At 72.3% G+C, this 52,383-nt stretch carries 53 protein-coding genes, 1 tRNA gene, 1 pseudogene and 1 riboswitch; of the genes and pseudogenes, 26 read left to right on the top strand and 29 right to left on the bottom strand.

Translation table 11 applies throughout. The annotated features are described in order from the left end of the window. Positions 1 to 61: 61 nt before the first annotated feature. Positions 62 to 135, top strand: a tRNA-Thr gene (locus tag ACWD0A_RS08980). A gap of 38 nt (positions 136 to 173) precedes the next feature. Here ACWD0A_RS08980 and ACWD0A_RS08985 read toward each other — a convergent pair. Together ACWD0A_RS08985 and ACWD0A_RS08990 are read right to left on the bottom strand one after the other, a co-directional pair. Beyond that, positions 174 to 782, bottom strand: coding sequence for a hypothetical protein (locus ACWD0A_RS08985; RefSeq protein ID WP_451296057.1), 609 nt, complete (start codon positions 780 to 782; stop codon positions 174 to 176). Then, positions 782 to 2,173 (bottom strand): NAD(P)/FAD-dependent oxidoreductase, encoded by a 1,392-nt coding sequence (locus ACWD0A_RS08990; protein WP_451296059.1) that lies wholly within the window; start codon positions 2,171 to 2,173, stop codon positions 782 to 784. Before ACWD0A_RS08990 ends, ACWD0A_RS08985 begins: the two co-directional genes overlap by 1 nt. Positions 2,174 to 2,419: 246 nt before the next feature. On the opposite strand from ACWD0A_RS08990, the gene ACWD0A_RS08995 reads away from it, so the two are divergent. Then, positions 2,420 to 2,890, top strand: coding sequence for an N-acetyltransferase family protein (locus ACWD0A_RS08995; RefSeq protein WP_451296061.1), 471 nt, complete (start codon positions 2,420 to 2,422; stop codon positions 2,888 to 2,890). Between the two features lie 16 nt (positions 2,891 to 2,906). On the opposite strand, the gene ACWD0A_RS09000 is transcribed toward ACWD0A_RS08995, so the two are convergent. Both ACWD0A_RS09000 and ACWD0A_RS09005 read right to left on the bottom strand, forming a co-directional pair. Beyond that, on the bottom strand, positions 2,907 to 3,902 hold the full coding sequence (locus ACWD0A_RS09000; protein ID WP_451296063.1) for a zinc-binding dehydrogenase: 996 nt from the start codon (positions 3,900 to 3,902) through the stop codon (positions 2,907 to 2,909). A 37-nt stretch (positions 3,903 to 3,939) separates the two neighbouring features. Beyond that, complete coding sequence (locus ACWD0A_RS09005) at positions 3,940 to 5,130, bottom strand: FAD-dependent oxidoreductase (protein WP_451296065.1); 1,191 nt, start codon at positions 5,128 to 5,130, stop codon at positions 3,940 to 3,942. A 143-nt stretch (positions 5,131 to 5,273) separates the two neighbouring features. Here ACWD0A_RS09005 and ACWD0A_RS09010 point away from each other — a divergent pair, with 143 nt between their 5' ends. Continuing rightward, entirely contained in the window at positions 5,274 to 5,918 is a 645-nt protein-coding gene (locus ACWD0A_RS09010; protein WP_451296383.1) for a pentapeptide repeat-containing protein, read from the top strand. 125 nt (positions 5,919 to 6,043) lie between these two features. Here the strand turns inward: ACWD0A_RS09010 and ACWD0A_RS09015 are convergent, their stop codons facing one another. The 3 genes from ACWD0A_RS09015 to ACWD0A_RS09025 all read right to left on the bottom strand — a co-directional run bounded on the left by ACWD0A_RS09015 (position 6,044) and on the right by ACWD0A_RS09025 (position 8,428). Then, a complete protein-coding gene (locus ACWD0A_RS09015; RefSeq protein ID WP_451296067.1) occupies positions 6,044 to 6,544 on the bottom strand; it encodes a hypothetical protein in 501 nt (166 codons plus the stop codon). 130 nt (positions 6,545 to 6,674) lie between these two features. After that, positions 6,675 to 7,295: a response regulator gene (locus ACWD0A_RS09020; RefSeq protein WP_177150276.1), complete on the bottom strand. Its 621-nt coding sequence runs from the start codon at positions 7,293 to 7,295 to the stop codon at positions 6,675 to 6,677. After that, entirely contained in the window at positions 7,292 to 8,428 is a 1,137-nt protein-coding gene (locus ACWD0A_RS09025) for a sensor histidine kinase (RefSeq protein WP_451296385.1), read from the bottom strand. The genes ACWD0A_RS09020 and ACWD0A_RS09025 overlap by 4 nt, the downstream gene beginning before the upstream one ends. A gap of 262 nt (positions 8,429 to 8,690) precedes the next feature. Between ACWD0A_RS09025 and ACWD0A_RS09030 the strand changes: the two genes are divergently transcribed. Next, positions 8,691 to 9,230, top strand: a complete 540-nt coding sequence (locus tag ACWD0A_RS09030) for a GlcG/HbpS family heme-binding protein (protein ID WP_451296069.1) — start codon at positions 8,691 to 8,693, stop codon at positions 9,228 to 9,230. A gap of 274 nt (positions 9,231 to 9,504) precedes the next feature. Then, positions 9,505 to 10,890: a M1 family metallopeptidase gene (locus ACWD0A_RS09035; RefSeq protein WP_451296071.1), complete on the top strand. Its 1,386-nt coding sequence runs from the start codon at positions 9,505 to 9,507 to the stop codon at positions 10,888 to 10,890. A gap of 54 nt (positions 10,891 to 10,944) precedes the next feature. Here the strand turns inward: ACWD0A_RS09035 and ACWD0A_RS09040 are convergent, their stop codons facing one another. Further along, entirely contained in the window at positions 10,945 to 11,520 is a 576-nt protein-coding gene (locus ACWD0A_RS09040; protein WP_451296073.1) for a TerD family protein, read from the bottom strand. Positions 11,521 to 11,719: 199 nt separating this feature from the next. Between ACWD0A_RS09040 and arfB the strand changes: the two genes are divergently transcribed. Beyond that, entirely contained in the window at positions 11,720 to 12,157 is a 438-nt protein-coding gene (gene arfB / locus ACWD0A_RS09045) for an alternative ribosome rescue aminoacyl-tRNA hydrolase ArfB (protein WP_451296387.1), read from the top strand. An 18-nt stretch (positions 12,158 to 12,175) separates the two neighbouring features. On the opposite strand, the gene ACWD0A_RS09050 is transcribed toward arfB, so the two are convergent. Then, positions 12,176 to 12,733 carry a flavin reductase family protein gene (locus tag ACWD0A_RS09050; protein WP_373429310.1) on the bottom strand — a complete coding sequence of 186 codons (558 nt, stop codon included), beginning with the start codon at positions 12,731 to 12,733 and terminating at the stop codon, positions 12,176 to 12,178. Between the two features lie 310 nt (positions 12,734 to 13,043). Here ACWD0A_RS09050 and cdgB point away from each other — a divergent pair, with 310 nt between their 5' ends. Both cdgB and ACWD0A_RS09060 read left to right on the top strand, forming a co-directional pair. After that, positions 13,044 to 14,684, top strand: coding sequence for a diguanylate cyclase CdgB (gene cdgB, locus ACWD0A_RS09055; protein WP_451296076.1), 1,641 nt, complete (start codon positions 13,044 to 13,046; stop codon positions 14,682 to 14,684). 86 nt (positions 14,685 to 14,770) lie between these two features. After that, entirely contained in the window at positions 14,771 to 15,727 is a 957-nt protein-coding gene (locus ACWD0A_RS09060) for a CBM35 domain-containing protein (RefSeq protein ID WP_451296078.1), read from the top strand. A 50-nt stretch (positions 15,728 to 15,777) separates the two neighbouring features. Here ACWD0A_RS09060 and ACWD0A_RS09065 read toward each other — a convergent pair whose 3' ends face one another. The 3 genes from ACWD0A_RS09065 to ACWD0A_RS09075 all read right to left on the bottom strand — a co-directional run bounded on the left by ACWD0A_RS09065 (position 15,778) and on the right by ACWD0A_RS09075 (position 18,912). After that, on the bottom strand, positions 15,778 to 16,701 hold the full coding sequence (locus ACWD0A_RS09065) for a 1-phosphofructokinase family hexose kinase (RefSeq protein ID WP_451296080.1): 924 nt from the start codon (positions 16,699 to 16,701) through the stop codon (positions 15,778 to 15,780). A gap of 118 nt (positions 16,702 to 16,819) precedes the next feature. Then, complete coding sequence (gene nagA / locus ACWD0A_RS09070) at positions 16,820 to 17,983, bottom strand: N-acetylglucosamine-6-phosphate deacetylase (protein WP_451296082.1); 1,164 nt, start codon at positions 17,981 to 17,983, stop codon at positions 16,820 to 16,822. After that, positions 17,983 to 18,912, bottom strand: coding sequence for an ROK family protein (locus ACWD0A_RS09075; protein ID WP_451296084.1), 930 nt, complete (start codon positions 18,910 to 18,912; stop codon positions 17,983 to 17,985). Before ACWD0A_RS09075 ends, nagA begins: the two co-directional genes overlap by 1 nt. A 239-nt stretch (positions 18,913 to 19,151) precedes the next feature. On the opposite strand from ACWD0A_RS09075, the gene ACWD0A_RS09080 reads away from it, so the two are divergent. The 3 genes from ACWD0A_RS09080 (at position 19,152) to otsB (ending at position 21,591) form a co-directional block, all read left to right on the top strand. Beyond that, positions 19,152 to 20,417: an extracellular solute-binding protein gene (locus tag ACWD0A_RS09080; RefSeq protein ID WP_451296086.1), complete on the top strand. Its 1,266-nt coding sequence runs from the start codon at positions 19,152 to 19,154 to the stop codon at positions 20,415 to 20,417. 81 nt (positions 20,418 to 20,498) lie between these two features. After that, complete coding sequence (locus ACWD0A_RS09085; RefSeq protein WP_410360688.1) at positions 20,499 to 20,735, top strand: DUF3263 domain-containing protein; 237 nt, start codon at positions 20,499 to 20,501, stop codon at positions 20,733 to 20,735. A gap of 10 nt (positions 20,736 to 20,745) precedes the next feature. After that, the gene (otsB, locus tag ACWD0A_RS09090; RefSeq protein WP_451296089.1) at positions 20,746 to 21,591 is read left to right on the top strand and encodes a trehalose-phosphatase; all 846 of its coding nucleotides are present in this window, start codon (positions 20,746 to 20,748) and stop codon (positions 21,589 to 21,591) included. A gap of 155 nt (positions 21,592 to 21,746) precedes the next feature. On the opposite strand, the gene ACWD0A_RS09095 is transcribed toward otsB, so the two are convergent. The 3 genes from ACWD0A_RS09095 to ACWD0A_RS09105 are packed head-to-tail and all read right to left on the bottom strand — an operon-like array spanning position 21,747 to position 24,384. Continuing rightward, positions 21,747 to 23,129 carry an alpha,alpha-trehalose-phosphate synthase (UDP-forming) gene (locus ACWD0A_RS09095; RefSeq protein WP_451296091.1) on the bottom strand — a complete coding sequence of 461 codons (1,383 nt, stop codon included), beginning with the start codon at positions 23,127 to 23,129 and terminating at the stop codon, positions 21,747 to 21,749. A 29-nt stretch (positions 23,130 to 23,158) separates the two neighbouring features. Next, positions 23,159 to 23,404 carry a hypothetical protein gene (locus tag ACWD0A_RS09100; protein WP_451296093.1) on the bottom strand — a complete coding sequence of 82 codons (246 nt, stop codon included), beginning with the start codon at positions 23,402 to 23,404 and terminating at the stop codon, positions 23,159 to 23,161. Positions 23,405 to 23,442: 38 nt separating this feature from the next. Then, positions 23,443 to 24,384 (bottom strand): glucosyl-3-phosphoglycerate synthase, encoded by a 942-nt coding sequence (locus tag ACWD0A_RS09105; protein WP_451296095.1) that lies wholly within the window; start codon positions 24,382 to 24,384, stop codon positions 23,443 to 23,445. A gap of 116 nt (positions 24,385 to 24,500) precedes the next feature. Further along, a riboswitch (SAM riboswitch) is annotated at positions 24,501 to 24,645 on the top strand. 17 nt (positions 24,646 to 24,662) lie between these two features. Between ACWD0A_RS09105 and thrC the strand changes: the two genes are divergently transcribed. The 4 genes from thrC (at position 24,663) to groL (ending at position 28,864) form a co-directional block, all read left to right on the top strand. Continuing rightward, positions 24,663 to 25,967, top strand: a complete 1,305-nt coding sequence (thrC, locus tag ACWD0A_RS09110; RefSeq protein ID WP_451296097.1) for a threonine synthase — start codon at positions 24,663 to 24,665, stop codon at positions 25,965 to 25,967. Continuing rightward, the gene (locus ACWD0A_RS09115) at positions 25,964 to 26,239 is read left to right on the top strand and encodes a MoaD/ThiS family protein (RefSeq protein WP_018847107.1); all 276 of its coding nucleotides are present in this window, start codon (positions 25,964 to 25,966) and stop codon (positions 26,237 to 26,239) included. The genes thrC and ACWD0A_RS09115 overlap by 4 nt, the downstream gene beginning before the upstream one ends. 406 nt (positions 26,240 to 26,645) lie before the next feature. Further along, entirely contained in the window at positions 26,646 to 26,849 is a 204-nt protein-coding gene (locus ACWD0A_RS09120) for a cold-shock protein (protein ID WP_005315736.1), read from the top strand. Positions 26,850 to 27,241: 392 nt separating this feature from the next. Beyond that, positions 27,242 to 28,864: a chaperonin GroEL gene (gene groL, locus ACWD0A_RS09125; RefSeq protein ID WP_177150292.1), complete on the top strand. Its 1,623-nt coding sequence runs from the start codon at positions 27,242 to 27,244 to the stop codon at positions 28,862 to 28,864. A 199-nt stretch (positions 28,865 to 29,063) separates the two neighbouring features. On the opposite strand, the gene ACWD0A_RS09130 is transcribed toward groL, so the two are convergent. From ACWD0A_RS09130 to ACWD0A_RS09145, 4 genes are all read right to left on the bottom strand, one after another. After that, positions 29,064 to 29,642, bottom strand: a complete 579-nt coding sequence (locus tag ACWD0A_RS09130; RefSeq protein ID WP_451296099.1) for a Uma2 family endonuclease — start codon at positions 29,640 to 29,642, stop codon at positions 29,064 to 29,066. A 56-nt stretch (positions 29,643 to 29,698) separates the two neighbouring features. Further along, a complete protein-coding gene (locus tag ACWD0A_RS09135) occupies positions 29,699 to 30,544 on the bottom strand; it encodes a hypothetical protein (RefSeq protein ID WP_451296101.1) in 846 nt (281 codons plus the stop codon). A gap of 225 nt (positions 30,545 to 30,769) precedes the next feature. Next, a complete protein-coding gene (locus ACWD0A_RS09140; RefSeq protein WP_451296103.1) occupies positions 30,770 to 30,979 on the bottom strand; it encodes a DUF397 domain-containing protein in 210 nt (69 codons plus the stop codon). Then, positions 30,960 to 31,793 carry a helix-turn-helix domain-containing protein gene (locus ACWD0A_RS09145; protein WP_451296105.1) on the bottom strand — a complete coding sequence of 278 codons (834 nt, stop codon included), beginning with the start codon at positions 31,791 to 31,793 and terminating at the stop codon, positions 30,960 to 30,962. The genes ACWD0A_RS09140 and ACWD0A_RS09145 overlap by 20 nt, the downstream gene beginning before the upstream one ends. A gap of 115 nt (positions 31,794 to 31,908) precedes the next feature. Between ACWD0A_RS09145 and ACWD0A_RS09150 the strand changes: the two genes are divergently transcribed. Beyond that, positions 31,909 to 32,130: a hypothetical protein gene (locus tag ACWD0A_RS09150; protein WP_451296107.1), complete on the top strand. Its 222-nt coding sequence runs from the start codon at positions 31,909 to 31,911 to the stop codon at positions 32,128 to 32,130. Continuing rightward, positions 32,127 to 32,345, top strand: coding sequence for a hypothetical protein (locus ACWD0A_RS09155; protein WP_451296402.1), 219 nt, complete (start codon positions 32,127 to 32,129; stop codon positions 32,343 to 32,345). The genes ACWD0A_RS09150 and ACWD0A_RS09155 overlap by 4 nt, the downstream gene beginning before the upstream one ends. Before the next feature lie 3 nt (positions 32,346 to 32,348). On the opposite strand, the gene ACWD0A_RS09160 is transcribed toward ACWD0A_RS09155, so the two are convergent. Beyond that, a complete protein-coding gene (locus tag ACWD0A_RS09160; protein WP_451296109.1) occupies positions 32,349 to 33,914 on the bottom strand; it encodes a protein kinase domain-containing protein in 1,566 nt (521 codons plus the stop codon). 333 nt (positions 33,915 to 34,247) lie between these two features. Beyond that, a complete protein-coding gene (locus ACWD0A_RS09165) occupies positions 34,248 to 35,480 on the bottom strand; it encodes an MFS transporter (RefSeq protein WP_451296111.1) in 1,233 nt (410 codons plus the stop codon). A gap of 329 nt (positions 35,481 to 35,809) precedes the next feature. On the opposite strand from ACWD0A_RS09165, the gene ACWD0A_RS09170 reads away from it, so the two are divergent. Further along, positions 35,810 to 36,748 carry a hypothetical protein gene (locus ACWD0A_RS09170; RefSeq protein ID WP_451296113.1) on the top strand — a complete coding sequence of 313 codons (939 nt, stop codon included), beginning with the start codon at positions 35,810 to 35,812 and terminating at the stop codon, positions 36,746 to 36,748. A 74-nt stretch (positions 36,749 to 36,822) separates the two neighbouring features. Continuing rightward, positions 36,823 to 37,419 (top strand): dihydrofolate reductase family protein, encoded by a 597-nt coding sequence (locus ACWD0A_RS09175; protein ID WP_451296115.1) that lies wholly within the window; start codon positions 36,823 to 36,825, stop codon positions 37,417 to 37,419. A gap of 62 nt (positions 37,420 to 37,481) precedes the next feature. Here ACWD0A_RS09175 and ACWD0A_RS09180 read toward each other — a convergent pair whose 3' ends face one another. Both ACWD0A_RS09180 and ACWD0A_RS09185 read right to left on the bottom strand, forming a co-directional pair. After that, the gene (locus ACWD0A_RS09180) at positions 37,482 to 39,098 is read right to left on the bottom strand and encodes a serine hydrolase (RefSeq protein ID WP_451296117.1); all 1,617 of its coding nucleotides are present in this window, start codon (positions 39,096 to 39,098) and stop codon (positions 37,482 to 37,484) included. 9 nt (positions 39,099 to 39,107) lie between these two features. Beyond that, complete coding sequence (locus ACWD0A_RS09185) at positions 39,108 to 40,433, bottom strand: MFS transporter (RefSeq protein ID WP_451296389.1); 1,326 nt, start codon at positions 40,431 to 40,433, stop codon at positions 39,108 to 39,110. Positions 40,434 to 40,473: 40 nt separating this feature from the next. Between ACWD0A_RS09185 and ACWD0A_RS09190 the strand changes: the two genes are divergently transcribed. Together ACWD0A_RS09190 and ACWD0A_RS09195 are read left to right on the top strand one after the other, a co-directional pair. Then, positions 40,474 to 40,710 (top strand): type II toxin-antitoxin system VapB family antitoxin, encoded by a 237-nt coding sequence (locus tag ACWD0A_RS09190; RefSeq protein ID WP_451296119.1) that lies wholly within the window; start codon positions 40,474 to 40,476, stop codon positions 40,708 to 40,710. Then, on the top strand, positions 40,707 to 41,123 hold the full coding sequence (locus ACWD0A_RS09195; RefSeq protein ID WP_451296121.1) for a PIN domain-containing protein: 417 nt from the start codon (positions 40,707 to 40,709) through the stop codon (positions 41,121 to 41,123). Before ACWD0A_RS09190 ends, ACWD0A_RS09195 begins: the two co-directional genes overlap by 4 nt. A 37-nt stretch (positions 41,124 to 41,160) precedes the next feature. Here ACWD0A_RS09195 and murQ read toward each other — a convergent pair whose 3' ends face one another. Further along, positions 41,161 to 42,156, bottom strand: coding sequence for an N-acetylmuramic acid 6-phosphate etherase (gene murQ, locus ACWD0A_RS09200; RefSeq protein ID WP_451296123.1), 996 nt, complete (start codon positions 42,154 to 42,156; stop codon positions 41,161 to 41,163). 44 nt (positions 42,157 to 42,200) lie between these two features. Next, positions 42,201 to 43,148: a MurR/RpiR family transcriptional regulator gene (locus ACWD0A_RS09205; RefSeq protein ID WP_451296125.1), complete on the bottom strand. Its 948-nt coding sequence runs from the start codon at positions 43,146 to 43,148 to the stop codon at positions 42,201 to 42,203. A gap of 56 nt (positions 43,149 to 43,204) precedes the next feature. Here ACWD0A_RS09205 and ACWD0A_RS09210 point away from each other — a divergent pair, with 56 nt between their 5' ends. Together ACWD0A_RS09210 and ACWD0A_RS09215 are read left to right on the top strand one after the other, a co-directional pair. Next, positions 43,205 to 43,561: a hypothetical protein gene (locus ACWD0A_RS09210; protein ID WP_177150309.1), complete on the top strand. Its 357-nt coding sequence runs from the start codon at positions 43,205 to 43,207 to the stop codon at positions 43,559 to 43,561. After that, positions 43,558 to 43,827, top strand: coding sequence for a DUF4031 domain-containing protein (locus ACWD0A_RS09215; RefSeq protein WP_451296127.1), 270 nt, complete (start codon positions 43,558 to 43,560; stop codon positions 43,825 to 43,827). The genes ACWD0A_RS09210 and ACWD0A_RS09215 overlap by 4 nt, the downstream gene beginning before the upstream one ends. 9 nt (positions 43,828 to 43,836) lie before the next feature. On the opposite strand, the pseudogene ACWD0A_RS09220 reads toward ACWD0A_RS09215, so the two are convergent. Beyond that, positions 43,837 to 45,063, bottom strand: a pseudogene (locus ACWD0A_RS09220) (Cmx/CmrA family chloramphenicol efflux MFS transporter). An 88-nt stretch (positions 45,064 to 45,151) separates the two neighbouring features. Next, positions 45,152 to 45,802 carry an HD domain-containing protein gene (locus tag ACWD0A_RS09225; protein ID WP_451296129.1) on the bottom strand — a complete coding sequence of 217 codons (651 nt, stop codon included), beginning with the start codon at positions 45,800 to 45,802 and terminating at the stop codon, positions 45,152 to 45,154. Positions 45,803 to 45,894: 92 nt separating this feature from the next. On the opposite strand from ACWD0A_RS09225, the gene ACWD0A_RS09230 reads away from it, so the two are divergent. Continuing rightward, positions 45,895 to 46,548: a maleylpyruvate isomerase family mycothiol-dependent enzyme gene (locus tag ACWD0A_RS09230; RefSeq protein WP_451296131.1), complete on the top strand. Its 654-nt coding sequence runs from the start codon at positions 45,895 to 45,897 to the stop codon at positions 46,546 to 46,548. A gap of 12 nt (positions 46,549 to 46,560) precedes the next feature. Here the strand turns inward: ACWD0A_RS09230 and ACWD0A_RS09235 are convergent, their stop codons facing one another. After that, positions 46,561 to 48,825 (bottom strand): heavy metal translocating P-type ATPase, encoded by a 2,265-nt coding sequence (locus ACWD0A_RS09235; protein ID WP_451296133.1) that lies wholly within the window; start codon positions 48,823 to 48,825, stop codon positions 46,561 to 46,563. A gap of 243 nt (positions 48,826 to 49,068) precedes the next feature. Between ACWD0A_RS09235 and ACWD0A_RS09240 the strand changes: the two genes are divergently transcribed. Beyond that, positions 49,069 to 49,767 carry a copper homeostasis protein CutC gene (locus ACWD0A_RS09240; RefSeq protein ID WP_451296135.1) on the top strand — a complete coding sequence of 233 codons (699 nt, stop codon included), beginning with the start codon at positions 49,069 to 49,071 and terminating at the stop codon, positions 49,765 to 49,767. A 60-nt stretch (positions 49,768 to 49,827) separates the two neighbouring features. Here ACWD0A_RS09240 and ACWD0A_RS09245 read toward each other — a convergent pair whose 3' ends face one another. After that, a complete protein-coding gene (locus ACWD0A_RS09245) occupies positions 49,828 to 51,894 on the bottom strand; it encodes a HelD family protein (protein ID WP_451296137.1) in 2,067 nt (688 codons plus the stop codon). A gap of 276 nt (positions 51,895 to 52,170) precedes the next feature. On the opposite strand from ACWD0A_RS09245, the gene ACWD0A_RS09250 reads away from it, so the two are divergent. Further along, a complete protein-coding gene (locus ACWD0A_RS09250) occupies positions 52,171 to 52,356 on the top strand; it encodes a hypothetical protein (protein WP_307714843.1) in 186 nt (61 codons plus the stop codon). Positions 52,357 to 52,383 lie beyond the last annotated feature (27 nt).

Below are 52,383 nucleotides of genomic sequence, written 5' to 3' on the forward strand. Positions count from 1 at the left end.
GTCGGTGGGCGAGGAAATTTTCGACCGGGGCGGCTCGGGGGTTGGATACACTGCACTCGCTGCCTCCTTAGCTCAGCTGGCCAGAGCACCGCTCTTGTAAAGCGGGGGTCGTCGGTTCGAACCCGACAGGGGGCTCGACCGCCCGGGCCGGCGTGCTGTCGGCCCGGGCGTTTTCATGCTTCGGGCAGCTGGGGGGTGCGGGCCAGTACGCCGTGGCCCCGGGTGGGGGTGTGCGGGCCCAGGGTGTGGGGGTTGATGCTGAGCGCCTCGGCGAGCTTGGGTGCGAGTTCGGATGACAGCCAGTCCCACTCGTCGTCGTCGCCGGCCTCCGCGCGGCACTGGACCTCGAAGGGCAGGGGCTCGCCGATGGTGAGTTCCTCGTCGTCGGGCTCGCCGGTGAAGGCGGCCCGGCGGACGACGTGGCCGTTCTCGGCGACGAGCCAGGCGGAGCCGTCCGACTGTGCGCCGTAGTAGTACGCCTGGGCCTTGCCGAAGCGGGCGCTGAGCTGCTCGCAGAGGGCGGGCATGTCGGCCTCGGTGGGGTCGCACCAGGCTCCTACGACGAGGGTCCAGCCGTCGAGTTCGGGGGTGACGAAGACTCGGTCGTAGCCGTGGTCCGGGTCGTGGGCGTCGTCGTCGACGGCTTGGACGGCGTCGGCGAAGCCGGTCGGGCGCGGGTCCGTGAGGTCCATCGCGTCGAGTACGGCCGCCTGGTCGCCGGTGGGGAGCGCCAGCCAGTGCAGCCAGCAGGCGGTGATGGGGGCGGGGGTGTCGGCGGGCATCAGTGGCGGCCCGAGATCTTGTCGGCGAGGCGGGCCAGGGGGGCCGTCGTGGGCGTGTGGGTGGTGGATTCGCGGCGGTCCGCCGCGCGGTAGGCGGCGTAGAGGGTGTGGACGCCGAGCCAGCGCAGGGGTTCCGGTTCCCAGTTGCGGACCTTGTGGTTGACCCAGGGCAGGGAGGTCAGGTCGGTGGGGCCGGACTGGCCCGAGTCCTGCTGGATGAGGTCGCGCAGGGTGCGGGCGGCGAGGTTGGCGGTGGCGACGCCCGAGCCGACGTAGCCGCCGGCCCAGCCGAGGCCGGTGGAGCGGTCGAGGGTGACGGTGGCGCACCAGTCGCGGGGGACGCCGAGGACGCCGGACCAGGCGTGGGCGATGCCGGTGCCGGCGAGCTGGGGGAAGAAGCGGATGAGGATCTCGCGCAGGGCGTCGATGGTGGCGGGCTGGGTGCGTCCGTCGTTGTCGGTCCTGGAGCCGTAGCGGTAGGGGACGCCGCGGCCGCCGATGGCGATGCGGTCGTCGGCGGTGCGCTGGGCGTACATGTAGGCGTGGGCCATGTCGCCGAGGGTTTCGCGTCCCGCCCAGCCGATCTCGGACCAGACGTGCTCGGGCAGGGGGTCCGTGACGATCATCGAGGAGTTCATGGGGAGCCAGGTGCGGCGGCGTCCCTTGAGGGAGGCGGTGAAGCCTTCGGTGCAGCGCAGGATGTAGGGGGCGCGGACGGTGCCGTACGGGGTGACGGCGTGCTTGGGCGTGATCTCGGTGACGGGGGTGGACTCGTGGAGGGTGACGCCGAGGGCTTCGACGGCGGTGGCGAGGCCCTTGACCAGTTTGGCGGGGTGGAGGCGGGCGCCGTGCGGGGTCCAGGTGGAGGCGACGGCGCCGGTGACGCGGATGCGTTCGGCGGTTTCGCGGGCGCCGAGCAGGAGGCGGTCCTTCTCGCCGAAGGCGATGTCGACGGCGTGGAAGGCTTTGAGCCGGGCGAGTTGGGCGGGGGTGTGGGCGATCTCGAGGACGCCGCCCTTGTGGATGTCGGCGTCGATGCCTTCTTCGCCGGTGACGCGGATGACTTCGTCGACGGTGTCGTTCATGGCCTGCTGGAGGCGGACGGCGGCGTCGTGGCCGTGCAGGCGGGCGTAGCGGTCGCGTCCGGCGATGCCGTTGTAGAGCCAGCCGCCGTTGCGTCCGGAGGCGCCGTAGCCGCAGAACTTGGCTTCGAGGACGGTGATGTTGAGGAAGGGGACGGCCTTCTTGAGGTAGTAGGCGGTCCACAGGCCGGTGTATCCGCCGCCGACGATGCAGATGTCGGCGGTGGTGTCGCCGGGCAGGGGTTCGCGGGGGGTGGGGGTGCCGTCCTGTGCGTACCAGAACGATATGCCGCCGTTGACGGTGCTCATGTCGATTGCTGCTTCCCTGCCGGTGGACGCGTTGTGTGGCGGGAATTTACTGCTCCGGGCGGGGTTTCGCGACGTGCGATCGCGGCGTGATCGACATTCGGGACGTGTCGTAGGGGGAGGGCGCTCGTCGCGGCGCGCTGCCCGGGCGGGCAGAGGCCTTCCTCGCCGGGTGGGGCGACGGGGACCGGGTGCTCATCGCTCGGAACCCGCTGGCGCGGTGGGCGGCCGTCGGGGCAGGCTGTGCGCATGATTCGTACTGCTGTGCCCGACGACGTGCCCGTGATCCACGAGATGGTCCGGGAGCTCGCGGAATACGAGAAGGCTCTGCACGAGGCGAAGGCGACCGAGGAGCAGTTGCGGGAGGCGCTGTTCGGGGAGCGTCCGGCCGCGTTCGCGCACATCGCGGAGACGGACGCGGGCGAGGTGGCCGGGTTCGCGCTGTGGTTCCTGAACTTCTCGACGTGGCGCGGGGTGCACGGGATCTATCTGGAGGACCTGTACGTGCGGCCGCAGGTGCGGGGCGGGGGCCATGGGAAGGCGCTGCTGACGGAGCTGGCGCGGATCTGTGTGGAGCGTGGCTACGAGCGCCTGGAGTGGTCGGTGCTGAACTGGAACGCCCCGTCGATCAGTTTCTACGAGTCGCTGGGTGCGAAGCCGCAGGACGAGTGGACGGTGTACCGGCTGACGGACGGGGCGCTCGCGAGTCTGGGGTCGTAGGGGCGGGCCCGTCGGGTTACGGGACGAGGACGACCTTGCCGACGGTGCCGCGGGTTTCGAGGGCGCGGTGGGCCGCGGCGGCCTGGTCGAGGGGGAAGCGGGTGACGGCGGGCCGCAGCCGGCCGGCCGCGGCTTCGGCGAGGGCGCGGGTCTCGAGTGCGCGCAGGCCGCCGGCCTTTTCGAGCATGGCGGGGCCGAGGACGCCCTCGGAGGTGATGCCGCGTTCGGCGAGTTCCTCGTCGGTGAAGAGGGGGGCGGTGTCGGTCGTGATGCCCTGGCTGGACCAGCCGAAGACGATGTGCCGTCCGCCCTTGCCGAGGAAGTCGGCGGCGGCGCGGGCGGTGTCCCCGCCGACGGAGTCGTAGAGGACGGTGGCGCGGCGGTCGCCGAGGTGGGTGCGGACCGTGTCGGGCCAGTCGGGGCGCAGGTAGTCGACGGCGAGGTCGGCGCCGTCGGCGCGGACGCGGGCGGTTTTGTCGGGGCCGCCGGCGAGGCCGATGACGGTGGCGCCTGCGTTCTTGGCGTGCTGGACGATCAGGGTGCCGATGCCGCCGGCTGCGGCGGGGACGATGACGGTGTCGGCGGGGCCGAGGTCGGTGAACTGGAGGATGCCGAGCGCGGTGCGGCCGGTGCCGATCATGGCGACGGCCTCGGCCTCGTCGAGTCCGTCGGGGATCTCGTGGAGGCGGTCGGCGTCGGTGACGGTGAGTTCGGCGTAGCCGCCGGGGTTCATGCCGAGGTGGGCGACGACGCGCTTGCCGAGCCAGGTGTCGTCGGTGCCGGCGCCGATCCGGTCGACGGTTCCGGCGACTTCGCGGCCGGGCACGGTGGGGAGCTCGACCGGGGCCGGGTAGGGGCCCTGGGCGCCCTCGCGCAGGGCCGCGTCGAGGAGGTGCACGCCGGCGGCTGCGACGGCGATCCGTACCTGGCCGGGGCCGGGTACGGGGTCGGCGACGCTTTCGTGGGTGAGGTTCTCGGCGGGGCCGAAGGCGTGGAGGCGGACGGCATGCATGGTGGGCTCCCTCGTTGTCGGTTGCGGGACCCACTCTTCAACCTCGACTTTGCTTGAGGTCAAGCGATGTTCGTGTCCCCGCGTACTTGATGGCGCGCAGGGCGAGCGAAACCGCTTCGATCCCGCTGTTGAACGCCACTTCGCACAGGAGTCCGGGGGCGGCCACCTGGTCGCCGGCGAGGTAGACGCCGTCGCCGCGGTCGATGGCGGGCCGGTCGCGCCAGGTGGCGCCGGGCAGGTCCACGGCTCCGGTCCGGCCGTTGGCCAGCGCCGCGCGGCGCCACACGGTGCGCTCGCGCCAGCCGGGGAAGCCGAGGTCGAGGAGGGCTTCGGCGTGGGCGACGCCGTCGGCCTTTGACCCGTCGGGGGCGATCGGGAGCTGGGCCTGGATGAGCGACTGCCCCTTGGGGGCGAGCGACGGGTCCTGGGCGGTGAAGCGTTCCAGCCAGCCGGGGGCGTCGAGGTCGGAGACGACGAACGGGTCGCCGCGCCGGGCACGCAGCGCCAGGTCGACGAGGGTGGTGCGGCCGCTGGTCCAGCGCAGGGTGTCGTCGCCGAGGAGCCGTCGCGCGGCGTCGAGGGAGGTGGCGACGATCACGGGGCCGTGGCGCTCGGGCAGGGCGTCGACGCGGGAGGTGGTCTCGATGCGTACGCCGAGGTCCCAGGCGCGCGCCGCCATGCGGTCGATGACCTGGCCCCAGCCGCCGCGCGGGTAGTGGGCCTCGGGCGGCAGGGCGGTGGCCCGGCGGAGCCGTTCCTGGACGAAGGCGGCGGAGAGCGATCCGGGGTCGTGGTGGAAGAGGGCGACGCCCATGAAGTGGGCGGCGGCGCGGGCGCCTGCCTCGCCGGCGACGCCGGTGGCCCAGGTCATGAAGTCGGTGTCCACAGGGGCGTCTTCGGCGGGGCGGCGCGCGATCCTGAGCAGGGCGAGCGGCGGGGTCCTGCGGAGTGCGCCGCCGCGGCGGAAGCGGAAGCGGGCGCCTTCGAGGGGCGGGAGCGCGGCCATGGGGCCGAGCAGGCCGCGCTGCTTCAGCCAGGTCCAGTGGGGGCCGCGGCTGTAGAGGGCGTGCGGGCCGTCGTTGGTGCGGTAGGGGCCCTCCGCGGTGCGGGCCCGGCCGCCGAGCGTGTGGTGCGCCTCGTACAGCGCCACGCGGGCACCGGACTCGGCGGCGGTGATGGCGGCGGTGAGGCCGGCGAATCCGCCGCCGACGACCGTGATCTCCTGCATGGCTGTCTCTCCCTGGGTGGCTCGGTCCGTTGTCACGGATGCGACGGATCCGGTGCCGCGATGTGTGACATCGCCGCGGCCCGAGGGCGTTGTCAGTGGCATACGTCACCATGGGGACCATGGCGAAGGCGCGTGGGAAGAAGGTGGCGGCGGCTCGGGTGGCCGAGGTGCGGCTGCCGCCGCTGGAGAGGTTCGGGCGCGGCACGCTGGAGCCGGACGGGGACTACGACGGGGTGGAATTCGCCGGGCTGGATCTCGGCGGGCAGCGGGGTGCGGGGGCGCGGTTCATCGACTGCGCGCTGCGGGAGTGCGCGCTGGACGGCACGGAGCTGGCCGGGGCCCGTTTCGTGGACTGCGTGCTGGAGGGCGTACGGGGCGTGGGGACGGACCTGGCGGGGGCGTCGCTGAGGGACGTGGAGGTGAGGGACGCGCGGCTGGGCGGGGCGCAGCTGCACGGGGCGGTGCTGACGGGCGTGGTGGTGAGGGGAGGGAAGATCGACTTTCTGAATCTGCGGGAGGCGAAGCTGACGGACGTGGTGTTCGAGGGCTGCGTGCTGGTGGAGGCGGATTTCGCGGGGGCGAGGCTCGAGAGGGTGGAGTTCCGGGGCTGCGCGCTGCGGCAGGTGGACTTCGGCGCGGTGCTCATGAAGGACGTCGACCTGCGGGGGGCGGCGGAGCTGGACATCGCGCGGGGCGTGGAGCGGCTCGCGGGCGCGGTGATCAGTCCGGCGCAACTGCTGGAGCTGGCTCCGGCGTTGGCGGCGCAGGTCGGCGTGCGGGTGGAGTAGGCGGGGGCCGAAGGGGCCGGGGGAGGCGGCGGTCGGGGATGCCGGGCCGGGCGGGCAGAGGTGGCGGCGGTCGGGGGCGCCGCCGGACCCGGGGAAGCGGTCCGGTGCGGACGGGTGGGCCGGGGTTACTGGGTGCGGGGGAAGCGGGACTGGAGGTCCCAGATCGCGGGGTTGTCGGCGAAGCCCTCGTGCATGTCCGTCAGGTCGGCGATCAGGTCATGGAGGAAGTCGCGGGCCTCGCGGCGCAGTTCGGCGTGGCTGAAGGTGAGGGGCGGCTCGTCGCCGGGCATCCAGTCGGCCTCGACGTCGACCCAGCCGAAGCGCCGCTCGAAGAGCATGCGGTCCGTGGATTCGGTGAAGTCGAGCTCGGCGTGCTGGGGCCGTGCGGCGCGGCTGCCGAGCGGGTCGCGGTCGAGCTGCTCGACGATGTCGCACAGCGCCCACGCGAAGTCGAGCACGGGCACCCATCCCCAGGCTGTGGACACCTCTCGGTCCGCCTTGGTGTCGGCGAGGTAGACGTCGCCGCAGAACAGGTCGTGACGCAGCGCGTGGACGTCCGCGCGCCGGTAGTCGGTCTGCGGGGGGTCGGGGAAGCGGCGCGAGAGGGAGTAGCCGATGTCGAGCACGTAGGTGATGGTGTCATGGGACCTGGAGAAACGTCACCGCACGCGCATTCGAGGGAACGGCGTCCGGTTCCGGCCGGCGGCACGGCCGGCGCGGGGGATGTCGCGCTGAGCGAAGGAGGCCACTGTGGCCTCACGGCAGCAGCCGCTGCTCCTTCGCCACCGCCACCGCCCCCGCCCGCGTGTCCACGCCGAGCTTGGCGTAGATGCGGCCCAGGTGCGTCTTCACCGTCGCCTCGCTGATGAACAGCGCGCGGGCGATCTCGCGGTTGCCGAGACCGCGGGCGAGCTGGCCGAGGATGTCCCGTTCCCGTTCCGTCAGGGTCGGTCCGGCAGCGCCCCGCATCCGGTCCATCACGCGGCCGGCGACCGGTGCCGACAGCGCGGTGCGGCCCTCGGCCGCCGCGCGGATCGCGGCGAACAGTTCCTCCGGCCGTTCCGCCTTGAGCAGGTACCCGGTCGCCCCGGCCTCGATGGCGCGGGTGATGTCCGCGTCCGTGTCGTACGTCGTCAGCACCAGCACATGCACGTCGGGCGAGGCGATGCGCCGCGTCGCCTCCACCCCGTCGATGCCCGCACCGAGCTGAAGATCCATCAGGACCACGTCCGGAGTCAGCTTGGCGGCCATCGCCACCGCCTCCTCGCCGCTGCCCGCCTCGCCGACGACCTCGATGTCGCCTTCGCTGCCGAGAAGGGCCAGCAGCCCCGCCCGTACGACGGCGTGGTCGTCGCAGAGCAGGATCCGTACGGTCATGACACCTCCAGGGGAATCGCCGCCGAGAGCACCGTGCCCTCGCCCGGCGCGGACTCGACGGTCAGGGTGCCGCCGAGCTGGCGCACCCGTGCGCGTATCGCGGGCAGGCCGTGCCCTCGGACGACGGACGGCGCGTCGGCCGCGGCGCCGGACACGTCGCCCGGATCGAAGCCCCGGCCGTCGTCGGCGACGTCGAGGACGACCTGGTCGTCCAGGTACGTCAGCGTCACCGCGGCGGTGGCGGCGCCCGCGTGCTCGCGTACGTTCGCCAGCGCGCCCTGCGCGATGCGCACCAGCGCCGACTGGACCCGGTCCGGCAGCGCGACCGGTGCGCCGTCGACCCGGAAACCGGCCGACTCGCGGGCCGCGACCCTGCGCAGCGCCTCCTCCAGGCTGCCGCCCTCGGCGAGGTCGGCGGGCGCCAGGTCGTGCACGAAGCGGCGGGCCTCGGCGAGATTGTGCTCGGCGATCGACCCTGCCGTACGGACATGGCGGCGCGCGGCCTGAGGGTCGGCGTCCCACGTGCGGTCGGCGGCCTGCAGCAGCATCTGCTGGCTCGACAGGCCCTGGGCGAGGGTGTCGTGGATCTCCATGGCGAGGCGCTGGCGCTCGGCGAGGGTGCCCTCGCGGCGTTCGGTGGCGGCCAGTTCGCGGCGGGTCCTGATCAGGTCGTCGATGAGGGCGCGCTGCCGGGTCACGAGCCGTTCGGCGTGGACGAAGACGGCGGTGGCGATCGCGGCGACGGCGGGCGGCGCGATGACCAGGTTGGGGTCGAACCCGCCGTGCGAGAGCTGGACCTGCGCCGTGACGACGAAGACGGTGAGCACGACCACGAGCACGAGCGCGGCCCGCATCGGAAGTGTGCGCAGACCCGTGTAGAACAGCGGCACCGCGCACCAGGCGAAGCTCGGCGCGAGCACCACGAGCACCATCCACACGGTGACGACCGTGAACAGCCACGGCCGCACGAACCGGCGGGGTGTGGCGCGCGGTCCGAAGACCGGCCCGAGGACGTACAGCAGCGTCAGCGCGGCCGACAGGCCGATGATCCACGGGGAGCGGATCTCCCAGGGGTGGCGCAGCAGGTAGCGGGCGAGCGAGGCGCCGAGCAGCAGGAAGAACGCGGCGTGCATGACCCGCGCCAGCCACCGGGCGTCGGGGTCCTGCTCGTGCACGGCTCGCTCCTCGGGTCGGGCGCCGACCTGGTCGTGGTGCAGGTCGTAGGCATCCATCGTGACCCGGGCGGACCAGGGCGGCATCAGCCGATCGGTCGACATGCCCGTCGTCCGTCACGGGTCACAGGGGCAGCCGGACCGTGGACCGTGCGGAGCCGGGGGCGGCCGGAGGATCGATGGCAGAGCGAGAACCCAGCCGTACCTCCCAAGGAGCCATCCCGTGAAGAAGATCCTCATCGGTGCCGCCACCGCCGCCGTCGTCGCCGCCGGTACGTTCGGCGCGGTCTCCGCCAGCGCGTCGGCCCCGGCCGCCGAGACCCGGGCCGCGGTCACGGCCGACGCCTCGGACCGCAACCTGCAGCAGTCCACGCACCTGACCGTCGAGGCCGCGACGAAGGCGGCGCAGGCGACGCTGCAGGCCGCGGAGAAGGAGAACCAGCGCGTCACGGTCGCCGTCGTCGACCGCAACGGCAACACGATCGTCACCCTCCGCGGCGACGGAGCGGGCCCGCAGTCGTACGAGTCCGCCGAGCGCAAGGCGTACACCGCGGTGTCGTGGAACGCACCGACCTCCGAGCTGGTGAAGCGCCTGGAGCAGGCGCCGAACCTGAAGGACATCCCGGGCACGCTGTTCCTCGCGGGCGGCGCCCCCGTCACCGCCGGCGGCGCCCCGATCGCGGGCATCGGTGTGGCGGGTGCGCCGAGCGGGGCGCTGGACGAGAAGTTCGCGCAGGCGGGGGTGGCGGCGCTGGGGCGCTGACGCCGACGGCCGGACGGGGCGGGGCGGGGGCATGGCCCCGGGGTCCGTGGCGGGGCCCGGCTCCAGCACGCACGGCGTGACTGCGCCTGTCCGTGCGGCGCGCTTGCCGGGGCGCTGCCCCGGACCCCGCGCCTCAAGCGCCGGCGGGGCTGGATATGCCCCCGGCCCCAGCCCTCGGGGTGGCGATGCCCAGCGCCCGGGCCCCGCGCCTCAAGCGTCGGCGGGGCTGGATATGCGCGGCGGGGCTGGAGGCTCTCCCGCCTAGGATCAGGGCGTGGAACCGCGTGCTGCTGTCCGGATCGTCGTCGCCCTCGGCGTGCTCGTTCTCGCGGGCTGTACGGACGGGTCCGTGGGGGTGCGGGGGGAGCCGGGGGCCGCCGGGGTGCGGGATCCGTACTTTCCGCGGCTCGGCAACGGCGGTTACGACGTCCAGCACTACGACCTCGCGCTCGACTACGACCCCGCCACCGGCCGCCTCGACGGCACCGCCGAGATCACCGCGCGGGCCACGCAGGACCTCAGCGCCTTCCATCTCGACCTGCACGGCCTGACCGTCGAGAGCGCCACCGTCGACGGGCGGCGCGCGGCGGCCAACCGGGCCGGCGACGAGCTGACCGTACGGCCACGCCAGGACATCGGCGACGGCTCCCGTTTTCGTACCGTCATCCGCTATTCCGGCGTCCCGCGGACGGTCACGGACTCCGACGACGCCCATGAGGGGTGGCTCAGGTCACCGGCCGGGGCGCTCGCGGTCGGCGAGCCGTCCGGCTCGATGGCGTGGTTCCCCGGCAATCACCACCCGTCCGACAAGGCCACCTACGACATCGCTGTCACCGTGCCCAAGGGCGTCCAGGCCGTCTCCAACGGAGAACGGGCCGGCGAGCGCACCGCCGGCGGCCGCACCACCCACAGCTGGCACTCGGCCGAGCCGATGGCCAGTTACGTCGCGATCCTCGCCGTCGGCGACCTGCGGGTGACGACGTCGCGCACGGCCTCGGGGCTGCCGGTCGTCACCGCCGTCGACCCGAAGGCCGCGAAGGCGAGCGCGGACCTGCTCGGCGAACTCCCCGACTACGTCGACTGGTGCGCCCGGCACTTCGGCCCGTACCCCTTCGCGTCGGCCGGTGCGATCGTCGTGCCGAGCGAGCGGATCGGCTACGCGCTGGAGACGCAGACCAGGCCCGTCTTCCCGCTGGACCAGTTCGACGGGACGACCCTGGTGCACGAGCTGGCGCACCAGTGGTTCGGCAACTCCGTCTCGCCCGAGTCCTGGCGGGACATCTGGCTCAACGAGAGCTTCGCCACGTACGCGGAGTGGATGTGGCGGGAGGACTTCGAGGACGTCCCGGTCGAGGACAGCTTCGAGGCGGCGTACGAGGACGACGAGAACTGGGCCTTCCCGCCCGCCGAACCTCCGGGCCCCGACGAGCTGTTCGCGTCGCCGGTGTACGGCCGGGGCGCGATGGTCCTGCACCAGGTGCGCGAGGCGGTCGGCGACGACGCCTTCTTCCGGATCGTGCGCGGCTGGGCGGCGGAGCACCGCCACGGCAACGCCTCCACCGACGACTTCACCGCGTACGCCGAGGAGCGGTCGGGCAAGGACCTCACCGAGGTGTGGGACGTGTGGCTGTACGGGGACGGGCGGCCGGAAACCCCGTGAAAGGGAAGGGCCCCGGCCGGAGCGGTCGGGGCCCTCGCCGGTCGGACGGCCGGGTCAGATGTTGACGCCGAAGTCGCGGGCGATGCCCTCGAGGCCCGAGGCGTAACCCTGGCCGACCGCGCGGAACTTCCACTCCGCGCCGTTGCGGTACAGCTCGCCGAAGACCATGGCGGTCTCGACGGCGGCGTCCTCGCTCAGGTCGTAGCGGGCGATCTCGGCGCCGCCGGCCTGGTTGACGATGCGGATGTAGGCGTTGCGCACCTGGCCGAAGTTCTGCGAGCGGGAGACCGCGTCGTAGATGGAGACCGGGAAGACGATCTTGTCGACGTCGGCCGGCAGAGCCGCCAGGTTGACGTTGATCTGCTCGTCGTCGCCGCCGCCCTCGCCGGTGCGGTTGTCACCGGTGTGGACGATGGTCTGGTCCGGCGTCGACTTGTTGTTGAAGAAGACGAAGTGGGCGTCGGAGGCGACCTTCCCCGCGGGGTTGACCCCGATGGCGGAGGCGTCGAGGTCGAAGTCGGTGCCGGTGGTGGTGCGGACGTCCCAGCCGAGGCCGACCGTGACGGCGGTCAGGCCCGGTGCCTCCTTGGTGAGCGAGACGTTGCCGCCCTTGGACAGGCTTACTGGCATTGGGAAGTCCCCTTTGTTCGAGTGTGCGGGCTTCGGGTCCTTGCGAAGCTACCGTCATCCGTCATAACGCGGGCAGGGGACCGGCAGGTTCCGTCCGCCGGCGGAAATGCCGGGGAACGCCGGGGAACGCCGGGGAAGGGCGGGGAACGGCAGGGGACGCGGGGAAAAACGGATGACGGGCTCCGCACGGCGCGGGACCATGGGTGTCATGTCCGGGCCCTACATCATCCGTGGTTCGGTCTCCCTGCCGGAGGCCGAGCTCCTGTGGCGTTTCTCGCGCTCCTCGGGGCCGGGCGGCCAGCACGTCAACACCAGTGACTCCCAGGTCGAGTTGCGCTTCGACCTGGAGAGGACGGAGGCGCTGCCGCCGGTGTGGAAGGCGCGGGCGCTGGAGCGGCTCGCGGGCCGGCTGGTGGGCGGGGTGATCGCCGTACGCGCTTCGGAGCACCGCTCTCAGTGGCGCAACCGAGAGGCGGCGGCCGTGCGGCTGGCGGCGCTCCTGGCGGAGGCGACGGCGCCGCCGCCGAGGCCGCGGCGGGCGACGAAGATCCCGCGCGGCATCAACGAGCGGAGGCTGCGGGAGAAGAAGCAGCGGGCGGAGACGAAGCGGGGGCGCTCGGGCCGCGACTGGTCGTGACCCCGGGGGCGCCCGGTATCAGGCCAAGTTGCGGTAGCGGCCCTTGAAATACGTCAGCGGGCCGGAGTGGGAGCCCGCCCCCAGCCCCACCCTCAGGACGCGGCCGATCACCAGCGTGTGGTCGCCCGCCTCCACCCGTTGTTCCGTACGGCATTCCAGCGTCGCGAGCGCCCCCGTGATCAGCGGCGCCCCGCACACCTCGCCCCGCTCGTAGGCCAGGCCCTCGAACAGCAGCCGGTCGCTGACCCGGCCCTTCATCGCGAAGCGGCCCGCGACCTGGCGCTGGCTCTCGGCGAGCAGCGAGACGCCCCACAGGGGCTGTTCCGCCAGCAGGTCGTCCATGCGGGAGCCGTTGCGCAGGCTCACCATCACCAGGGGCGGGTCCAGGGAGACCGACAGGAACGCCGTCGCGGTCATGCCCACGTCCTCGCCGCGCGGGCCGTCGTCGGCGTCGTGCGCGGTGACCAGCACGACACCGGCGGCCAGGCGGGACATGGCGGCGCGGAACTCCTCGTTGCTCACCCCCTCAGCATGGGGGATGGCGGCGGCAGCGGTGGAAGGGGTCGTCTGGAGCACACCCGGAACGCTAGTCTCGGCCCTCCCGCACCCGCATCGGGCCAGGGAACCAGCCGGGGCCTAGGACCATGGGTCCAGCCGACGAGGCCGCCCAAACAGATGGTTGCGTGTTCAAGAAAGTGAGGGTGTGGCCATGGCGGACCCATCCGACCCTTCATCCTCTGATGTGACTTGAGTCACAGAGACCGGTATTTGTTGACCCTCTGTACCGGCGGGGCAGCTCGCTGTGATTCAGTGGCTCGGATACCGCAACAAGTACGCCAATCAGAACCCTGGAGTTTTGCTGTCGAAGTCTCGGGGAGAGCGAGCGATGGAGACCGAGTCGGAGCCCTACGTCCGTCTTGCGACCCTGCGGCAGCTGCACCAGGTGGTCGCTGACCTCAACACGGCCCGCAGCCTGGCCGACACCCTGCAGACCGTCGCCGACGGCGTCGTGGCCGGACTCGGATACGAGCTGGCGTGCGTCAATCTCGTCCGCCCCGACGGTGATCTCGTCGTCGCCGCCTTCGCCGGCAGCGCCGCGGCCGAGGCCCTGATCACCGGCCGCGTCGGCTCCCGCGAGTCCTGGGAGCGGCGGCTGTCGATGGGCGAGGCGTGGGGCGAGCTCCGCTTCATCCCGCACACCGAGGGCTGGGTCCTGATCGAGGACGACGTCCCGCAGTGGCACACCGAGGGCCCCGAGCCCCGCTTCGAGGACGAGTGGCACCCCCAGGACCGGCTCTACGCGCCCATGTGGGCGTCGGGCGGCGGGCGCGAGCTGCTCGGCGTGATCTCCGTGGACCGGCCCCGCAACGGGCGCAGGCCCGGCGCCTGGGGCCAGGAGGCCCTCCAGATGTACGCGTCGCAGGCCGCGATCGCGATCAGCAACGCCCGGCTGCGCGCCAACATGCAGCGCGCCCTGGTCCGCCTGGAGCGCGAACAGCAGGCGCTGCGGGCCAGCGAGGAATCCTTCCGGCAGGCGTTCGAGTACGCGCCGAGCGGGATGGCCATCGCCGAGATGGGCGGCGACCAGCACGGGCGGCTGCTGCGGACCAACGACGCCCTGTGCCGGCTGCTGGGCCGGCCCGCGTCCGCGATGCGGCGCTACTCGTTCGCGGACCTCGTCCACCCCGAGGACGTCGGCACGCTGCTGCGGACCTCCGCCGAGGGCGGCCGCGCCGAGATCAGGCTGGGACGCAGGGACGGCACCTATGTATGGGTGTCGCTGCGCAACTCGGTGGTCGCCGACACCGCCGACGGGCCGCGCTTCCTGCTCACCCACGTCGAGGACATCGAGGACCGCAAGCGCCACGAGCTCCAGCTCGCGCACCGGGCCTCGCACGACGCGCTGACCGGACTGCCGAACAGCGCCGAGCTGCGGGCGCGCCTGAGCGCGCGGCTGTGCGAGCGGCCGCACGCGGCGCCGTACGCGAGCGACATCCAGTCGCTGGACGCGGCGTACGAGGGCGACGGCGGCTTCGGCGCGGACGGCTTCGACTTCGGCGCGGTCGGCGGCCGGCCGTACGACCACCATGTGCACACCGTCGCACCGGACGACGAGATCGACGACGGCACGAAGGGCCTCGCGGTGCTCTTCTGCGACCTCGACGGCTTCAAGTCGATCAACGACCGGTTCGGACACCAGACCGGCGACGCGGTGCTGGTCGAGGTCGCGCGCCGGCTCACCACCGGCGTACGGGACGGGGACACGGTCGCGCGGCTCGGCGGGGACGAGTTCGTCGTGCTCGCCGACGGCCTCGGCGCGGCGGACGCCGCGGATCTGGCCGTACGGCTGCGGAACGCGATCATCCTGCCGATCAGGGTCGGCGGCCGCGGGGTGCGCGTCGGGGCGAGCTTCGGAATCGGCTGGGCGAGCTGCGGGATGTCCGTGGAGGAGGTCCTGCAGTCCGCCGATCAGCGGATGTACGTCGAGAAGCGGTCCCGTGCAAAGGTGCACCGCCGGGCCGGATGAGGCGCAGGCCACCCCTTGCGACCACTGCGACCGGGTAGGCTCGCCGCGTCGGCGATGTGCTGACGAGATGGTGAGGAGTGACCGGTATGACGGCCGCGAACAACGGCGCGAGCACGCCCGAGGACGACGACCCGTTCGGCTACCTGTACGAGGACGGGCAGGCCGCGGGCGCCACGCCGCCGGGGCAGGGTCGCGGCTACGGCTACCCCGGTCCCGCCCCGCAGCCAGGCGTCCCGCGGACCTCGTACAACCAGGTGCGCACGGTCGGCGAACGCCGTCAGTACGCCCAGCCGCCCGCCCAGGGGTTCCCGCAGCAGGGTTACGGCCAGCAGCCGACCGCCGCGTACGCCGCACCGGAGACGTACCCCGGCGGTGCGCAGACCCGGCAGATCCCGGCGCCGCCCCCGCAGGGCCGCGGCCGCGGTCCCAACACCCGGGGCCTGCTCATCGGCGCCGTCGCGGTCGTCGCGGTCGTCGTGATCGGCATCGGCGCGGCGCTGCTGACGAGCGGCGACGAGAAGAACGACGCGGGCGGCGACCCCGGCGCGAGCACGGGCCCGACGGCGGCGGACTCGGTCAAGCCGAGCGACGGTCCTTCGGACAAGCCCGAGGAGCCGGTCGCGCTCCCGAAGCAGGACGCGGTGACCCTGAAGCTGGGAGGCAGCGCGACCGCCGAGAACGTCATCCCCGGTGCGGAGGGCACCAGCGGTGCCTACGTGGCCGGCTTCAACGCCGTCGGCGCGTCGGTCACCTGGACCGCCCAGATGGAGAAGGAGGGCGAGTACCGGCTCTATGTGCGCTACGCCGTCCCCGCCAAGGACGCGAACGCGACGCTGACGGTCAACGGCAAGGCGAACACCAACCCGCTCGGGCTCAAGAACTTCATCAACTCCTCGGACCCCAACCTGGAGAAGAACTGGCAGACGACGTGGGCGCCGGTGACTCTGAAGGAAGGCGTGAACGAGATCAAGATCTCGTGTGAGGCCGGCAACCAGTGCGACGCCGTTCTGGACTGGCTTCAGGTCAGCGACGGGGCGCTCTGAGAGGCCGCTCGGTCACCCGAGGCGGGTTACGCCTCTCGCCCGCAGCGGGCTCATGCTCCTGAGGGAGCCGTCACCGTGATCTGCGGCAGGAGTTTCTCGTACGCCGCGGCGTCGTACTCGCCCGCCGCGGGGGCCAGCACCGTGGCCGCCGACAGGGCGACGGCGCGGGCCAGCCGGTCGGGCCACGGGAGCCCTTCGACCAGGCCGGACAGCAGACCTGCCACGGCGGAGTCGCCCGCGCCGGTCGGATTGCCCCGGACCGCCGTGGGCGGGGACGCCTGCCAGACGCCGTCGGGGGTGGCCGCGACCAGGCCGTCTGGGCCGAGCGAGCCGACGACCGCGTGCGCGCCGCGGCGGCGGGCGTCGCGGGTGGCGCGCAGTGGTTCGCGGGAGCCGGTGAGCCGGGCGAGCTCGTCGGCGTTCGGCTTGATCAGGTCGGGGCGGGCGGCGATGCCGCGGCGCAGCGGTTCGCCGCTGGTGTCGAGGAGGACGGGCACGCCGGCGGCACGGGCACGGCGGACCAGTTCGGCGTAGGCGCCGACGTGGATGCCCGGAGGCAGGCTGCCGCAGAGCGCGACCGCGTCGGCCTCGGCGAGGAGGGACGCGTACGCGGCGAGGAACGCGGACCATTCCTCGGGCGTGACGGTCGGGCCCGGCTCGTTGAGCTGCGTGGTGTCGCCGCTCGCGTCGTCGACGACGGCGACGGTGCGGCGGGTGGTGCCCGCGACGGGGACGAACGCGTCGCGTGGGGCGAGCGGCGCGAGCATCTCGCGCAGCACGGCGCCGGTGTGCCCGCCGGCGAAGCCGGTGACGACGGTCTCGTGGCCGAGGGCGCTGAGCACGCGGGCGACGTTGACGCCCTTGCCGCCGGGGCGTTCGCGGACCTCGGCGACGCGGTGCGTGGTGTGCGGGGTGAGGGCGGCGATCTTGTACGTGATGTCCAGGGCGGCGTTGAGCGTGACCGTAAGGATCACTCGTCTGCACCCCCGGATAGTGCGCCTGCCGTACTCGTACGGGTCCTGATCATGCCAAACAGAAGGCGGTCGGCCCAAGACCTGGTGACCAACCGCCTTGCCGGGGTTTGCGTAGAAATCACACCACTTGTGGTGCAACCACCCATTCACCGCGGCGCATCACGCCCTTGAGCGCGAACTCCTCGTCGAGGACGACCAGGTCCGCGTACTTGCCGGGCTCCAGCGAGCCGACCTCGTCGTACACGCCGAGCAGCTTCGCCGGGTTGGCCGAGATGGCGGTCACGACGTCCGCGACCGCGATGCGGTCGACGGTGACGGCCCGCTTGAACGCCGTGTCCAGGGTGAGCGTGGAACCGGCGATCGAGTCGCCCTCCACGAGCCGCGCGACGCCCTCCTTGACCTCGACCTCCAGCGGTCCGAGCTGGTAGCGGCCGTCGCCGAAGCCCGCCGCGTCCATCGCGTCGGTGATGAACGCGACCCGGCCGGCGCCCGCGCTGCGGAAGGCGAGCTCCAGGGCCGCCGGGTGCAGGTGGGTGCCGTCGTTGATGAGCTCGACGGTGACCCGCTCGTCCTCGAGCAGCGCGGCGATCGGTCCGGGCGCGCGGTGGCCGAGCGCGGGCATGGCGTTGAACAGGTGCGTGGCGACGGTGGCGCCGGCGTCGATCGCCTCACGGGTCTGCTCGTACGTGGCGTCCGTGTGCCCGATCGCCGCGATGACGCCGTGCTCGGACAGCAGCCGTACGGAGTCGATGCCGCCCGGCAGTTCGGTGGCGAGCGTCATCATCCTCGCGGTGCCGCGCGCCGCGTCGACCAGTTTGCGGACCTCGGCCGGGTCGGGGTCGCGCAGCAGCGCCTCGCTGTGGGCGCCCTTGCGGCAGGGCGAGATGAACGGGCCCTCGAAGTGGATGCCCGCGAGGTCGCCCTGTTCGACGAGCTCGGACAGGAAACCGGCGCGGTGCGCGAGGAAGTCCATGTCGCCGGTGACGGTGGAGGCGACCAGGGTGGTCGTGCCGTGGTGGCGGTGCGTCTGCACGCCCCGGAGCACCTCGTCGGCGGTGCCGGAGGTGAAGGAGGCTCCGCCGCCGCCGTGGTTGTGGAGGTCCACGAAGCCGGGGACGATCCAGTGCCCGGACAGGTCGAGCGCGGGGGCGTCGCCGGGTGCGGACGCGGCGATCCTCGTGCCCTCGACGGCGATCCGGCCGTTCTCCACGGTCCCGGTCGGCAGCACCACACGGGCTCCGGCGAGAACGGTGCTCGTGGTGCTTCCGGTGCTGGCGGCCATCAGGCGGTTACCTCCGTGAGTAGATCCCAGGCGAGCAGTCCTGCGCCCAGGCACCCGGCGGTGTCCCCGAGGGCCGCCGGGACGATGTCGGGCAGCTGCTGGAACGTGACGCGTTCCTCGACGGCCGCCCGCAGCGGTGTGAACAAGGTTTCCCCGGCCTCGGCGAGGCCGCCACCGATGATCAGCGTGCGGGGGTCCAGCAGGGTGAGCGCGGTGACGAGCCCGTCGGCGAGCGCGTCCACGGCGTCCTGCCAGACCCGCAGGGCCGCCGGGTCGCCGGACTCGACGGCCTTGGCGCAGTCGGCGGCGTCGGCGCCCGGGTCGCCAGAGGCAGCGGCCCAGGCACGGGTGACGGCGGAGGCGGAGGCGAGGGTCTCCAGGCAGCCGCGCCGGCCGCAGCCGCACTCGGGGCCGCCGGGCCGTACGACGACGTGGCCGATCTCGCCCGCGCAGCCGTGCGCGCCGGCCTCGATGGTCCCGTCGATGCCGATGGCGCCGGCGATGCCGGTGCCGAGAGGGACGAAGAGGAACCGGTCGGCGCCGCGGCCCGCTCCGATCCGGCCCTCGGCGAGGCCGCCGGTGCGGACGTCGTGGCCGAGGGCGACGGGCACGCCGCCGAGCCGCTCGGCGAGCAGGTCACGGAGGGGGACGCCGCGCCAGCCGAGGTTGGCGGCGTAGACGGCGATGCCGCGTTCGGCGTCGACGATGCCGGGCACGGCGAGTCCGGCGGCCTCGGCCGGGCGGCCGAGGTGCGCCTGGCCGTGGGCGCGGAGGTCCGCCGCGAAGTCGAGGATGGACGCGACGACGGCGTCGGCTCCCCGGTCCCGCCCCGTGGCGCGCCGCGCCTCGTGCAGCAGTGTCCCGTCCGCCCCGACCAGGGCGGCCTTCATTCCGGTGCCGCCCACATCGAGGGCGATGACGTGTCTCACGAAGACAGTGTGGCGCGTGGACCGGGAACAGGTCTAGTCCAGTAGGGGGGATTGTTGTCGCGCCATACAAAAGCGCGAGCCGTGATGGGGTGCGCCCTGGCGGGGCGTTGTGAAAGCGATACCGGCAATGGTGTAGACCTCATGAACGGACATGGAAGAATCGATGCTCGTCTCGCAGGACGTCACGGGGGACCGACCGGGGCAAATCGACAACTGACAGCAGAGGGTGGGGGAGTGCCGTGAAGCGGCCCTTCAGAGGTCTGACCGCGGCAGTCGCCGCACTCGGCACGACGGTCGCGCTGAGCGGCTGCGGCAACGAATCCGACCACGTCACCCTCAAGCTGGTGGCCGCCGACTACGACGTCGCCGGCGGCGAGAGCAGCAAGACCTACTGGGCCGACCTCACGGCCGCGTTCGAGGCCGAGAACCCCGGCATCGAGGTCGAGGTCCAGATCGAGTCCTGGAACGACGTCGACCGCAAGGTCGCCGAGATGGTCGAGGCCGGAGAGGCCCCCGACATCGCGCAGATCGGCTCCTACGCCGACTACGCGGCCGCCGACAAGCTCTGGTCCGCGGACCAGCTGCTCTCCATCCCCGTGCAGTCCAACTTTCTCGGCCCGCTCACCGAGGCGGGCGAGCAGAAGCGCACCCAGTACGGACTGCCCTTCGTCGCCTCGACCCGGCTGCTCTTCTACAACAAGAAGCTGTTCGCCGAGGCCGGCGTCGAGGACGAGCCGAAGACCTGGGCCGACCTGGAGGAGGCCGCCCGGAAGCTGAAGGCCGGCACCGGCGCCACCTACCCCTTCGCCCTGCCGCTCGGGCCCGAGGAGGCCCAGGCCGAGACGATGATGTGGCTGCTCAGCGGCGGCGACGGCTACACGGACCCGGTCGACAAGTACACGATCGACTCGCAGCGCAACGTCGACACCTTCCAGTGGCTGAAGGACCACCTCGTCGAGGAGGGCCTGACCGGTCCGGTCGCCCCCGGGAAGCTCAACCGCAAGGACGCCTTCGCGGCGTTCACGCGCGGCGAGGTCGGCATGCTCAACGGCCACCCCTCCCTCATGCAGGCCGCCGAGAAGAAGGGCATCGAGGTCGGCAAGGTCGCCCTGCCGGGCCGGCACGGCGAGGCCAAGGCGTCGATGGGCGTCGCCGACTGGATCATGGGCTTCAAGGAGAACGGGCACCGCAAGGAGATCGGCACGTTCCTCGACTTCGTCTTCACCGACAAGAACGTCCTGGACTTCGCCGACCAGAACGACCTGCTCCCGGTGACCGTCTCCGCCTCCGAGGCGATGGAGCTGGACCCGGCGCACAAGGACCTGAAGGCGTTCCTGCAGGAGCTGCCCGGTTCCGTTCTCCCGCCCGTCGGCAAGACGTCGTGGGCCGCGGTCAGCGAGAGCGTCAAGAAGAACATCGGCAAGGCGGTCGAGCCGGGCGGAAGCCCCGCGAGCGTCCTCGGCCGCATCGCCCGCGAGGCCGATGCGGCGGAAGCCGCGGAGTAGCCGCGCCCGGGCGGGGCGAGCGGGCACCGATGTCCCCGAGGGTGTCCCCGTGCGCCTCCTCGCGGCGATAGGTTGGTTCGTATGACCGACGAGCCCACGCTGACCGAGCGTGAGCGCGCCGTCCTAGGGGTGGAGCGACGGTCCTGGGCCGGGCCCGGGGCCAAGGAGCGGGCGATCAGGGAGCAGCTGGGGATGTCCCCGGTGCGCTACTACCAGCTCCTCAACGCCCTCCTCGACGACCCGCGCGCCCTCGCCCACGACCCTGTCACCGTCAACCGGCTTCGCCGTGTGAGGGACGCCAGGAGAAGTCGCCGATAAGGTCGGGTGCATGGGCAGCTCCCCGTACGCACACACTCTGCCGACGCCGTCCACCCCCGCAGGCCGCGACGGGCTCGCGGCACTGCTCGACCGGCCCGCCGGGGCCGTCGTGGCCCTCGATTTCGACGGCACGCTCGCCGAGATCGTGCCCGACCCCGAGCAGGCGCGCGCCCACCCCGCCGCCGTACCGGCGCTGGCCGCCCTCGCCCCGAAGATCGCGTCCGTCGCGGTGATCACGGGCCGGCCCGCCGGGGTCGCCGTGCGCTACGGAGGTTTCGCGGGCGTCGAGGGTCTCGACCACCTGGTGGTCCTCGGGCACTACGGCGCCGAGCGCTGGGACGCCCTCACCGGGACCGTGAACGCGCCCGCGCCGCACCCCGGTGTCGCCGCCGCGCGTGCGGAGCTGCCCGGCTTCCTCGACGGCCACGGTGCCTGGCACGGCACGTGGATCGAGGAGAAGGGCCGGGCCGTCGCCGTGCACACGCGCCGCGCGGAGGATCCGCAGGGCGCCTACGAGGCCCTGCGCGAACCGCTCGCCGCGCTCGCCTCCCGCCACGGCCTGATCCTGGAGCCGGGCCGCATGGTCCTGGAACTGCGCCCGCCGGGCATGGACAAGGGCGTCGCGCTCGCGGAGTACGTGCGGGAGGTGGGCGCCACGGCCGTGCTCTACGCCGGGGACGACCTGGGCGACCTGCCCGCGTACGGCGCGGTCGAGAAGCTGCGGTCGGACGGGGTGCCGGGACTGCTGGTGTGCAGTGGCACCGAGGTCCCGGAGCTGGCGTCCCGCGCGGATCTGGTGGTGCCGGGGCCGGGGGCGGTGGCGTCGCTGCTGGCGGCGCTGGCGGAACGGGTCTAGCCCTGCGGGCTGCGTTTTCCCCACCCCGCCCCTTCCCGAACTGGGGCTTCGCCCCAGACCCCGTACCGCGCTTCGCGCGGTGTCCTCAATCTCCCCCTACGGCCTGGCGGCCGTGGGAGGGACCCCCGGACGGGCTCCTCCGGAGCCCCCGGGCGTCATGCCCGCAGGGCCTCCAGTTGGTCCAGGAACCAGCGCCGCGGCGGCAGCGACGTCGCCGCCGCCGACAGGCGCTTGGTGCGCTCCGCCCGTTCGGCGTCCGGCATCGTCAGCGCCGCGTGCAGCGCCTCCGCCGTGCCGGTCACGTCGTACGGGTTGACCGTGATCGCGTCCTCGCCCAGGTCCCAGTACGCCCCCGCCTCGCGGGACAGCACCAGCGCGCACCCCGCGTCCGAGACGACCGGGACCTCCTTGGCGACCAGGTTCATGCCGTCCCGGATGGGGTTGACGAGGGCGACGTCGGCCAGCCGGTACGCGGCGAGCGAGCGGGCGAAGTCGTCCTTGACGTGGACGACGACCGGGGTCCAGCCCGCGGTGCCGTACCGCTCGTTGATCTCGGCGGCGATCCGGGAGACCTCGGCCGTGTAGTCCCGGTAGACCGCGAGGTCCTGCCGCGACGGGTAGGCGAGTGCGATGTGGACGACCCGCTCGCGCCACTCGGGGCGGGTCTCCAGCAGCTCCTGGTACGCCAGCAGACCACGCACGATGTTCTTGGACAGCTCGGTCCGGTCGACGCGCACGATCGTCCTGCGGCCCTCGCCCACCTGCTCGCGCAGCTGCGCCATCTGTTCCGCCACGTCCGGCCGGTGCGCCCGCTCGCGCAGGAAGTCCGCGTCGGCGCCGAGCCCGTGGACCCCGATCTCCGTCGTGCCGGTGCCGCCGGTGACCCGCTCGCAGCACGCGGCGAACGCGTCCGCCCACCGCTGCGTCAGGAAGCCCAGCCGGTCCGCGCCCAGCATCCCCCGCAGCAGCTCCTCGGCGACGTCGTCCGGCAGCAGCCCGAAGTAGTCCGGGGGCGCCCACGGCGTGTGCGTGAAGTGGCCGATCCGCAGGTCGGGGCGCATCTGGCGCAGCATCCCCGGCACCAGCGCGAGGTGGTAGTCCTGCACGAGCACCGCCGCGCCCTGTGCCGCTTCGGCGGCCAGCGCCTCGGCGAAGGCACTGTTGTAGGCCCGGTAGGCGTCCCACTGCCGACGGAACTCCCGGTCGAAGACCGGCTCCAGCGGAGTCTGGTAGAGCATGTGGTGCACGAACCACAGCACCGAGTTCGCGATGCCGTTGTATGCGTCGGAGTGGATGGCCGGATCGATGTCGAGCATCCTGACGCCCGGCTCGCTCACCCCGCGCCGCACGGCCTCGCGGTCGCCGTCGCCGAGGGCGGCGCACACCCACAGCGACTGCGCGTCGGAGCCGATCGCGGAGAGGCCGGAGACGAGGCCGCCTCCGCCGCGGCGGGCGTCGAGCCCGCCCTTGCCGTCCGGTGAGTAGGAGACCGGGCCGCGGTTGGAGGCGACGAGGATCTGAGCAGCGTCGGTGACCATGTGGCGAACCTAGCCCGTCCCGTATGGCCTCAAACGTGCGTGCGGCCGCGCCGTGGGTCAGTGTCACGTTTCCGGCCACGGGCGGCCGCGACGGCGACCGCGCCCGCCGCGGTCAGGCTGAGTGCGACCCCGCCGAGCAGCCACAGCTGCTCGGCGGTGGAACCGGTGCGGGCCGGCTCACCGGTGTGCCGCGGCCCCTCGGCGGCCAGGGCCGGCGCCGTGCCCTGGATCCCGCGCATGACGTCCATGAAGTCGGTGAGGTCCATGAGGTTCATACAGGGGAAAGTTAGACAAAATGGATGGAGGTATCGGCTTATGCCGCGCGACGCGCCGCGTACTCACCGATCTCGCGCATAGGCGGCCGCTCCTCGGTGTCCACCGGGTGGTTCCGCGGCACGAATCCGTGCTCGCCGCGCACGAACTGGGTGAGCTCCGGCCGCACCAAATGGCCGCGGGCCAGCCTCAGTTGCGCCGTGCGGTAGATCGTCGCCGCCATCCGGCCAAGAGCCTGCCCGTCCTGGTGGCGGTGCCTGCGCGTGCCCACGTCGACCTGTGCGAGCGCGTCGAGTCCCACCAGGTTGAGGGCGTCCACCAGCAGGCCCAGCTCCACTCCGTAACCGACCGGGAACGGCAGTTGCTCCAGCAGGGAGCGCCGGGCCGCGTACTCGCCACCCAGCGGCTGGACGAAACCGGCCAGTTGCGGCCAGTGCAGGTTCAGCAGCGGCCGCGCCACCAGCTCCGTCACCCGGCCACCCTGAGCGGGGGCGGCACCGAGCGGGCGGTCGTACATCGCCTTGACGAACTGCACTTCGGGGTCGGTCAGCAGCGGCCCGACGATCCCGACGACGAAGTCCGGGGAGAACGCGCGCAGGTCCGCGTCGACGAAGCACACGATGTCACCAGTGGTCACCATCAGTGACCGCCAGAGCACATCGCCCTTGCCCGGCACCGCCGGTATGCGCGGCAGGACGGCGTCCCGGTGGACCACCCGCGCGCCCGCCGCGGCGGCCACCTCGGCCGTGCGGTCGCTCGACGCCGAGTCGATCACCACCAGTTCGTCGACCAGCGGAACGGGGCCCGACATCAGCGCGTCGCGTATCGTGGAGACGATCTCCCCGACCGTCTCCTCCTCGTTCAGGGCCGGCAGCACCACGCTGACCGTGGTGTTCTTCTTGGCGGCCAGCAGCCGGCCGAGAGGGCGGTCGGCCACCGACCAGGATCGTCGGGCGAGCCAGCGCTCCACCTCATCCAGCACGTGATCTCCATCTCGCGGATCGGACGACCATCTCAAGCGTCCAGGGGTTCGGTTACAGTCTTGAACAACGCGCATGGCCGCCGCATGTCGGGGTCACCGCGCCGACAATCGAATACCGCTCATCCAGAGGGGCAGAGGGATACGGCCCGTTGAAGCCCCGGCAACCCTCCAGCCGATCTCTGCGCACATCGCGCGAGGCTCACGGCTAGGGAAGGTGCCAATTCCGTCTCGCGGCGAGATGCGCCGCGGGGAAGATGAGGAGAAAGGGCCTCGCCTCCATGGCTGTGCAGACTGTTGCCACCACCAACGAATCCGCTGGTTCCACCGGATCCGTCGACCTGGGCCCCGCCTCCGGGCTCTCCTGTCGCGAGTGCGGCGAGCGGTTCGACCTCGGTCCGATCTTCGCGTGCGAGGTCTGTTTCGGGCCGCTCGAAGTCGCGTACGACGTGCCGAGCGGCGACCCCGAAGCCCTGCGCGAGCAGATCGAGTCCGGCCCCGAGAACATCTGGCGCTACGCCCCGCTGCTGCCCGTCCCTGCCGACGTCGCGGACAAGCCCAACCTGAACCCCGGCTGGACCAAGCTCGTCAAGGCCGACAACCTCGCCCGTGAGCTGGGCGTCGAGGCCGGCAAGCTGTTCGTCAAGGACGACTCCGGCAACCCGACGCACTCCTTCAAGGACCGCGTCGTCGCCCAGGCCCTGGAGGCCGCCCGCGCCTTCGGCTTCACCACCCTCTCCTGCTCCTCCACCGGCAACCTCGCGGGCGCAGTCGGCGCCGCGGCGGCCCGTGCCGGCTTCCGCTCCTGCGTGTTCATCCCGCACGACCTGGAGCAGGGCAAGGTCATCATGGCCGCGGTCTACGGCGGTGAACTGGTCGGCATCGAGGGCAACTACGACGACGTCAACCGCTTCTGCTCCGAGCTCATCGGGGACCCGGCCGGCGAGGGCTGGGGCTTCGTGAACGTCAACCTCCGCCCGTACTACGCCGAGGGCTCCAAGACGCTCGCGTACGAGATCTGCGAGCAGCTCGGCTGGCGGCTGCCCGACCAGATCGTCATCCCGATCGCCTCCGGCTCCCAGCTCACCAAGATCGACAAGGGGCTGCAAGAGCTGATCAAGCTGGGTCTGGTCGAGGACAAGCCCTACAAGATCTTCGGCGCCCAGGCCGAGGGCTGCTCCCCGGTGTCCGTCGCCTTCAAGGCGGGCCACGACGTGGTCAAGCCGCAGAAGCCCGACACCATCGCCAAGTCCCTGGCGATCGGCAACCCGGCCGACGGCCCGTACGTCCTGGACATCTGCCGCCGCACCGGCGGCGCGGTCGAGGACGTCACCGACGAGCAGATCGTGGACGCGATCAAGCTGCTGGCCCGCACGGAGGGCATCTTCACGGAGACCGCAGGCGGCACGACCCTCGGTGTGGCGAAGAAGCTGATCGAGGCCGGTGCCATCGACCCGTCCCTCACCACGGTCGTCGTCAACACGGGTGACGGCCTGAAGACCCTCGACGCGGTGGCGCCCACGACGGGTATGACCGCTGTCATCCGACCCAACCTGGACTCTTTCCGAGAGGCTGGCCTCGCATGAGCGTCAACGTCCGTATCCCCACCATCCTCCGCACGTACACGGGCGGGCAGGCCGAGGTTCCCGCCGAGGGCGCGACCCTGGCCGAGGTCATCGCGGACCTGGAGAAGAACCACACGGGCATCGCGGCCCGCGTCCTGGACGACCAGGGCAAGCTGCGCCGCTTCGTCAACGTGTACGTGAACGACGACGACGTCCGCTTCGAGCAGGGCCTGGAGACGGCGACGCCGGACGGTGCGGGCGTCTCGATCATCCCCGCCGTCGCCGGCGGCTGATCTCCTCCGCGTCACACCGCGTTATCAGAATTGCCCCGTCCGCGAGAGAAGCGGAGGGGGCAATTCTGCATGGTTGAGCGCGGTAGAGTCTGGGAAGCCCCCTCCGCCGGCCGCTCGGCAATGCGTTCCCGCTCCACAAGAATGCGCCAAAGTAAGCGATCGAAATGCGTCGAAAGTGGCACTTTGCCGGGCCCGACTTGCCCTGGAATTCAATGAATTCGCATGGATCGGCCGATCGGTCCTGCCCAGATTTCTCGTCCGATTGACCTGTTGCAGAGGGCAGTTGGGCAGATACATTCAGCCGCGGTCGACGCGTTCCGGCGCACACCCCTCCTGCTGGGGTGAGGTCTGACCCGGGTCCGCGAAGTGCGGTCCTGTGCAAGGGCCAGTAATAGGGGAGTTAGGCATGGCTCAGGGCACCGTCAAGTGGTTCAACGCGGAGAAGGGGTACGGCTTCATCGCGGTCGACGGTGGTGCGGATGTTTTCGTCCACTACAGTGCGATCCAGATGGACGGATACCGCACCCTTGAAGAGGGTCAGCGAGTCGAGTTCGAGATCTCGCAGGGCCAGAAGGGTCCGCAGGCTGACATGGTCAAGCTCGCCGTCTGATCCAACTGATCCAGGCGCGTTCGGCCACCGACGCACTCACGCGCGAGGGGTCCGCATCCCACAGACCGGGATGCGGGCCCCTCGTGCTTCGTCGCGAGGTCCGCCGTGGCCCTCGCCGTGAGGGCTGCCGTGACGGCCGCCGTGGGAGCCGCCCGCCGTGCGCCGTGAAGGCCGTCCGTCGTGCGCCGTGAGCGTGAGGCGCTTGCACTCTCCGGGGGCGAGTGCTAATCATTGGCGTTAGCACTCTCCCAGTGAGAGTGACAGAACTTGGATCGGGTCGGTGAGGTCCGCAGGCCGGGTGGGGCAAGGAACCACACGGCGCGCAGGCCGTCCGTCGCGGGCGCCGGATGCGATCCGAAGCAATCCACCCCAGTCCGGGAGGACCACTTCACATGGCCAAGATCATCGCGTTCGACGAGGAGGCACGGCGCGGTCTCGAGCGCGGGATGAACCAGCTCGCCGACGCCGTCAAGGTCACCCTTGGCCCCAAGGGTCGCAACGTCGTCCTCGAGAAGAAGTGGGGCGCCCCCACGATCACCAACGATGGTGTGTCCATCGCCAAGGAGATCGAGCTCGAGGACCCGTACGAGAAGATCGGCGCCGAGCTGGTCAAGGAAGTCGCCAAGAAGACGGACGACGTCGCCGGTGACGGTACGACCACCGCGACCGTTCTCGCCCAGGCGCTCGTCCGCGAGGGTCTGCGCAACGTGGCCGCCGGCGCCAACCCGATGGCCCTCAAGCGCGGCATCGAGAAGGCCGTCGAGGCCGTCTCCGGCGCCCTGCTCGAGCAGGCGAAGGATGTCGAGACCAAGGAGCAGATCGCTTCCACGGCCTCCATCTCCGCCGCCGACACCCAGATCGGTGAGCTCATCGCCGAGGCCATGGACAAGGTCGGCAAGGAAGGCGTCATCACCGTCGAGGAGTCCCAGACCTTCGGTCTGGAGCTGGAGCTCACCGAGGGTATGCGCTTCGACAAGGGCTACATCTCGGCGTACTTCGCCACCGACATGGAGCGTATGGAGGCGTCCCTCGACGACCCGTACATCCTGATCGTCAACTCCAAGGTCGGCAACGTGAAGGACCTCCTTCCGCTGCTGGAGAAGGTCATGCAGTCCGGCAAGCCGCTGCTGATCATCGCCGAGGACGTCGAGGGCGAGGCCCTGTCCACGCTCGTCGTGAACAAGATCCGCGGCACCTTCAAGTCCGTCGCCGTCAAGGCCCCGGGCTTCGGCGACCGCCGCAAGGCCATGCTGAACGACATCGCCATCCTCACGGGCGGCACGGTCATCTCCGAGGAGGTCGGCCTCAAGCTCGAGAACGCCGGCCTGGACCTGCTGGGCCGCGCCCGCAAGGTCGTCATCACCAAGGACGAGACCACGATCGTCGACGGTGCCGGTGACAGCGACCAGGTTGCCGGTCGCGTCAACCAGATCCGCGCCGAGATCGAGAACAGCGACTCGGACTACGACCGCGAGAAGCTCCAGGAGCGCCTCGCGAAGCTGGCCGGCGGCGTGGCCGTCATCAAGGCCGGCGCCGCGACCGAGGTCGAGCTCAAGGAGCGCAAGCACCGCATCGAGGACGCCGTTCGCAACGCGAAGGCGGCCGTCGAGGAGGGCATCGTCGCCGGTGGTGGCGTGGCGCTGATCCAGGCCTCCTCGGTCTTCGAGAAGCTCGAGCTCCAGGGCGACGAGGCGACCGGCGCCAACGCCGTGAAGCTCGCGCTCGAGGCCCCGCTCAAGCAGATCGCCGTCAACGGTGGTCTCGAGGGTGGCGTCATCGTGGAGAAGGTGCGCAACCTGCCCGTCGGCCACGGTCTGAACGCCGCGACCGGCGAGTACGTCGACATGATCGCCGAGGGCATCATCGACCCCGCGAAGGTCACCCGTTCCGCTCTGCAGAACGCGGCCTCCATCGCGGCGCTGTTCCTCACCACCGAGGCCGTCATCGCCGACAAGCCGGAGAAGGCCTCCGCGCCTGCCGGTGGCGGCATGCCGGGCGGTGACATGGACTTCTGATCCTTCGCGGATCGGCAGTTCAGAAGCTGTACGGACCGAGGGCGGCACCCCACTCCCAGGGGTGCCGCCCTCGGGCGTTCCCCTGGGCCCTCCCTTTATGGGGTGGGGCAAACCCCCCCGGTGGAAACGTGCGGGGACGCGACGGTGACCCGGTCCCTGTCGCGGGGGAGCGGCCGGGAAGGGACGTGTCCTGCGCGGGTCAGCCGGCGTAGTCCTTGAGCTTCTCGGTTTCGAGGGTGATGTCGACGGGGTGGGGGAGTTCAACCGTCTCGCCGTATCCGTAGGTCCGTACGAGGTGGTAGAAGCCCTCCTTGGGCTCGCTGTGGACGACGACGGTGTGGGAATCGCGGTCGACCAGGAGGTACACGGGGATCTCGGCCCGTGCGTAGCCGTCGCGCTTCTCGACCCGGTCGCGGCGCTCGGTGTCGAAGTCGTGCGAGGTGACCTCGACGGTCATGAGCACTCCCTCGGTGCTCGACCACTCACCGTGGCCGGCGAAGTGGCCGGACGGAACGAGCGTGCCGTCCGGGCGGCAGCGGCCCTTGCGGTAGCCCTCGATCACGAGCCCACGCTCGGGGTAGAGATCAAGGTCCGGGCGGTGTTGCATGCACTGTCGCAGCAGCCACATGAAGATTGCTCCGTGGTCACCGTTGGGCACGGGCTTGACCCTCAGCCTTCCGTTGATGAGTTCGAGCGTCACCGTCTCGGGGGCATGACGGGCGAGCTCCTCGAAGTCCTCGACGGACATCTCGGGACTGTCGGCGCTGATGTGGGTCATGGCTTCGCCTCCTCCCCACCATCGTGCCCCGCTCATGGGGTGAGTGAGCTGCGATGTCATGAAGGTGACCTCTCAGGGGTGCGGGACGCCGCCGCGCGGGCCAGGGTCGCCAGGGCGTGGACGCGGGCCGGTGGGAGCGTCGGGGGCGGGGCCGTGCGGGCACCTCGGCAGCGGGCGCACTTGCCGGACCGCAGGTCTCCCGCGCCGGCCGGATGTCCGCACTCGGCGCATTCGAGGATGCGGACCGGGCGGGGCTTCGCTGGCGGTGCGGGTGGGAGCTTGTCGATCAGGCGGCGGCGGGCCAGCGCAGCCGGGTGGTGGACCGGGACCGGGAGGCCGTCCGTGAGCGCGTGCACCACCTGCCGCTCGGTGACCTCCCGCGCGAACCACTCGTCCACCAGCGGCGCGAGCGCCGTGCAGTCGGCGTGGGACAGTGACATCACCGGGTTCGTCCGGCCCAGTGCGGCCAGCAGGATGTATGCGCGTGAGCGGGTGGGCCGACGTCTGTCGGCCTCCTCGGGCGGGACGTCGCCCTTCGCGTACGCCGTCCACCATGCGTCGTCCCGCGCGGTACGGGACCACCACGTGCGGGTGACCCACTGTGTGCTGCCCGAGGCCACCGTGACCGACTCCAGGCCGCGGCGCAGATGGCCCGCCGCGATCAGGTGGTTGAGCGCCTTCCCGACTTCCGTCTGGCCGTACGGGGTGTACTTGGCCAGCGTCTTCACGGAGATGTCGCTGTTGTCCGGCAGCCTGTCGATGTACGCGGCGATCGCCCCCTCGCGGGGCGGGAGGTGCGTGAAGTCGTCGGCGGTACGTGGAAGTTGGTCGGAAACCGTCCGTTTGCCGTAGCCGGGGTTGGCGAGGGGGTGCTGGGCAGCACTAAGCTGGATGTCATCCATGGGATCGCTCGTTTCGATCTCGATGGTCAGACCCCCGCAGGTGTTCCCGCACCTGTCGGGGGTTGTTCGTTTATCGGAACGCTAGAGCGTGATGACGCTCCGTGGCAAGTCGGTCGCGGAAAGTCCACGTGCATGCCAACCGGCAGGGTGGGAGGGTGGGTTGAGGCCCTTCCTTCCCTTCCGCAGAAAAGGCGCTCGGCTCTCGACGCCCGAGATCCGGGACGGTTACGTGCGCTTCAGGCCGGCGACGAACATCGACCAGGCGGCGGCCGGGAAGACCAGGCGCGGGCCGTCGGGGTTCTTGGAGTCGCGGACGGGGACGATGCCGGGGTGGGCGTCGGCGACTTCGAGGCACTCGCCGCCGCTGCCGCCGCTGTAGCTGGACTTGCGCCAGACGGCCGCCGTCACGTCGTACTCAGGGCTGCTGATCTCCATGCGCGTCATCCTCCGCCACTGACTCGATCAGGGCCAAGGATGTTTCCGGCGACAGCGCGCTGGCCCTGAGGAGATCGTAGGTCAGGGCGTGACGGGTGACCGTTGCCGGATCGTCCTCCAACTGTCCTGATCCCAGGCCCTGGAGATAGGCGAGTGGCGGTGCGTCGGGGAAGGTCATCAGCTTGATCGGCCCTTCCAGGGAGGCGTGCGCGCCCGCGTCGAACGTCATCACCTGCACGATGATCCGGTGGCGCCGGGCCAGGTCCGCCACATGTCGCAGCGCCTCCTTCGTCCCCACGACCTTCCGGCGTAACACCGCCTCGTCCAGCACCGTCCACAACAACGGCTTTGTCGGATCGGCGAGCAGACGCGCGCGGTCCAGTCTCGCCTCCACCAGATCGTTGATCGCCTCCTCCGTCGCCGTCGGGTGATACGCCCGGAACACCGCCCGCGCGTAGGCCTCCGTCTGCAACAGCCCCGGGATGAGCAGCGGCTCGTAGACGCGGATCGTCTCCGCCATCGCCTCCGCCTCCGCCGCCTCCGCGAAGTGGTCCGGATACTGCGACTTGTTGGACACCTCGCAGTTGCGCGTGAAGAAGTCCTCCGTACCCAACACCTCGTCCAGTTGGACCGCGTGCTCGCGCAGGATGCGGCGTGTGCCCGCCTCCATCTGGCCGATGTAGGAGCCGCTCACGAACAGCGGACGGCCCAACTCGTCCTGGGTGAGGCCCGCCTTCATGCGGGCGTGGCGCAGTTCCGCGCCGAGCAGTGCCCGGGGTGAGGTGGACGGGTCGAGATCCTTGGGTCCGGGCATGGTGCAACTCCTGGATCAGCAGGTCGCGTTGTTGGGCCGCTGTCTCTTCCCAGGCTAGCGAGGTGCGCACACGCTGGGTGAGGAAAGCGAACACTCAGTGGTGGAGGTGCCAGGCATGGTGGATGCGGTGCGATCGGCGGAGCGGCTGCGGGCCGCCGAGGAGGTGGTCGCCCAGCTCAGGGACGGGCTCGACGTGGTGTCGGTGACGCTCCCGTCGCTGCGGGTCGACCCCGTCTCGCTCGCGAGTGAGATGCCGTATCCGCTGGTGGACCTGGGGCGTTGCAACCTCGACACGGCACTGCGGCTGGCCGCCGTTCTGCAGGGGCTGGAGAAGTGACGGCCGACGTCCCGGAGCTCGGGGCCTACGCCGTCGACGCGCGCGACGGGCGGGTGGGGGTGGTGATGGGGTGGGTCGGTACGTATGTCCAACTGCGGCCGCCGGGCGGGGGCCGGGAGTGGGACTGCCCGCCCGGGGACGTACGGCCGGCCCCGCCCGCGGACGTCGTGCGCGCCCGGGTGCGGGAGCGGAACGCGGAGGGCCGGCTGCCGTAGCGGTCAGGAGTTGCGCCAGAGCTGCGCCGGTTCCGAGGGGTTGCAGGGGGTCGTCTGGAAGCCGATGGAGCCGGACATCGCCAGGCAGGTCTTGTCGGCGACGTTCCGCAGGGTGTGGCCGTTCGACTTCGTCGCGGTGATCTGCCATGCCTGGGCTTCGGAGCCGTTGCAGTCCACGATCGCGATCCCCGCGTAGCTCCGGGATTCGATACAACGGCCGGTGCCCCGGCTGACCAGCCGGAATGTGGTGCCCGAGACCGGTGTGTACGTCCACCGATAGCTCATGGTGGTCCCGTTGCCCGACGGTTCGCCGCACACCGAGTTGGAGACGGAGGAGCCGGAGTAGGCGGAGTACGAGTCGGCCAGGCACCGGCCCGTCGAGGCGCCCCTGAGCAGGTGTGTTCCCGAGGGCGCGGCCTGGGCCGGGGGCTTGTCCCCGGCCCCGCTGCCGGAGTCGCCCGAGCCGCTCGAACCGCCGGAGCCGGTCGTGCCTCCGGCTGCGCTGCCGCCGGCGTCTCCCGTGCCGTCGTCCCCGCCACCGCCTGGGGTGCCCGGGGAAGCGGGCGACGAGCTCGATCCCGGCTGGGAACCCGGAGGGCGGGACGCCGGTGGGGTGGGCTTCGGGGACCGCCCGCCTGCCGCCGACGCGGAGGGCGAGACGACGGCCGTCGGGGTCGAGGGGCCGGGGCCCGCGCCCTCGGAAGAGCCGTCGAAGGGGCCGAGGGCGATGGTGAGGGTCGTGCCCACGACCACCACGACGGGCAGTGCGAGGACCAGCACGCGGGTGCGGCGCTCACGCGGCTTGCGCGAGGCCGGGCCGACCGCCTCGGCCGGGGGCGTGTCGGGTTCCGTCGATCCGGGCCCGCGCGCCGGCTGCGGGGTCTCGGGGCCCGGCGACTCCGGCTCGGGCCCGACCGCCGGCGGCGGGTTCCCGGCGAAGGCGGCCCGCTCGGTGATCCGGTCCATGACGTCCGGGGGCCACAACGAGGTCGTCGCGGCCGGCACGTGACCTCGGGCGCGGTCGAACAGCTCGGCCGCCGTGGGCCGTTGGGAGGGATCCTTGGCGAGGCACGACTCGACCACAGCCGACAGTTCGGGGTCGGTGTCGGGCAGCCGGCCGAGGTCGGCATCGGTGTGGACGATGCGGTAGAGCAGGTCGGGCCCGGACCCGTCGCCGAACGGCGGACGTCCGTTCGCCGCGTACAGCAGCAGGCTGCCGAGCGCGAACACGTCCGCGGCGGGGGACAACCGGCGGTCGGCCACGGCCTGTTCCGGTGCCATGTACGCCGGTGTGCCGATGACCATGCCCGTCCGCGTCAGCCTGCTCTGGTCGGCCGCCCGCGCCACGCCGAAGTCGATGAGCGTCAGGCCGTCGAGGGTCAGCATGACGTTGGAGGGCTTCAGGTCGCGGTGCACCATGTCGGCGGCGTGCACGGCGCGGAGGCCGTCCGCCGCGTCGCGCAGCAGCCGCCAGAGGCTGTCGACCGGCAGCGGGCCGCCGTGCAGGCGCAGCGCCTCGCTCAGGGTGAGTCCGGGGATGTACTCCGTGGCGAACCACGGCGGTTGCACGACGCGGTCACTGGCGAGCAGCCGCGCGCTGACCCCGGCGGGCAGCCTCGCCAGGTTGTCGAGCTCGTGCCCGAAGTGCGCAGGAAGTCGTGGTCCTCGGCGAGGGCGGGCAGCACCTGCTTGACCGCGGCGTACTGCCCCGCCGCCGTACCGAGGTAGACCCGCCCCATGCCGCCCGAGCCGAGGACGCCGAGAAGGGCGAACGAGCCGATCCGCCGCGGATCCGACGGCTCAAGAGGCTTCGCCCCGCTGCCGCTCACATGAGAGTGATCTTCTAATCCCCCGTGCATGGCCGACGGGCTAGCGGAGAGCGGACCGGTCTCCGCACCCTCCTCAGGAGCCGGGACGAGCAGGCCGGCGCCGCCCCAGCGCCACGGCGACGACGAGGTACGGCACGGCCAGCAGCGCGAAGACCACACCGTGCGACGCGCGCGGCGACAGCGCCGCGTAGGCGCCGTAGGCGGCCAGGGACGCCAGGCTCGTGCCCAGGCCGGTCAGCGAGGTGACCGTCGCGCGGCTCGGCCCGGTGATCGCCGCCTGGAGGCGTACGTCGGCGAGCACGTCCGCCAGTTGGAAGACGAGGAACGCGGCACCGACCAACACGAAACCGGAGGGCCTGCCCGACAGGGCGCCCGCCGCGAGCGCGCACGCCGCGGCGGCGACCAGCATGCCGAGCGCACGTGGGGTGAGCCGTTCGCCTGCCGTGACCAGCAGCGAGCCGAGCGTCACGCCGACCCACACCACCAGCACGAGCAGTGGAACGGTCTCGGTCGCCACCCCTGTGGACGCGGCGAGCAGCGGCAGGTACTCGTCGAGCGCTCCCCACAGCGAGGTGATCACGACGGCGAGCAGCATCGCGTGCCGGACGGGCCGGCTGCCGCGCACCTCGGACAGGCCGGCCCGCAGCGTCGCCAGGTAGCCGGGCTCCTCCGCGCCCTCGGGGCGGGTGCGGTCCCGGTGCTCGGGCAGCGTCGCGCCGACCGCCGCGCACAGCACGCAGGCGGCGATGCTCACGCCCCACACCAGGGCGTGCCCGCCCACGGCGAGGGCGGGAGCGGCGGCCGCGGTGGCCGTGGCCGCCGCGGCCATGCTCACGGCGGCCGCCCTGCCCATGAGCCGGCCGTACCGGTCGGCGGCGCCGAGCCGTTCGAGCTCGTCGTGGACCAGGGCCTCCATCGAGCCCGAGCGCAGGGACCCGCCGACGGCCCAGAGTGTGAAGCCGGCGGCGTACGCGGCGTACGACGGTGTGACGGCCCACAGCGCGAAGCCGGCGGCGGACAGCAGCGGACCGGCGACCATCATGGCCCGGCGCGAGACGGCGTCGGCCCAGACGCCCGACGGGACCTCCACCAGCAGGCCGACGACGCACCAGACGGCGAACAGGGACGAGATCTCGGCGGTGGTCAGGCCGTTCTCGGCGAACAGCAGCGCGTACAGCGGATAGAGCAGGACGAAGTCCTCGAGGCCCGCGTAGGCGTAGAGCCTGCGCGCGAGGGCGCGGACGCGGGGGTCGGGGGAGCCGGAGGAGACCGGCTGGCCGGACGGGCACGGCGAATCGGTGAGCATGGTGTGTGGTCCTTCTGCGGAACGGACGGGGACGCCGGGTGCTCACCCGCGCGGCGGCCCGCGACAGCCCGTTCCTGGACCTGCTGCCGTGGATCAATGTCGTCGTCGGCTCATACGGTCGAGGGTACGCCGATGCGTGTCCGGCGGCTCCCTGTTTTCGCGTCCCCGCGGCATCTGCCGTGATGCGGCCGGGAGTTGACTCTCTCCCGGGATCCAGCAAGATCGTCACCCGGCATCACTCACCGCAGGGAGGAATCCGGCGTGACCTTCGGGGACAGAATCCGTACGGCCCGACGTGGCAGCCGAACGGGGGCCCGCCGCCGCCCACCGTGCCGCCGCACCCCTACGTGTCGCCGCCGCACGTGCCGCCTCCCTCGCCGTTCGGACCGCCGCCGTACAGGCCGCCCGCCACCACGCTGTGGCAGCGGTTCCGCGAGGACGAGTGGCCGCCGCTGCGGGAGGTGATGAGCCGTCTCCCGGTTCCCGGCTGTGCGTGGGTCGCGATCCTCTTCTGCGTCTGGCCGGTGCTCTTCATGGTGATCTGCTACCCGGTCGCCCGCGCCGCGCGGCGGACGGCCCGCTCGGTCTTCCCCGTGCACAGCCACCGCCGCATCCAGGACCCGGACGTCGTGCGGGTGCAGAAGATCCGCGCCTGGGTCGCGCTCGCCGCGTCCTTCGCCATCCTGGTCGCGTACGGCACCGAGGCGGACTGGTCGCAGGCACAGGACCAGGCGCTCTTCCGGCTCGCGGTCACGCCCTGGCTGCTGCTGCTCACCGCCCCCGTCGTGATCGCCGTCCTGTTCCGCCTCGCGCCCGCCCACGCGCGGGCGGCGATGCGCGCGCGGGTGCGCCCCGCCGTCCGCCTGGCGCTGCGGTACTTCGGCGCCTTCACGGCGGTGCCGATCCTGTTCGCCGGGGTCATGTTCCTCAGCCGGGCCCTGCCCGACGGCGTGCTCAGCACGCTGCTCACCTTCGCGCTGCTCCTGCCCGTCCTGTGGGTGCTGTTCTTCGTCGCCTTCGCCTCGTCGACGGTCGTCCGGGGCGCGTTCGACACCGCCGAGATCCATGCCGCGCTCCCCGCCCTGCTGACGGGCGTGCTGGTGTGGGAGCTCGCGGCGATCAACCTGGCGACGGCCGGCATGCCACCCGGCCCGCCGCTCGTCCAGATCTCCGCCGTGATCGGCGGCCCTGCGTCGGTGTCGGCGGTGGCGTGGTGGGAGATCGACCGCCTGCGCACCCGGTACGGAGTGACGCTGCGGGGGCGGTGAGGCGCGATGATTTCCGAAGGGCCCGGCAGTCTCTTCTGCCGTACCCACCACAGTGAGGAACAGGAGCGAGTCCCATGCGCATAGTGATCAGTGAGTTCATGAGCCTGGACGGCGTCGTGCAGGCGCCGGGCGGTCAGGGTGAGGACACCGACGGCGGCTTCGCGCACGGGGGTTGGACGCACCCGTTCTTCGACCCGGAGGTGGTCGGCGGCACCTTCGACGACGCGCTGTCCAAGGCCGAGGCGCTGCTGTTCGGGCGCCGCACGTGGCGGACGATGGCCGCGGCGTGGCCCGACCGCGCCGGTGACCCGTTCGCCGACCGGATGAACTCCCTCCCGAAGTACGTCGTCTCGCGCACGCTCGGCGACGACGAGCTGACGTGGGACAACACCACGCGCATCCCCGGCGACGAGGCGGTGGCCCGGATCCGGAAGCTGCGCGAGGCCGACGGCGGCGACCTGCTGGTCATGGGGAGCTCCGAACTGGCGCGCACCCTCCTGGGCGAGGGGCTGGTCGACGAGCTCCGGCTCATGATCATGCCGGTGCTCCTCGGCGGCGGGAAGAAGATCTTCCCCGACGACGGTGCGCTGCGGACGCTGGAACTGGTCTCCACGGTCACCAGCGGTACGGGCGTGAACGTGTGCACCTACCGGCCGGTGGCCGAGGCGTAGTCCGGGCGGGCCCGTTCTAGGGGGAAGGGGCCCGGCTTCCCTCGCGGGTGAAGGCGCCCGGTTCACTCGCGCGTGAAGGTGCCCAGGCCGTTCGTGTCGAGGCTTTCCACCCTCACCCGCGACGCCTGTCCGTCGTCGCCGACGGTGAACGTGACGCCCGTGCGGCCGACCGCGTTCTCCCCCACCGTCTCGAAGCTGAACGTGTCACCGCTGTAGTGGGTGAGCGCGAACCGCAGGGGCTTCGGCCCCAGATGCAGCGACAGCGCGCCGTCGTCGGCGGTGACCGTCAGCGGACCGTAGTAGTCGTTGCGGTACGTCCCGGTGTACGCGTCGTCGGCCCTCGCGTCGGCGGCACCCGACGGCGGCTTCGTGTAGTCGGTGGGGGAGCGGCCCGCCTGCTCCTCCTTCTCGTAGACCTGGCCGATCAGGGACAGCCAGTCCTGCGTCGGCCTGCCCTGCTGTGCCGTGTCGAAGAAATCGAAGGCGACGGAGTCGGCGAGACCCACCGGGCTGCCGTTGGTGAGGACGACGATGCCGAGCTGCTCGGCAGGCAGCATCGTCACGTTGGTGTTCGCGCCCAGCCCGAACGCGCCCGAGTGGCTCAGGCGCAGGCGGCCCCGGTCGTCGTAACTGACATTCCAGCCGAGGCCGTAGAAGCCGGCCCGGTCCGTCGGGGGCGCGGGCGGCTGGGAGACGATCTCCGGAAGGTGGGTGCGCTGCAGCTGCTCGGCGGGGACGATCTGCTCGCCCGCGAGCTTGCCGTTCGCGAGTTGCAGGCGGAGCCACCGCGTCATGTCACGGGCCGTGGAACTGACCCCGCCGGCCGGGGACTGGGCGTCGGCGTCGCGGACGAACTTCGCCTCCCAGTGGCCCTGCGCGTTCTCGACGTGGGTGACCGCCTTGTTCGCGGCCTTCTCGTAGTCGGCGAAGGACGAACTGGTCGCCGTCATGCGGGCCGGCCGGTACAGCGAGTCCTCGGCCAGCTTCTCCCACGTCGTGTCCTTCGCGTCGGCGACCGCCTCGGCCGCCGCGGTGAAACCGAAATTGGTGTACGCGTAGCTCGCGCGGAACGGCGACAGGGGCTCGAACCGCAGGTGGCCGAGGATGTACTGCTGGTCGTAGCCCAGGTCTTCGAGCAGGTCACCCGCGTGGTCGGGCAGCCCGCTGCGGTGGGACATCAGATCGGCGACCGTCACGTGCCGCGTCACCCACGGGTCCTTGAGTGCGAAGTCGGGCAGATGCCGGGTCACGGGGGTGCCCCAGTCAAGGGCCTTGTCGCCCACCGCGTCGGCGACGACGGTCGAGGCGACCGGCTTCGACAGGCTGGCGAGCTGGAACACCGTGTCCGGGGACACGGCGCCCGCCTTGCCGACCTCACGCTCGCCGAAACCCTTCAGGTACACGACCTTGTCCTTGTGGACGACGGCCACGGCGACGCCCGGCACGCCGGTCTTCTCCATGCCCGCCCGGATCTGCCCGCCGAGCTTCGCGACGGCGTCGGCCACCTGCTTGTCCGTGAGCATCGGGGCGACGGCCCGGTGGGCGGCAGCGGAGCGGGGCGGCGGGCCGGCCGTGGCCGTCGTCGCCGCGTACGTCGCCGCCAGGACAGAGGCCAGACCTGCCGCGACGTACACGCGTGGCCTGCCCCTGCGGTGCCTTCCGTACCGTCGGACACCCATGCGTTCCATTCAACGCCCGGCGGCTGCCTCTGTCGCGCGGGGCGGTTCCGGGTACGCCGTGAGGGGAGGGCGCGGGTCCGGGCGGCGGGCCCACAGCAGCGCGCCCGCGCACAGGACCGCGCCGCCCAGGAGCCACGCGGGCGGGCCGGCCGGCAGGGCGCCCGCGACCACACCCGCCAGCGCGCCGACCGACTGGAGCGCGAGGGACCGCACGGACAGGGCCGTGGCGCGGACGTCGCTGTCGACGCGGTGGTGCAGCAGGTCGTTCTCGTTGGGTCCGGCCGAGCCGAGGCCCAGGTAGATCAGGCCGTACCCCAGGGCGGCGAGCGCGAGGACCACCGGTCCGTCCGACGCGGCGGTCACACCGAGCAGGATCAGACCGGCGGCGCTCAGCCCGATGCTCGCGAGCACCGCGTGTTCGCCGCTGCCCGTCACCCGGGCCGCAAGGGGCGCGAAGTGGCTGCCGATCGCGGTGCAGACGAACCCCGCGCAGGCCAGGGCCGCGAACAGCACGGCACCGGACTCGGGCGCGCCCGTCAGGCCGGCGGCGCGGCCCGGGGTGAGCAGTTCGACGGTGGCCAGGCCGGCACCGGCCGCGCCCGCCGTCATCAGGAGACGCCGGACCAGGGCGTCCCCCGCCCCCAGACGCAGTCCGCCGAGCACGGTGGCGGGGACGCCGCGGAGCACGGCGCGCAGCGTGGTGCGGGGCCGGGGCGGCTCGGGAAGGGCGAGCAGCACGTACGCGACGTAGCCGGCGCCGAGGGCCGCGCCGAGCAGCGCCGGGGCGGAGAGCGGCAGCAGCAGGCCGCCGGTGGCCGCGCCGAGGTCGGGGCCGAGGCGGAGGAGGAGCGGCAGCCCGCCGCCGACGAGGGTTCCGGCGGCCAGCGCGGCGGCGGAGGCGGTGCCCGCGCGGGCGAGCCCGGTGCGCAGTTCGGCGCCCGGACCGGAGTGGGCCTGGACCGTGTCGACGTACCACGCCTCCGCGGGGCCGCTGGACAGGGCGCGGCCCGAGCCCATCAGGAGCATGGCGACGGCGAGCGTCCAGACGGTGGTGCCGAGCGCGAGCACGGTGAGGGCGGCGGCGTTGAGCAGCCCGGCGGCGGCGAGGACGGGCCGGCGGCCGACGACGTCGGCGAGGCCGCCGGTGGGCAGCTCCATGACGGAGACGGTGACCGAGTGGACGGCGAAGAGCGCGGCGACGACGGCGAGGCTCATGCCGCGCTCGGTCATCAGCAGGACCTGGGAGGGGACGTAGAGGCCGACCGGGAGCCAGAAGAGCCCGGTGGCGGCGACGAAGCGACGACGTGCGGAACGGGGGTCGAGAGGGGCGCCAATGTACACTCGGAGGCGTCGTTTGGTGTTCATCATGTACAGGATGGAGGCTGCGATGTCGTTGACGCACATCGATATCGATGACGAGGCGCTGGAGACGGCCAAACGCTTGGGTGGGCATCGCACGAAGACGGCGGCGGTGGCGAAGGCGCTCGAGGAGTACAACAAGCGTCTTATGCGCGCCGCTGCCTACGAGAAGTACTTCGAGCTCGCACAGGACTGGGACATCGAGGGTGCTGAGGCTGCTCACCGCGCCGGCAAAGAGGCGTACCGTCGGTGAACGTCTATCTGCTCGGCTCCACCGCATTGTGGCGAATGACGCGTGACAAGGTGCTGCGCGCAGCGTGGCAGTCAACCGTCATGAACGGCGATGTCCGGTCGTGCTACCCGCAGCGGGTCGAGTTTCTGCGGTCTGCCCGGGACTTGAAGGAGTTCGAGGCGTACAGCGCCATGTTCGCCGAGTTGTACGACGACGTTCCCGTTCCAAAGGGAGCGGCGAAGTGGATCGGGGGCCTGCAACTGCGTGCCGCCGAGCGCGGTGCGCACCAGGCGCTGTCAGCTGTCGACCTCCAGATCTGCGCGACGGCCGCCCACCACGGCCTCATCGTGCTGCACGACGACAAGGACTTCGTGACCGCAGCCCGTTTCGCCGTCGAGCTTCAGCAGCACAACGTGCACGACGGCCCGCGATGACGCCCCGCCCGTGAACGGGCGTCAAGGGGCCGGGTCCTCAGCGGGGCCCGGTTGCGGGGCTCTGCCCCGGACCCCGCTCCTCGAGCGCCGGAGGGGCCGCGATGGGTGCGGCCCGGTCCGCCAGCGCCGCGCGCAGGTGGCCGTTCGAGCGGGTCAGGAGGGCGGACGCCGTGCCCGCGTCGACTCCCCCCAGAATCACCAGGATCGCGTTCTTCACCTCTCCTCCCGTCGCCTCGAGCGCCGCCTCGATCTCCTCGTCCGCCGCCCCCGTCGCCAGCGACACGATCCGCCGGGACCTCGCCCGCAGCTTGTCGTTCGACGCGCGCACGTCCACCATCAGGTTTCCGTACGTCTTGCCGAGGCGGATCATCGTGATCGTCGAGATCATGTTGAGGACCAGCTTCTGCGCCGTGCCCGCCTTCAACCGCGTCGAGCCCGTGAGCAGTTCGGGACCGACCACGACCTCGACGGCGTGGTCCGCCGCCGCGCCCAGCGCGCTCGCCGCGTTGCAGGACAGGCCGATCGTCAGCGCGCCCAGCGACCGCGCGTGCTCCACCGCGCCGATCGCGTACGGCGTGCGGCCCGACGCGGAGATGCCGACCACGGTGTCGTCCTCGGTCACCTTCAGCGCGTCCAGGTCCGCCGCCGCCAGCTCCTTGCTGTCCTCCGCACCCTCGACCGCCGTGAACATCGCCGTCGGGCCGCCCGCGATCAGGCCCGTGACCTCCGACGGGTCCGTGTTGAACGTCGGCGGGCACTCGCTGGCGTCCAGGACACCGAGGCGGCCCGCCGTGCCCGCCCCCGCGTAGATCAGCCGGCCTCCTCGGGACATGCGCTCGGCCGTGGCGTCGATCGCGGCGGCGATGACGGGCAGTCGGGCGGCGACGGCCGCGGGGACGGTCTCGTCCTCGCCGTTCATGAGGCGCGCGATCTCCAGCGTCGGCAGCCGGTCGATGTCGGCGAGCTCGGGACGGAACGCCTCCGTCGTGAGCGTGGCGAGCTGGGCGCGGAGTTCACCGTAGGTGGGGGTCATGAGGAGCGGCTCTGCTTTCTCGGGACGTACGGCGTGTGGGGGGGTCAGCGGGTGCGCGGGCTGTGGCGGTGCGCGAGAGCCTCGTACGACGCGGCGAGGGCAGGTGCCGCCGACTCGTAGGTGCGCTGTGCCACGCCGATGAACAGGCAGTCGACGACCAGCAGTTGACTGGTGCGGGAGGACATCGCGGCCGGGCGCAGTTCGCTCTCGCGCGCGGTGGAGGTCGTGAGGATGTGGTCGGCGTACTGCGACACGGGGCCGTCCGGGCGGCCGGTGATCGCGATCGTCGTGGCGCCCCGGTCGAACGCCACCCGCAGCGGCTCGATCACGTCCCCCGTCGAGCCGGAGTGCGTGATGGCGACGGCGACGTCGCCGGAGCGCAGCTGCACGGCGTTGGTCACCGCGAGGTGCGGGTCGCTGTGCGCGTGCGCGATCAGGCCGATGCGCAGCAGCTTCTGGGCGAGGTCCATGCCGACGAGGGAGGAGGCGCCGACGCCGTAGATGTCGATGCGGCGGGCCGTGGCCGCGGCGGCCACGGCCGCGCCGAGCTGCACGGTGTCGAGGCCGGCGGCGGTGTCGGCGAGCGTCTGCTGCTCGTCGTACGCGAGCTTGGCGACGACGTCCCCGATCGGGTCGTCGACGGCGATGTCGGTGGTGAGGGCGGGCGCGCGGCCCGACTCCTGGTGGGCGGCGAGACCGGCGAGCGCGAGGCGCAGATCGCGGTAGCCGGGGTAGCCGAGGAGGCGGGCGGTGCGCACGACGGTCGCCTCGCTGGTGCCCGTGAGCTCGGCGAGTCCGGTGACCGTGAGGGCGGCGCAGCCTGCCGGATCGTCGGCGACGGCTTCGGCGACCCGCTGCATGGAGCGGGTCATGGACGGCGAGAGCGTGCGCACCTTCGCCGCGAGGGCGGCGGGAGGGGGGACCGCCCGCGTGCCGGGAGCGGCAGGGAAGGGTGCCTCACCGCTGAAAATTTCCTTCACTGGATTGGTCACATCTGAAAGATATTTTCGTATTTCGGGTGCCGTCAAGACCCGGAGACAATGGGGACATGGATCGGACGAACCCACTGGAACAGGCACTGCACGCCGCCCGCGCGCTGGTGCTCGCCGACCTCGCCGCCCGCGACGTGGCCGACGCCGGTGTCGTGTCGCTGGTCGAGGAGGCGGTGTCGCACCGCCGGTGGTGGGCCGAGCAATGGCCCGAGGGCGTCGCGTACGTCGCGGGGCTCGTCGCCCAGGACGTCCAGGACGCGCTGCTGGAGCGGCACGGCCGCTGGCCGCTGTGCCCGGTCTGCGACGCGGGCGACCCGCACGCGCTGGAGATCGAGCCCGAACTGGGGCCGGACCCGCACTGGGTGTGCGGCAAGGCCGGGGTCGTGGTGGCGCCGGTGGGCGGCCTGCGGTGACGGTGTACATCGACCCGCCGAGCTGGCCGGGCCACGGCCGCATGTGGTCGCACATGGTCAGCGACGTGTCCTTCGACGAACTGCACGCGTTCGCCGAGTCGATCGGCTGCCCGCGCCGCGCGTTCGAACGCGACCACTACGACGTGCCCTCGCACCGGTACGCGGACGCGGTGGCGGCGGGGGCGGTCGAGATCGGTTCCAAGGAGCTCGTACGCCGCCTGACCGACGCGGGCCTGCGCAGGCCCAAGAACCGTCCGTCCGTGTAGGGCCTGTCGTCAGGCGTGCTCGGTCAGGGCCGCCGCGCCCCGCGGGTCCGCGGCCGAGCCCGTCACCAGACGCGACCTGCTGTGCAGCCGCAGCGACACGGCGACGAGCACGATCGCCACGACGGTCATCGCCGCGCCGGCCCACGCCGTCGACGCGAAGCCGAGGTCCGCGTCGATGACCGCGCCGCCGAGCCACGGGCCGCCCGTGTTGCCCAGGTTGAACGCCGCGGTCGTCGTCGCGCCGGCGAGCGTCGGCGCGACGCCCGCGACGTTGAACATCCGGGCGTTGAGCGCCGGGGCCGTGCAGAAGGCCGAGACGCCGAGCAGGAACGACAGCACGATCACGGCGACGGGGCTGCCCGCGAACAGCGCGAGCGCCGCCAGCAGCACGGTCGACGCGGCGATCCCGCTGAGCAGCACGCCGAACAGGTGGGCGTCGGCGACCCGGCCGCCGATCGTCGTGCCGATCAGCGCCCCGATCCCGAACAGCGCGAGCACGGCCGGCACCCAGCCGTCCGCCAGCCCGGCCACGTCCGTCAGCAGCGGCGCGAGATACGAGAACGCGCAGAAGACGCCGCCCGCCGCCAGCGCCGTGATCGCGACGGAGAGCCACACCTGACCGTCGCGGTAGATGGCGAGCTCGCGCTTCAACTGCGGCCTCCGCTCGGGCCGCGGGATGCGCGGGATCAGCGTCACGACGCCGACCAGGGCGCCGACGGCCCAGAACGCCGAACGCCACCCCAGGTGCTCGCCCAGGAACGCGCCCGCGGGAACGCCGAGGACGTTGGCGATCGACAGCCCGCCGATCATGACGGCCATCGCACGGGCCCGTGAGGTCATGGGCACCATGGCGATCGCGACGGCCGCGCCGACGGCCCAGAACCCGGCACAGGCGAGGGCGCTCACGACGCGCGAGGCGAAGAGGACCTCGTACGAGGGGGCCAGCGCACCGGCGACCTGTCCGAGGCCGAAGAGCGAGATCAGGGTGATCAGCGTCGTCTTGCGCGGCAGCCGCAGTGTCGCGACGGCGAGCAGCGGCGCGCCGACGACCATGCCGATCGCGAAGGCGGAGATCAGCAACCCGGCCCGGGGGATCGAGACGTTCATGTCGTCGGCGATGGGCGGCAGCAGCCCGGAGAGCATGAACTCTCCCCCACTGCCCTAACGGGCGTGGGGGTACCCCCACGTGCCGAGGGCGAAGACGGACAGGCCGAGTATGGAGACGGCGAGCGGCATGCGGGCGCCGGCGGGCCGTTCGGTGGGGGCGGGCATGACAGGTGCCAACAGGACGGTCGTCCCTGTCATTCCCCAGCGGGCCGGTGTCTCACGATGCGGCCAGCAGCTCCAGCTCCACCGTGAGGTTGTGGCGGGCAGGCTCCTCCCACGCGCGCGCGCCGTACGGGGTGTGGAACAGGCGCGGCAGCCGCAGCAACTGGCGCAGCACCGCCGCCCGCCCGTCGCGGAACGCCTCCTCGGGGACGAACGCGTACTCCTCGCGCACCGCCGCCGCATAGGCCGCGTACGCCTCCGGGGCCGCGGCCAGGATCGCCAGGTCGGCGTCGCACAGGACCTGGCCGTTGCGGTCGTCGCCGGCCGGGTCGTGCGTGACGGTGAGGCGGACGAGCCGGGCGACCTCGGCGGTGGCCCCGGCGCTCAGCCCGGCCTCGGGAAGAGCCCTCTCGGCGAGCCGGGCGGAGCGCTCCTCGTTCTCGGAACGGTCCGGCAGGTACACCGCGTCGTGGAACCAGGCCGCGAGACGGACGAGGTCGGGGTCGGCGGCGTGGGCGGCCAGGGTGTCGACATGGTCCAGTACCGCGATGAGATGCGCCGTGGTGTGGTAACGCCGCTGCGGTTCGGCCCAGCGGCCGAGGAGGTTGTCGGCGTAGGGCACGGGATCGGGGCCGTCCGCCCCTCCACGGGCGGCGAGGAGGGCCTGGGTCCAGCGGGCACGGAGATCGGCGGCGGCGTCGCTCATGTGCCGACTCTAGAGCGGCTCCCGCGCGGAGCGGGACGGGCGGGGCCCCGAACCGGCTGACGTACGGACGCCCATGCGGTTGGCTGGGCGGCATGGAATCCGTACGAGACGCCGAACTGCCCGGGCTTCTGCTGCGCACCGAGCGCGACGCCCTGATACCGCTGTTGCGCGGCCGGTCCGACGACGACTTCGCCCTGCGCACCTGCTGTCCCGGCTGGACGGTGCGCCATGTCCTCGCGCACTGTTCGGCCGCGTTGATGCGGGTCGTCGAAGGGCGTTTCGAGGAAGGGGTGTTCAGCCCCGAGGCGAACGACCGCGACATCGCCGAGCGTGCCGACTGGTCCAACGCGCAGGTGGTGGACGAGCTGGAGCGCGGCATGACCGAGGCCGGGCCCGTGATTGCCGCGGCCGCCGACGGGCAGCTGGACGGCATCGCCCTGGGTGAGTGGGTGCACGCCGGTGACGTACGGGAGGCGTTCGGCGAACCGGGCGCGTACGCGGGGGACGGGTCGGCCCCCGCGCTCGCGCTGCTCGCCGCCCTGACCCGGGCCCGGAAGACGGTGCCGCTGCTGGCCCTGCTCGACGAGCGCGACGAGCCCCTCGTCCTCGGCGCCGACAGCCCGCAGCCCGCCCGCTACACCGGCGACGCGGCCACCCTGATCAGGCTGTACGCAGGGAGGCCGCTCACCGGGACGCGGTACGGGCTGACGGGGGCGACGGAGCGGGAGCTCCTCATCTTCGACTGAGGGGGAGGGGCGTCACCCGGCCGCCTTGAAGCTGCGCAGCCGGAGGGAGTTGCCGACGACGAACACGGAGGAGATGGCCATCGCGGCTCCGGCGATCATCGGGTTGAGGAGGCCGGCGGCGGCGAGGGGGAGGGCCGCGACGTTGTAGGCGAAGGCCCAGAACAGGTTGGACTTGATGGTCCCGAGCGTCTTGCGGGAGAGACGGATGGCGTCCGCGGCGGCGTTGAGGTCGCCCCGTACGAGGGTGAGGTCGCCGGCCTCGATGGCGGCGTCGGTGCCGGTGCCCATGGCGAGTCCGAGGTCGGCCTGGGCGAGTGCGGCGGCGTCGTTGACGCCGTCGCCGACCATGGCGACGCTGCGGCCCTCGGCCTGGAGGCGCTTGACGACGTTCACCTTGTCCTCGGGCATGACCTCGGCGACGACCTCGTCGATGCCGACCTCCTTCGCCACGGTCTCGGCGACGGCCTTGTTGTCGCCGGTGAGCAGGATCGGGGTGAGGCCGAGGGCGCGCAGCCGCCGGATGGCTTCGGCGCTGGTGTCCTTGACGGCGTCGGCGACCTCCAGGACGGCGCGGGCCTCGCCGTCCCAGGCGACGGCGACGGCGGTGCGGCCGGCCGCTTCGGCGTCGTGCTTGGCGCGCTCCAGCTGGACGGGGAGAGGGATCTCCCACTCCTTGAGCAGCTTCTCGCGGCCGACGAGGACGGCGTGGCCCTCGACGATGCCCTGGACTCCGAGGCCGGGGATGTTGGCGAAGTCCTCCGAGGTGGGCAGGGCGCCGACCGTGTCCAACGCCCCGGTGGCGACGGCCTGGGCGATGGGGTGCTCGGAGGCGTGCTCCAACGCGCCCGCCAGCCGCAGGACTTCGGTCTCGGTGGTGGTGCCGGCCGTGTGGACGGCGAGCAGGGTCATCCTGCCGGTGGTGACGGTGCCCGTCTTGTCCAGGACGATGGTGTCGACCTTGCGGGTGGTCTCCAGCACCTCGGGTCCCTTGATCAGGATGCCCAGCTGGGCGCCGCGGCCGGTGCCGACCATGAGCGCGGTCGGCGTGGCCAGGCCCAGGGCGCAGGGGCAGGCGATGATCAGGACGGCGACGGCGGCGGTGAACGCGGCGGTCCAGCCCGCGCCGTTGCCGAGCCAGAAGCCGAGCGTCGCGAGCGCGAGGCCGATGACGACGGGGACGAAGACGGCGGAGATCCTGTCGGCGAGCCGCTGGGCGGCGGCCTTGCCGTTCTGCGCGTCCTCCACCAGCTTGGCCATGCGGGCGAGCTGGGTGTCGGCGCCGACGCGGGTGGCCTCGACGACCAGGCGGCCGCCGGCGTTCAGGGTCGCGCCGGTGACGCCGTCGCCGACGGTGACCTCGACGGGAACGGACTCGCCGGTGAGCATCGAGGCGTCGACGGCGGAGGCGCCCTCGACGACGGTGCCGTCGGTGGCGATCTTCTCCCCGGGCCGCACCAGGAACCGGTCCCCCACCTGGAGCCCGGCCGTGGGGATCGTCTCCTCCCGGCCGCCACGCAGGACCGTGACCTCCTTGGCGCCCAGTTCCAGCAGCGCCTTGAGGGCGGCCCCCGCCTTGCGCTTGGAGCGCGCCTCGAAGTACCGCCCGGCCAGGATGAACGCGGTGACCCCGGCGGCCGCCTCCAGGTAGATGTTCCCGGCGCCGTCGCTGCGGCCGATCGTCAGCTCGAAGGGGTGCGTCATGCCGGGCGTGCCGGCGGTCCCGAAGAACAGGGCCCACAGCGACCACAGGAACGCCGCCGAGGTGCCGACCGAGATCAGGGTGTCCATGGTGGCCGCGCCGTGGCGGGCGTTGGTGAACGCGGCGCGGTGGAAGGGCCAGGCGGCGTAGGTGACGACGGGGGCGGCGAGGGTGAGGCTGAGCCACTGCCAGTACTCGATCTGCAGGGCCGGGACCATCGCCATCGCGATGACGGGGACGGAGAGCACCACGGCCGTGATCAGGCGCTGGCGCAGGGGTGCCAGTGCGTCGCTCTCCGGTGGTTCGCCGCTCTCCTCGGGAGTGACCCGGGGCGGGGCGGGCTCGTGGGCGGTGTACCCGGTGGCCTCGACGGTCGCGATCAGGTCCGCGACCTCGGTGCCGTCGGCGAAGGTGACCTTCGCCTTCTCGGTCGCGTAGTTCACGGTCGCCTCGACGCCGTCCATGCGGTTCAGCTTCTTCTCGATGCGGGCGGCACAGGAGGCGCAGGTCATGCCGCCGATGGCGAGTTCGACCTCGCGTGCTGCGGTGGTGGCCGGGTGGGCGGCTGCGGTCGGCATTCCTGCTCCTCGTCGATGGACTGATACCCCTAGGGGGTATCCTCGGCTCACCTCTTGTATACCCCCTCCCCGTAAGAGGTGCAAGGGGGTGAGGGTCGGCGTGACCGGGAAACCCGGGTGGCAGAGTGCTGTGTGCGGCTGCCGTGAGGGTGTGATGGGTACTAGGCTGGGATATTGGACTAGACCTCTCGGCCCCAAGGGGCCGGGTACCGCCGCAGCCGTCTCTCCTGGAGGAATGGGCCCATGAGCAACCGTGCACTCCTGGAGGTGATCGCCCTCGACGCGGAGGACGCGGTCGCAGCGCGCTCCGGAGGGGCCGACCGGCTGGAGCTGGTCGCCGACATGGCGGCCGACGGTCTGACCCCGGCGAGAGAGACCTTCGCCCGCGTCCGGGCGGCCGTGGACATCCCGGTGCGCGTCATGCTCCGCCTGACGGACGGGTTCTCGGCGGGCGGCCCGGAAGACGTCGACGCGCTGGTCCGGGCGGCGGAGGGGCTGCGGACTGAGGGCGCGGACGAGTTCGTGTTCGGCTTCCTGGACGACCACGGCCACCCGGACCTCGTGACCGTCGAACGGCTGGTGGCGGTGCTGGGCGGCTGCCGCTGGACGTTTCACCGGGCGATCGACCGCGCGGTGGACCGCGACGCGCTGCGCAAGCAGCTGGCGGACGTGCCGGGCCTGGACACGTACCTGACGGCCGGGTCGCCGGAGGGCGTCGACGACGGGCTGCCGATGCTGCTCGCGGAGGCGGCGCGGCGGGGCGAACCCGGCTACGAGGCGGCGCTCCTCGTCGGAGGCGGCCTGCGCCTCGCCCACGTTCCGGAGCTGCGGGCGGCGGGCGTCCGGGGGTTCCACATCGGCGGCGCGTCACGCCCGGCGGGCTGGTCCCGCCCGGTGTCACCCGAGGCGGTCGCGGAGTGGCGCGAGGCGCTGGACGCGTAGGGGTGTCGGCCCGGGGGCTGGTGCCCCCGGGCGGGCCACGGCCCCGGACGAGCCGCCCCGTCAGCCCAACTGCACCGGCAGCGGCTGGGCGTGCAGAACCGTCAGGCCCGAGACCGCCCTCGTCAGCGCCACGTACAGGCGGCGCAGGCCCGTGCGTTCGTCCGGTTCGGCCGAGACCACAGCGGCCGGCTCGTCCAGGACCACGTAGTCGTACTCCAGGCCCTTCGCCAGCGACGCCGGCACCAGCGTCAGGCGGGTGTCGGGGGTCGTCCCCTCGCCCGGGGACAGGTACGGCAGGCCGGCCGACGCCAGTGCCGCGGCCAGTGCCGGCACGCGGGCGTCCGAGGCGATCAGGCCGATCGAGCCCTCCCGGGTCAGGGACTCCAGGCAGGCCGAGACGACCGCCGCGTCCAGGTCCGACACGGCGCGGACCGCCAGCGAGCCCGGGTTCTCGCGCACCGAGGAGACCGGGGCCAGGCCCGGGGACATGTGCGGGAGGAGGCGGGAGGCGTACGCGATCACCTCGCGCGGCACGCGGAAGCCCGCCGTCAGCTCCTCGACCGCCGCCTCCGGCTTGCCGAGGTGGGACAGCGCCTCCGCCCACGACGCCGTCGCCCACGGCGTCGTCCCCTGGGCCAGGTCGCCCAGCACCGTCGCCGAGCCCGTCGAGCAGCGGCGGCCCACGGCCCGGTACTGCATCGGCGACAGGTCCTGCGCCTCGTCGAGCACGACGTGCCCGAGCGAGTGCGTGCGCTGCACCAGGTCCGTCGCCTCGTCGATCAGCACCGCGTCGGCGGGGGACCACTGCGCGGACTTCACGCTGCGGGGCGGCTTCGGGAACAGGATCGTGGCCTGCTCCTCGGCGGCGAGGATCCCGTCCGCGTGCGCGGCGAGGAACTCCGCGTCGGACAGCAGGCGCAGGACGAGCTTCGCCGGGTCCACCGGCGGCCAGATCGCCTTGACCGCCGCCTTGACCGCCGCGTTGCGTGCCACGGCGTCCTGGACGCGGTCGTCCGGGGCCTCGCCCGCCTGTTCCATGCGGACCAGCACCGCGTGCGCGATCCGCTGGGGCAGCGCGTCGCGCGCCGCGCCGTACCGCACGTCCCTGTCCAGCAACTCGCGGACGATCTCCTCCAGTTCGTACGCCGGGATCCGCCAGCGCCGTGACCCGCGCACGACCATCAGCGGCTCGGTCGGCGGCGTGACGTGCGAGCGGACCGCGCGGCGCAGCACCTCGGCCATCCGCGCGTCCCCCTTCACGACCGCCGCCGCGGCCGTGTCCTCGCCGCGCACCTCCACATGGGCGACGAGGTCGTCGACGGTGGACTGCCTGACCTCCAACTCGCCGAGCGCCGGGAGCACCTGCTCGATGTAGTGGAGGAAGGAGCGGTTCGGCCCGATGACGAGGGTGCCGGTGCGGGCGAGCCGATCCCGGTGGGCGTAGAGGAGGTACGCGACACGGTGCAGGCCCACGGCCGTCTTGCCGGTGCCGGGCCCGCCCTGGACGCACACCGTGCCGGACAGGCCACTGCGGACGATCTCGTCCTGCTCGGGCTGGATCGTCGCCACGATGTCCCGCATCGGGCCGACGCGCGGCCGCTCGATCTCCGCCTGGAGGAGCTTGGAGGTCTGCTCGGCCTCCGAAGGGTCGGTGAGGTGTTCGTCCTCGTACGCGGTGAGCTCGCCGCCCGTGTAGCCGAAGCGTCGTCGCAGGCCCACGTCCTGCGGGTCCTTGCGCGAGGCGCGGTAGAACGGCTGGGAGACGGGGGCGCGCCAGTCGATGACCATCGGGTCGCCGACGGCGTCGTGCACGTGCCGGCGGCCGATGTAGAAGCGCTCCCCCTCCTGAGTCGTGTGCAGGTAGTCGAGGCGGCCGAAGAACAGCGGGGTGTGCGACAGATCGGCCAGCGCCTTGATGCGCTCCTCGATCTGGGCTTCCAGGACGACCGCGTTGACCCAGTTCGCGGTCACGTCGTTGATGTCGAGCGACTCGACGTCCTCGCGCATCGCGCGCAACGCGGCGCGTGAGGCGGCCAGATGGGTCCGCTCGCGTCCGAGCGGATCGCCGTCGGCCGTGGGCGCCGCCGTGGCGGTAGTGACGTCGGGTACAGGGGCGTGCGCGGGCACGGGTTGCCTCCGGGCTGATGCTGTGTGGTCACGACATGGCAGACCGGCCGGTTTCCGTCCGGGCGGTGGCGCTCCTCGGGGGAGGCGGGAGAGGCCCCGACCGCGTCGGGGGCAAGCCCGCGAGTGTAGTCAGGGCCCCGAAGGGAGGCGAACGGTTTTCCCGGGGGGCGGTCCTCCCCGTAGGGGACGCCGTCGGTCGGGAGCAGTAGGCGCCCCGGTGCGCGGTTCAGCCCGCAGAGCGATGCTCCGGACGGGTGACGAGGCCACCATGGAGACATGAGCACAGCGACTTTCGCCCCAGGCACCACGCCCCCCGGCGGCGCCACCGCCACGGGCGCCGTCCACCACTCGTCCCACCGCGTCGGCAACGCCCTGCGCGCGATCAAGGTCTTCGCCGAGGCCGTGTTCTCCGTGGCCGTTCTCGGCGAGTACGCGGAGGAGGCGGGCGTCCGCCGTCGGTGACCCAGCCCGGCCGTGGCTGACCAGGGC

It is taken from the genome of Streptomyces sp. NPDC002867 (genome assembly GCF_053591895.1).

What these genes read in the sequence shown, in the direction of transcription:
- ACWD0A_RS09100 (WP_451296093.1), bottom strand. Translation starts at nt 23,404, where the DNA reads ATGAACCTCATGGACCTCACCGACTTCATGGACGTCATGCGCGGGATC.
- ACWD0A_RS09060 (WP_451296078.1), top strand. Translation starts at nt 14,771, where the DNA reads ATGACGGCCGCGAACAACGGCGCGAGCACGCCCGAGGACGACGACCCG.
- otsB (WP_451296089.1), top strand. Translation starts at nt 20,746, where the DNA reads ATGGGCAGCTCCCCGTACGCACACACTCTGCCGACGCCGTCCACCCCC.
- ACWD0A_RS09000 (WP_451296063.1), bottom strand. Translation starts at nt 3,902, where the DNA reads ATGCATGCCGTCCGCCTCCACGCCTTCGGCCCCGCCGAGAACCTCACC.
- ACWD0A_RS09115 (WP_018847107.1), top strand. Translation starts at nt 25,964, where the DNA reads ATGAGCGTCAACGTCCGTATCCCCACCATCCTCCGCACGTACACGGGC.
- ACWD0A_RS09190 (WP_451296119.1), top strand. Translation starts at nt 40,474, where the DNA reads ATGGAGGCTGCGATGTCGTTGACGCACATCGATATCGATGACGAGGCG.
- ACWD0A_RS09040 (WP_451296073.1), bottom strand. Translation starts at nt 11,520, where the DNA reads ATGCCAGTAAGCCTGTCCAAGGGCGGCAACGTCTCGCTCACCAAGGAG.
- ACWD0A_RS09145 (WP_451296105.1), bottom strand. Translation starts at nt 31,793, where the DNA reads ATGCCCGGACCCAAGGATCTCGACCCGTCCACCTCACCCCGGGCACTG.
- ACWD0A_RS09150 (WP_451296107.1), top strand. Translation starts at nt 31,909, where the DNA reads ATGGTGGATGCGGTGCGATCGGCGGAGCGGCTGCGGGCCGCCGAGGAG.
- ACWD0A_RS09225 (WP_451296129.1), bottom strand. Translation starts at nt 45,802, where the DNA reads ATGAGCGACGCCGCCGCCGATCTCCGTGCCCGCTGGACCCAGGCCCTC.
- ACWD0A_RS08990 (WP_451296059.1), bottom strand. Translation starts at nt 2,173, where the DNA reads ATGAGCACCGTCAACGGCGGCATATCGTTCTGGTACGCACAGGACGGC.
- ACWD0A_RS09025 (WP_451296385.1), bottom strand. Translation starts at nt 8,428, where the DNA reads ATGCACGCCGCGTTCTTCCTGCTGCTCGGCGCCTCGCTCGCCCGCTAC.
- murQ (WP_451296123.1), bottom strand. Translation starts at nt 42,156, where the DNA reads ATGACCCCCACCTACGGTGAACTCCGCGCCCAGCTCGCCACGCTCACG.
- ACWD0A_RS09135 (WP_451296101.1), bottom strand. Translation starts at nt 30,544, where the DNA reads ATGGATGACATCCAGCTTAGTGCTGCCCAGCACCCCCTCGCCAACCCC.
- ACWD0A_RS08985 (WP_451296057.1), bottom strand. Translation starts at nt 782, where the DNA reads ATGCCCGCCGACACCCCCGCCCCCATCACCGCCTGCTGGCTGCACTGG.
- ACWD0A_RS09085 (WP_410360688.1), top strand. Translation starts at nt 20,499, where the DNA reads ATGACCGACGAGCCCACGCTGACCGAGCGTGAGCGCGCCGTCCTAGGG.
- nagA (WP_451296082.1), bottom strand. Translation starts at nt 17,983, where the DNA reads ATGGCCGCCAGCACCGGAAGCACCACGAGCACCGTTCTCGCCGGAGCC.
- ACWD0A_RS09165 (WP_451296111.1), bottom strand. Translation starts at nt 35,480, where the DNA reads ATGCTCACCGATTCGCCGTGCCCGTCCGGCCAGCCGGTCTCCTCCGGC.
- ACWD0A_RS09210 (WP_177150309.1), top strand. Translation starts at nt 43,205, where the DNA reads ATGGATCGGACGAACCCACTGGAACAGGCACTGCACGCCGCCCGCGCG.
- cdgB (WP_451296076.1), top strand. Translation starts at nt 13,044, where the DNA reads ATGGAGACCGAGTCGGAGCCCTACGTCCGTCTTGCGACCCTGCGGCAG.
- ACWD0A_RS09095 (WP_451296091.1), bottom strand. Translation starts at nt 23,129, where the DNA reads ATGGTCACCGACGCTGCTCAGATCCTCGTCGCCTCCAACCGCGGCCCG.
- ACWD0A_RS09180 (WP_451296117.1), bottom strand. Translation starts at nt 39,098, where the DNA reads ATGGGTGTCCGACGGTACGGAAGGCACCGCAGGGGCAGGCCACGCGTG.
- thrC (WP_451296097.1), top strand. Translation starts at nt 24,663, where the DNA reads ATGGCTGTGCAGACTGTTGCCACCACCAACGAATCCGCTGGTTCCACC.
- ACWD0A_RS09020 (WP_177150276.1), bottom strand. Translation starts at nt 7,295, where the DNA reads ATGACCGTACGGATCCTGCTCTGCGACGACCACGCCGTCGTACGGGCG.
- groL (WP_177150292.1), top strand. Translation starts at nt 27,242, where the DNA reads ATGGCCAAGATCATCGCGTTCGACGAGGAGGCACGGCGCGGTCTCGAG.
- ACWD0A_RS09250 (WP_307714843.1), top strand. Translation starts at nt 52,171, where the DNA reads ATGAGCACAGCGACTTTCGCCCCAGGCACCACGCCCCCCGGCGGCGCC.
- ACWD0A_RS09130 (WP_451296099.1), bottom strand. Translation starts at nt 29,642, where the DNA reads ATGACCCACATCAGCGCCGACAGTCCCGAGATGTCCGTCGAGGACTTC.
- ACWD0A_RS08995 (WP_451296061.1), top strand. Translation starts at nt 2,420, where the DNA reads ATGATTCGTACTGCTGTGCCCGACGACGTGCCCGTGATCCACGAGATG.
- ACWD0A_RS09230 (WP_451296131.1), top strand. Translation starts at nt 45,895, where the DNA reads ATGGAATCCGTACGAGACGCCGAACTGCCCGGGCTTCTGCTGCGCACC.
- ACWD0A_RS09005 (WP_451296065.1), bottom strand. Translation starts at nt 5,130, where the DNA reads ATGCAGGAGATCACGGTCGTCGGCGGCGGATTCGCCGGCCTCACCGCC.
- ACWD0A_RS09140 (WP_451296103.1), bottom strand. Translation starts at nt 30,979, where the DNA reads ATGGAGATCAGCAGCCCTGAGTACGACGTGACGGCGGCCGTCTGGCGC.
- ACWD0A_RS09120 (WP_005315736.1), top strand. Translation starts at nt 26,646, where the DNA reads ATGGCTCAGGGCACCGTCAAGTGGTTCAACGCGGAGAAGGGGTACGGC.
- ACWD0A_RS09240 (WP_451296135.1), top strand. Translation starts at nt 49,069, where the DNA reads ATGAGCAACCGTGCACTCCTGGAGGTGATCGCCCTCGACGCGGAGGAC.
- ACWD0A_RS09175 (WP_451296115.1), top strand. Translation starts at nt 36,823, where the DNA reads ATGCGCATAGTGATCAGTGAGTTCATGAGCCTGGACGGCGTCGTGCAG.
- ACWD0A_RS09235 (WP_451296133.1), bottom strand. Translation starts at nt 48,825, where the DNA reads ATGCCGACCGCAGCCGCCCACCCGGCCACCACCGCAGCACGCGAGGTC.
- arfB (WP_451296387.1), top strand. Translation starts at nt 11,720, where the DNA reads ATGGGTGTCATGTCCGGGCCCTACATCATCCGTGGTTCGGTCTCCCTG.